At 73.3% G+C, this 41,709-nt stretch carries 41 protein-coding genes; 12 read left to right on the top strand and 29 right to left on the bottom strand.

Annotated elements, in window-relative coordinates; all coding sequences use genetic code 11:
• The 4 genes from BZZ08_RS09705 to BZZ08_RS09690 form a co-directional block, all read right to left on the bottom strand.
• A partial coding sequence (locus tag BZZ08_RS09705) for a 2-oxoglutarate dehydrogenase E1 subunit family protein (RefSeq protein ID WP_133169188.1) occupies positions 1-325 on the bottom strand: 325 nt, incomplete at its 3' end.
• 283 nt (positions 326-608) lie between these two features.
• Positions 609-1,733 (bottom strand): sensor histidine kinase, encoded by a 1,125-nt coding sequence (locus tag BZZ08_RS09700; RefSeq protein WP_104631749.1) that lies wholly within the window; start codon positions 1,731-1,733, stop codon positions 609-611.
• Positions 1,730-2,464: a response regulator transcription factor gene (locus tag BZZ08_RS09695; protein WP_003973686.1), complete on the bottom strand. Its 735-nt coding sequence runs from the start codon at positions 2,462-2,464 to the stop codon at positions 1,730-1,732. The genes BZZ08_RS09700 and BZZ08_RS09695 overlap by 4 nt, the downstream gene beginning before the upstream one ends.
• Positions 2,465-2,577: 113 nt before the next feature.
• The gene (locus tag BZZ08_RS09690) at positions 2,578-3,276 is read right to left on the bottom strand and encodes a spermidine synthase (protein WP_104631748.1); all 699 of its coding nucleotides are present in this window, start codon (positions 3,274-3,276) and stop codon (positions 2,578-2,580) included.
• Positions 3,277-3,453: 177 nt separating this feature from the next.
• Between BZZ08_RS09690 and lon the strand changes: the two genes are divergently transcribed.
• Positions 3,454-5,877 (top strand): endopeptidase La, encoded by a 2,424-nt coding sequence (gene lon, locus BZZ08_RS09685; protein WP_104631747.1) that lies wholly within the window; start codon positions 3,454-3,456, stop codon positions 5,875-5,877.
• A gap of 76 nt (positions 5,878-5,953) precedes the next feature.
• Here lon and BZZ08_RS09680 read toward each other — a convergent pair whose 3' ends face one another.
• Positions 5,954-6,781 (bottom strand): lysozyme, encoded by an 828-nt coding sequence (locus tag BZZ08_RS09680; RefSeq protein WP_104631746.1) that lies wholly within the window; start codon positions 6,779-6,781, stop codon positions 5,954-5,956.
• Positions 6,782-7,040: 259 nt separating this feature from the next.
• On the opposite strand from BZZ08_RS09680, the gene BZZ08_RS09675 reads away from it, so the two are divergent.
• Complete coding sequence (locus BZZ08_RS09675; RefSeq protein ID WP_104631745.1) at positions 7,041-7,535, top strand: MarR family winged helix-turn-helix transcriptional regulator; 495 nt, start codon at positions 7,041-7,043, stop codon at positions 7,533-7,535.
• A gap of 21 nt (positions 7,536-7,556) precedes the next feature.
• Here the strand turns inward: BZZ08_RS09675 and BZZ08_RS09670 are convergent, their stop codons facing one another.
• The gene (locus tag BZZ08_RS09670) at positions 7,557-8,348 is read right to left on the bottom strand and encodes a protein phosphatase 2C domain-containing protein (protein WP_104631744.1); all 792 of its coding nucleotides are present in this window, start codon (positions 8,346-8,348) and stop codon (positions 7,557-7,559) included.
• 453 nt (positions 8,349-8,801) lie between these two features.
• Here BZZ08_RS09670 and BZZ08_RS09665 point away from each other — a divergent pair, with 453 nt between their 5' ends.
• From BZZ08_RS09665 to BZZ08_RS09645, 5 genes are read left to right on the top strand one after another with little or no spacing between them, the layout of a single operon-like run.
• The gene (locus BZZ08_RS09665) at positions 8,802-12,089 is read left to right on the top strand and encodes a nitrate- and nitrite sensing domain-containing protein (protein ID WP_241965415.1); all 3,288 of its coding nucleotides are present in this window, start codon (positions 8,802-8,804) and stop codon (positions 12,087-12,089) included.
• Complete coding sequence (locus BZZ08_RS09660; RefSeq protein WP_198601379.1) at positions 12,086-12,589, top strand: roadblock/LC7 domain-containing protein; 504 nt, start codon at positions 12,086-12,088, stop codon at positions 12,587-12,589. Before BZZ08_RS09665 ends, BZZ08_RS09660 begins: the two co-directional genes overlap by 4 nt.
• Positions 12,586-13,029, top strand: a complete 444-nt coding sequence (locus BZZ08_RS09655) for a DUF742 domain-containing protein (RefSeq protein ID WP_104631742.1) — start codon at positions 12,586-12,588, stop codon at positions 13,027-13,029. Before BZZ08_RS09660 ends, BZZ08_RS09655 begins: the two co-directional genes overlap by 4 nt.
• Positions 13,010-13,651 (top strand): GTP-binding protein, encoded by a 642-nt coding sequence (locus tag BZZ08_RS09650; RefSeq protein ID WP_003973677.1) that lies wholly within the window; start codon positions 13,010-13,012, stop codon positions 13,649-13,651. The genes BZZ08_RS09655 and BZZ08_RS09650 overlap by 20 nt, the downstream gene beginning before the upstream one ends.
• A 30-nt stretch (positions 13,652-13,681) precedes the next feature.
• Positions 13,682-14,944, top strand: coding sequence for a styrene monooxygenase/indole monooxygenase family protein (locus BZZ08_RS09645; RefSeq protein ID WP_104631741.1), 1,263 nt, complete (start codon positions 13,682-13,684; stop codon positions 14,942-14,944).
• 73 nt (positions 14,945-15,017) lie between these two features.
• On the opposite strand, the gene BZZ08_RS09640 is transcribed toward BZZ08_RS09645, so the two are convergent.
• From BZZ08_RS09640 to BZZ08_RS09590, 11 genes are all read right to left on the bottom strand, one after another.
• A complete protein-coding gene (locus tag BZZ08_RS09640; RefSeq protein WP_104631740.1) occupies positions 15,018-16,169 on the bottom strand; it encodes a C40 family peptidase in 1,152 nt (383 codons plus the stop codon).
• A gap of 103 nt (positions 16,170-16,272) precedes the next feature.
• Entirely contained in the window at positions 16,273-16,596 is a 324-nt protein-coding gene (locus BZZ08_RS09635) for a hypothetical protein (protein ID WP_104631739.1), read from the bottom strand.
• A 49-nt stretch (positions 16,597-16,645) separates the two neighbouring features.
• Positions 16,646-17,299 carry a TetR/AcrR family transcriptional regulator gene (locus BZZ08_RS09630; protein ID WP_104631738.1) on the bottom strand — a complete coding sequence of 218 codons (654 nt, stop codon included), beginning with the start codon at positions 17,297-17,299 and terminating at the stop codon, positions 16,646-16,648.
• A gap of 62 nt (positions 17,300-17,361) precedes the next feature.
• Positions 17,362-18,300: an AurF N-oxygenase family protein gene (locus BZZ08_RS09625; protein WP_104631737.1), complete on the bottom strand. Its 939-nt coding sequence runs from the start codon at positions 18,298-18,300 to the stop codon at positions 17,362-17,364.
• Between the two features lie 147 nt (positions 18,301-18,447).
• On the bottom strand, positions 18,448-18,954 hold the full coding sequence (locus tag BZZ08_RS09620; protein WP_104631736.1) for a DUF3291 domain-containing protein: 507 nt from the start codon (positions 18,952-18,954) through the stop codon (positions 18,448-18,450).
• 45 nt (positions 18,955-18,999) lie between these two features.
• Positions 19,000-20,457 (bottom strand): penicillin-binding transpeptidase domain-containing protein, encoded by a 1,458-nt coding sequence (locus tag BZZ08_RS09615; protein ID WP_104631735.1) that lies wholly within the window; start codon positions 20,455-20,457, stop codon positions 19,000-19,002.
• On the bottom strand, positions 20,454-21,815 hold the full coding sequence (locus BZZ08_RS09610) for an FtsW/RodA/SpoVE family cell cycle protein (RefSeq protein WP_198601378.1): 1,362 nt from the start codon (positions 21,813-21,815) through the stop codon (positions 20,454-20,456). Before BZZ08_RS09610 ends, BZZ08_RS09615 begins: the two co-directional genes overlap by 4 nt.
• A gap of 43 nt (positions 21,816-21,858) precedes the next feature.
• Positions 21,859-22,314, bottom strand: coding sequence for an SH3 domain-containing protein (locus BZZ08_RS09605; RefSeq protein ID WP_104631734.1), 456 nt, complete (start codon positions 22,312-22,314; stop codon positions 21,859-21,861).
• 107 nt (positions 22,315-22,421) lie between these two features.
• Positions 22,422-23,666: an ATP-binding protein gene (locus BZZ08_RS09600; RefSeq protein ID WP_104631733.1), complete on the bottom strand. Its 1,245-nt coding sequence runs from the start codon at positions 23,664-23,666 to the stop codon at positions 22,422-22,424.
• Entirely contained in the window at positions 23,663-24,445 is a 783-nt protein-coding gene (locus BZZ08_RS09595) for a hypothetical protein (RefSeq protein ID WP_104631732.1), read from the bottom strand. Before BZZ08_RS09595 ends, BZZ08_RS09600 begins: the two co-directional genes overlap by 4 nt.
• Positions 24,446-24,571: 126 nt before the next feature.
• On the bottom strand, positions 24,572-25,078 hold the full coding sequence (locus BZZ08_RS09590; protein WP_241965414.1) for a protein-tyrosine phosphatase family protein: 507 nt from the start codon (positions 25,076-25,078) through the stop codon (positions 24,572-24,574).
• Between the two features lie 106 nt (positions 25,079-25,184).
• On the opposite strand from BZZ08_RS09590, the gene BZZ08_RS09585 reads away from it, so the two are divergent.
• Positions 25,185-25,988, top strand: a complete 804-nt coding sequence (locus BZZ08_RS09585; protein WP_104631730.1) for a nuclease-related domain-containing protein — start codon at positions 25,185-25,187, stop codon at positions 25,986-25,988.
• A gap of 8 nt (positions 25,989-25,996) precedes the next feature.
• Here the strand turns inward: BZZ08_RS09585 and ligD are convergent, their stop codons facing one another.
• The gene (gene ligD, locus BZZ08_RS09580; protein WP_104631729.1) at positions 25,997-26,878 is read right to left on the bottom strand and encodes a non-homologous end-joining DNA ligase; all 882 of its coding nucleotides are present in this window, start codon (positions 26,876-26,878) and stop codon (positions 25,997-25,999) included.
• A 65-nt stretch (positions 26,879-26,943) separates the two neighbouring features.
• Between ligD and ku the strand changes: the two genes are divergently transcribed.
• Positions 26,944-28,038 carry a non-homologous end joining protein Ku gene (ku, locus tag BZZ08_RS09575; RefSeq protein ID WP_198601377.1) on the top strand — a complete coding sequence of 365 codons (1,095 nt, stop codon included), beginning with the start codon at positions 26,944-26,946 and terminating at the stop codon, positions 28,036-28,038.
• A gap of 857 nt (positions 28,039-28,895) precedes the next feature.
• Here ku and BZZ08_RS09565 read toward each other — a convergent pair.
• The 10 genes from BZZ08_RS09565 to BZZ08_RS09520 all read right to left on the bottom strand — a co-directional run bounded on the left by BZZ08_RS09565 (position 28,896) and on the right by BZZ08_RS09520 (position 37,014).
• Positions 28,896-29,642 carry a DUF4142 domain-containing protein gene (locus BZZ08_RS09565; RefSeq protein WP_104631727.1) on the bottom strand — a complete coding sequence of 249 codons (747 nt, stop codon included), beginning with the start codon at positions 29,640-29,642 and terminating at the stop codon, positions 28,896-28,898.
• A gap of 153 nt (positions 29,643-29,795) precedes the next feature.
• Positions 29,796-30,230 carry a PPOX class F420-dependent oxidoreductase gene (locus BZZ08_RS09560; protein ID WP_104631726.1) on the bottom strand — a complete coding sequence of 145 codons (435 nt, stop codon included), beginning with the start codon at positions 30,228-30,230 and terminating at the stop codon, positions 29,796-29,798.
• A gap of 72 nt (positions 30,231-30,302) precedes the next feature.
• On the bottom strand, positions 30,303-31,202 hold the full coding sequence (locus BZZ08_RS09555) for a DUF3152 domain-containing protein (RefSeq protein WP_104631725.1): 900 nt from the start codon (positions 31,200-31,202) through the stop codon (positions 30,303-30,305).
• A 254-nt stretch (positions 31,203-31,456) separates the two neighbouring features.
• Positions 31,457-31,792 (bottom strand): TcmI family type II polyketide cyclase, encoded by a 336-nt coding sequence (locus BZZ08_RS09550; RefSeq protein ID WP_011030169.1) that lies wholly within the window; start codon positions 31,790-31,792, stop codon positions 31,457-31,459.
• 32 nt (positions 31,793-31,824) lie between these two features.
• Entirely contained in the window at positions 31,825-32,304 is a 480-nt protein-coding gene (locus BZZ08_RS09545; protein WP_104631724.1) for an SRPBCC family protein, read from the bottom strand.
• A 1-nt stretch (position 32,305) separates the two neighbouring features.
• Positions 32,306-32,575, bottom strand: a complete 270-nt coding sequence (locus BZZ08_RS09540; RefSeq protein WP_104631723.1) for an acyl carrier protein — start codon at positions 32,573-32,575, stop codon at positions 32,306-32,308.
• Between the two features lie 69 nt (positions 32,576-32,644).
• Positions 32,645-33,919 (bottom strand): ketosynthase chain-length factor, encoded by a 1,275-nt coding sequence (locus tag BZZ08_RS09535; RefSeq protein WP_104631722.1) that lies wholly within the window; start codon positions 33,917-33,919, stop codon positions 32,645-32,647.
• Complete coding sequence (locus BZZ08_RS09530) at positions 33,916-35,187, bottom strand: beta-ketoacyl-[acyl-carrier-protein] synthase family protein (protein ID WP_104631721.1); 1,272 nt, start codon at positions 35,185-35,187, stop codon at positions 33,916-33,918. The genes BZZ08_RS09535 and BZZ08_RS09530 overlap by 4 nt, the downstream gene beginning before the upstream one ends.
• On the bottom strand, positions 35,184-35,651 hold the full coding sequence (locus BZZ08_RS09525) for a cupin domain-containing protein (protein WP_104631720.1): 468 nt from the start codon (positions 35,649-35,651) through the stop codon (positions 35,184-35,186). Before BZZ08_RS09525 ends, BZZ08_RS09530 begins: the two co-directional genes overlap by 4 nt.
• A gap of 160 nt (positions 35,652-35,811) precedes the next feature.
• Complete coding sequence (locus BZZ08_RS09520; protein ID WP_104631719.1) at positions 35,812-37,014, bottom strand: SchA/CurD-like domain-containing protein; 1,203 nt, start codon at positions 37,012-37,014, stop codon at positions 35,812-35,814.
• A gap of 320 nt (positions 37,015-37,334) precedes the next feature.
• Here BZZ08_RS09520 and BZZ08_RS09515 point away from each other — a divergent pair, with 320 nt between their 5' ends.
• Together BZZ08_RS09515 and BZZ08_RS09510 are read left to right on the top strand one after the other, a co-directional pair.
• Positions 37,335-39,200 (top strand): FAD-dependent oxidoreductase, encoded by a 1,866-nt coding sequence (locus tag BZZ08_RS09515; RefSeq protein ID WP_104631718.1) that lies wholly within the window; start codon positions 37,335-37,337, stop codon positions 39,198-39,200.
• 101 nt (positions 39,201-39,301) lie between these two features.
• Positions 39,302-40,141, top strand: a complete 840-nt coding sequence (locus BZZ08_RS09510) for a patatin-like phospholipase family protein (RefSeq protein ID WP_198601376.1) — start codon at positions 39,302-39,304, stop codon at positions 40,139-40,141.
• 8 nt (positions 40,142-40,149) lie between these two features.
• On the opposite strand, the gene BZZ08_RS09505 is transcribed toward BZZ08_RS09510, so the two are convergent.
• On the bottom strand, positions 40,150-40,650 hold the full coding sequence (locus BZZ08_RS09505; RefSeq protein ID WP_104631716.1) for an Lrp/AsnC family transcriptional regulator: 501 nt from the start codon (positions 40,648-40,650) through the stop codon (positions 40,150-40,152).
• 135 nt (positions 40,651-40,785) lie between these two features.
• Between BZZ08_RS09505 and BZZ08_RS09500 the strand changes: the two genes are divergently transcribed.
• Positions 40,786-41,466, top strand: coding sequence for a nitroreductase family protein (locus BZZ08_RS09500; RefSeq protein ID WP_104631715.1), 681 nt, complete (start codon positions 40,786-40,788; stop codon positions 41,464-41,466).
• The last annotated feature ends 243 nt before the right edge of the window (positions 41,467-41,709 follow it).

Genomic DNA, 41,709 nt, shown 5'->3' with positions numbered 1-41,709 from the left:
CGGGCTGCGCGGGAGCGGGCGCCGCCGCCTTCGGCTGGGCCGGGGCGGGGGCCTGCGCCTGCGGGGCGGGGGCTGCCGGTGGCGTGCTGCCGGTGTCCGTGGTCACGGCGCCGGACGCGGGCTGCGCCGCCGCTCCGGGCTTGTAGTCGGCGAAGAAGTCCCACCAGGCTCGGTCCACGGAGTTCGGATCCTGGAGGTACTGCTGATAGATCTCGTCGACGAGCCACTCATTGGCACCGAACGCGGCCGCGGGATTCTTTCCCGCGGTGCCCGCTTGGTCGGTGTCGGTCGAGATGCTCGAGTTACTGGGGGACTGTGGCGACACGGCGAGAACCGCCCTCTTCCGCTTCTTCACAAGATGGTGGACAGCGGGAATCAAGGCTACGCCTACCGACCCCGGAAGGTCAGACCGGGCCCGTTCATCGTCGCGTAAGTCACATCGCAGACCGCGTTTCGGCGCGGGAAATGGCGGGAAACAAGCGAGGTTCCGCTGTGTGAGGGATCGGGCGACCGGGACCCGGCGCCCCGAAAGGGCGGGTCCGTGCCTGATCACACGTGTCCGCCAGCGCGGATGCAGTGGATCTTGCCGCTCCGCTCCGAACCCTACGTCAACCGGACGTCGACGGCAGGCCCGGAAGAGTGATGAGGATCCGGCAGCCCCGCTCGGATTCGGCCACGCCGATCCGGCCGCCGTGCAGATCCACCGCCCAGCGCGCGATGGCGAGGCCCAGACCGGTGCCGCCGTCGCTGCCCGGACCGTGCGGCCGGGACACCGAACCCCGGTTGAACCGCTCGAACACCCGGCGCCACTCCGAGCGCGGGATACCGGGCCCCTCGTCGAGCACCTCCAGCTCCAGGGACTCGGGCAGCTCCCCGCGCCGCGCCCTGACCGTCACCCGGCCGTGCGGCGGGCTGTGCTTGACGGCGTTGTCGATGAGGTTGGCGACGACCTGGTGGATGCGCTCGGGGTCGGCGTGCGCGGTCAGCTCCGGCGGGAAGACGTCCAGGGCCAGGTGCACGTCGGTGCGGGTGTGGCTGCCGGAACCGGAGGCGATGCCCGCGCGGGCGGAGGCGACCATGTTGGCCTCCTTCAGCACGCCCGACAGGTACGGCCACACCTCGAAGCGCCGCTTGCGCAGCGGTATGACGCCGTTGTCCAGGCGGGAGAGGTCCAGCAGCGTCTCCACCAGCCGGCCGAGCCGCTCGGTCTGGCCGAGGGCCGTGCGCATGGTCTCCGGGTCGGCCTCGGTGACGCCGTCGACGATGTTCTCCAGCACCGCGCGCAGCCCCGCGATCGGGGTGCGCAGCTCGTGCGAGACGTTCGCCACCAGCTCCTTGCGCTGGAGATCCTGCGCCTCCAGGTCGTCGGCCATGCGGTTGATGGTGACGGCCAGGTCGCCCAGCTCGTCGCGGCGGTTCTCGCGCACCCGGCGGGTGTAGTCGCCGTGCGAGATGGACCGGGCCACCGCGTTCATCTCGTCCAGCGGCGCGGTCAGCGAGTGCGCCACGAACTGTGTGATCAGCAGCGTGGCGATCATCGAGAACACCGTGATGAAGCGCAGCTCCGTCTTGGTGTGCACCGCGATCACCGACAGGCCGGTGGTGATCAGTACCGACGTGACGACGAGCGCGCCCAGCTTGGTCTTGATCGAGAACGGGCGTACGCCGCCCCAGGGGTCCCCGGGGTGCCGGGAGCCGGGGCTCCTCCGTGCGGCTTCCCGTCCTCGGCTCATGGCGTCGGCGTCTCCAGCGCGTAGCCCACGCCGTGCACGGTGCGGATGCGCTCGGCGCCGATCTTCCGGCGCAGCGCCTTGATGTGGCTGTCCACGGTCCGGGTGCCGGAGGCGTCCGCCCAGTCCCACACCTCGGCGAGCAGCTGCTCGCGGGAGAGCACCGCGCGCGGGGTGTTCGCCAGGCAGACCAGCAGGTCGAACTCGGTCGGCGTGAGGTGGACGTCCTCACTGCGCACCCGCACCCGGCGCTGCGCGTGGTCGATCTCCAGTTCGCCCAGGCGCAGGATGCCGCTGCGTGGCGTCGAGGCGGCCACCACGGCCCGCTCCACCCGCCGCAGCAGCACGTGCACGCGGGCGGCCAGCTCGCGCATCGAGAACGGCTTGGTCATGTAGTCGTCGGCGCCCACGCCGAGGCCGACCAGCATGTCCGTCTCGTCGTCGCGCGCGGTGAGCATCAGCACCGGCACCGGCCGCTGGGCCTGCACGCGCCGGCAGACCTCCAGGCCGTCGAAGCCGGGCAGCATGATGTCGAGGATCAGCAGGTCGGGCTGCCATGCCTCGGCCGTGTCGACGGCGGACGGACCGTCGCCCGCCGTTTGCACCAGGAATCCCTCGGCGCGCAGGCGGGTCGCGATGGCGTCCACGATCGTCTGATCGTCCTCGACCACCAGCACCCGACGCTGGGCGCCCTGGGTGGCCGTGCCGTTGTGGGAGGTCTGTGTCTGCTCCATCGCCCGCCCCTGAGGTGTGCTTTCCGGAATCCGTGGGGTGATCCCATGACTGCGCTTGACGCTTGAATGATCCGCGTCAGGGCAGCAGCGTACGGGGAGTCACCGCGCCTTTGCTATCCAGGCCCGACGCCGATGTGCACGACGTCCGGAACGCCCCGGGCAACGGGGATCTCTTCGGTACGCACCTGTTGGAAACCGGCATTACGCAAGGTTTCTTCGAAATCCGGAGAGGGCTGCGCGGACCATACGGCGAGCACCCCGCCGGGCCTCAACAGGCGTGCGCAGCCCGCCAGTCCGGCCGGCGCGTACAGCCCGTCGTTGCCCTCGGTGACGGTCCAGCCGGGGCCGTTGTCGATGTCCAGGCACAGGGCGTCGTACGTGTCGGATGTCTCATCGACGTACGCGACCAGGTCCGCCTCGACGATCTCCGCGCGGGGGTCGGCCAGCGCGTCGGCGGAGAGTGCGGCCAGCGGTCCGGTGCGGTGCCAGTCGATGATGGCGCCCTCGCGTTCGACGACCGCGATCCGGCCCCAGCGGGGGTCGGCGGCCGCGTGGACGAGGGAGAAGCCGACGCCGAGTCCGCCGATGAGCAGGTGCGGTGCGCTCCGCCCGCCGGAGGCGGCCAGCGCGTCGGCCGCCGCGTCGACCAGGCGCCGCTCCGAACGCCCGTCGGAGGTGTCCATCAGGAAGCAGCCGTTCGCGATGATCTGGAGCAGCGTCCCGTGCCGGCGCAGGACCACCTCGCCGTACGGGCCCTCGCGGCGGTCCAGCACCTCGGGGGCCTCGGGGGAGTCGTGGGTAGTGAGGGGCATCGGCCCATCCTGGCACCCGCCGGCGGAGGAATGCCGACCGGTTCGACGGTGCTGTCCCCGGAGGCGGGACGTACCCCCGGGAGTTTGATCGCTGAGAGCGAACATCCCTCGGGGAACAATCAGGGGCTCTCTTTCATTGAGTCGATGTAACTCAACTTGACTGCCGAAGGGGAGATCATGGCTGCTGAGTCCGCCGCCTTCACACCGCTCACCCTGCCCGTGCTGCCGCTCGACGACGAAGTGGTCCTGCCCGGAATGGTCGTCCCCCTGGACCTGAGCGACGCCGAGGTACGGGCCGCGGTGGAGGCCGCCCAGGCCGCCGCCAGGTCCGAGCCCGGCAAGCCCCGGGTCCTCCTCGTCCCGCGCATCGACGGCACCCACGCCGCCACCGGCGTGCTCGGCACGGTCGAGCAGGTCGGCCGCCTGGCCGACGGCGACCCCGGCGCCCTGATCCGTGGCCGGGGCCGGGTACGCATCGGCGCCGGCACCACCGGCCCCGGCGCCGCGCTCTGGGTCGAGGGCACCCGGGTCGACGAGACCGTTCCCGATCCGCTGCCCGGCCAGGTCGCCGAGCTGGTGAAGGAGTACAAGGCACTCGCCACCGCGTGGCTGCGCAAGCGCGGCGCCTGGCAGGTCGTCGACCGGGTCCAGGCCATCGACGACGTGTCCGCGCTCGCCGACAACTCCGGTTACTCGCCGTTCCTGACCACCGAGCAGAAGGTCGAGCTGCTGGAGACCACCGACCCGGTGGCCCGCCTGAAGCTCGCCACGCAGCAGCTGCGCGACCACCTCGCCGAGCAGGACGTCGCCGAGACCATCGCCAAGGACGTCCAGGAGGGCGTCGACAAGCAGCAGCGCGAGTTCCTGCTGCGGCGCCAGCTCGAAGCCGTCCGCAAGGAGCTGCGCGAGATCAACGGCGAACAGGAGGGCGAGGAGTCCGACGACTACCGCGCCCGCGTGGAGGCCGCCGACCTGCCCGAGAAGGTCCGCGAGGCCGCGCTCAAGGAGGTCGACAAGCTGGAGCGGTCCTCCGACCAGTCGCCCGAGGGCTCCTGGATCCGCACCTGGCTCGACACGGTCCTGGAGATGCCGTGGAACGAGCGCACCGAGGACGCCTACGACATCCGGGGCGCCCAGGCCGTGCTCGACGCCGAGCACGCGGGCCTGGAGGACGTGAAGGAGCGCATCACCGAGTACCTGGCCGTGCGCAAGCGGCGCGGCGACCGCGGCCTCGGCGTGGTCGGCGGCCGGCGCGGCGGTGCCGTACTGGCCCTGGTCGGCCCGCCCGGCGTCGGCAAGACCAGCCTCGGCGAGTCCGTCGCCCACGCGATGGGCCGCAAGTTCGTCCGCGTCGCCCTCGGCGGCGTCCGCGACGAGGCCGAGATCCGCGGCCACCGGCGTACGTACGTCGGCGCGCTGCCCGGCCGGATCGTGCGGGCGATCAAGGAGGCGGGGTCGATGAACCCGGTCGTCCTGCTCGACGAGATCGACAAGGTGGGCTCCGACTTCCGGGGCGACCCGGCCGCCGCCCTGCTGGAGGTGCTGGACCCGGCCCAGAACCACACCTTCCGGGACCACTACCTGGAGGTCGAGCTGGACCTGTCCGACGTGGTCTTCCTCGCCACCGCCAACGTCCTGGAGGCCATCCCGGAGGCCCTGCTGGACCGTATGGAGCTGGTCCGCCTCGACGGCTACACCGAGGACGAGAAGGTCGTCATCGCCCGTGACCACCTGCTCCCGCGCCAGCTGGAGCGGGCCGGACTGGGCGCCGACGAGGTCACCGTCGACGAGGGCGCGCTGCGCAAGCTGGCGGGCGAGTACACCCGCGAGGCGGGCGTGCGCACCCTGGAGCGGTCCATCGCGCGGCTGCTGCGCAAGGTGGCGGCCCAGCACGAACTGGGCCGGCGCGAGCTGCCGTTCACCGTCACCGACGGCGACCTGCGCGAGCTGATCGGCCGGCCGCACCACGTGCCCGAGTCCGCCCAGGACCCGGCCGAGCGGCGCACCGCGGTGCCCGGTGTGGCCACCGGCCTGGCGGTCACCGGCGCGGGCGGCGACGTCCTGTACGTCGAGGCGTCGCTGGCCGACCCGGAGACGGGCGCGGCGGGGCTGACCCTGACCGGTCAGCTGGGCGACGTGATGAAGGAGTCGGCGCAGATCGCGCTGAGCTTCCTGCGCAGCCACGGCGCCGAGCTGGAACTGCCGGTGGGCGACCTCAAGGACCGGGGAGCGCACATCCACTTCCCGGCGGGCGCGGTCCCCAAGGACGGCCCGAGCGCCGGCGTCACCATGACCACGGCCCTCGCCTCGCTGCTCTCGGGCCGGCTGGTCCGCACCGACGTGGCGATGACCGGCGAGGTCTCGCTGACCGGGCGCGTGCTGCCGATCGGCGGGGTTAAGCAGAAGCTGCTCGCCGCGCACCGGGCGGGGATCACCACGGTGATCATCCCCAAGCGCAACGAGCCCGACCTGGACGACGTCCCGGCGGAGGTGCTGGACAAGCTCGACGTCCACGCCGTCACGGACGTTCGCCAGGTCCTGGATCTGGCGCTCGCACCGGCGTCCAACGGTGCGGAGCGTGAGGTTCCGGTCGCGGCGTGACGGACGCGCACCGGATGGGCGAGGGCCCGGGTCCCGTGAGGGGGCCCGGGCCCTCGCCCGGTGCCGGTGGGGCCCGTCAGCCGTTGGCGAGGGCCTGGACGCGGTCCAGCGCCCCGTTGAACTGGTTGTGGTCGCCGACCGTCGGACCGGACGACGTGTACTGCCACATCGTGTAGTAGCCCCAGCCGGCCGGAAGGGTGCCCACCGTCGAGGCGTACCGGGCGATCCACAGCGGGTTGTACGCGGCGAAACCGCCGTAGTTGCCGGTGCACTGGGTCCACCAGCTGGTGGCCGTGTAGATGACGGCGTCCCGGCCGGTGCGGGCCTTGTAGGTGTTCAGGAAGTCGCGGATCCAGGAGACCATCGCGCTCTGCGACTTGCCGTAGCAGGCGGCGCCGTACGGGTTCCACTCGATGTCGAGCGCGCCCGGGAGCGTCCTGCCGTCCCTGGACCAGCCGCCGCCGTGGTCGGCGAAGTAGTTGGCCTGGGTGGCACCGCTCGTCGTGTCCGGGGTGGCGAAGTGGTACGCGCCCCGGATCATGCCGACGTTGTAGGAGCCGTTGTACTGCTGGGCGAAGTAGGGGTTGGTGTAGTAGGTCCCCTCGGTGGCCTTGGCGTAGGCCCACCTGACGCCGCTGTTCCACAGGGTCGACCAGGCGACGTTGCCCTGGTGGCTGGAGACGTCGACGCCCTCCGTCTGGGCGGCGCGGCCCGGGACGGGGGTGCCGTGTTCGCCGTCGTGGGCCGCGACGCCCATGCCCATGCGGGCCGAGCCGCGCGGCGGGACGTCCGCGGACGACGAGGCGTCGGCGGGAAGGGTGAACACGAGGGAGAACGCGGCGAGCAGGATCCCGGTGACGGCGAACCGCCGTCCGCGGGCCGATCCGGATCTGTGCACGAGCATGACGTGCCTCCGCTGGCTCGGTGGTGCCCGGTGGGGGATGCGCGAGTGGGGAGACCCCCTGGATGGCCCTGAATGGCGTGCGCATGCCATCCGGAGGTCCGGCGAAAACTCTACGCACGTAGAAACGACGGGTGGAAGAGGGACCGGGAACCGCCGTTGGTCTAAGCCTGCGAAATACTTGGCGAGCTGCGGCGATGGCGGCCCGTGGCGGAAACTTTCAGGACCGGGAAAACCGGAAAGCAGCGAGGCAGGGGCTGACGTGCACGAAGACGGGAACGGCGGCGGTCGCGGAGGCGAAGCCCGCCTGTCCGGCGGTGGTGTGAACAAACCCGAGTTCCTCGCCCTGGAACGGGAGTTGACCGTCCTGCTGCGGCGGGCACGGGCCAACCAGGGGGAGATGGCCCGGGAGGTCCATCCCGACCTGGAGTCGTCCGCGTACGGCCTGCTCGTCCGGCTCGGCGAGTGCGGCGGCCAGCGCGCCACCGACCTCGCCGCTTTCATCGGCGTCGGCAAGGCGACGATGTCCCGCCAGCTGCGCGCCCTGGAGGAACTCGGACTCGTCGCCCGCGAGCCGGACCCCGCGGACGGCCGGGCCTGGCTGGTCACCCTGACCCCGGAGGGCCAGGAACGCGTCGGCCGGGTCCGGGAGGCCCGCCGCGCCCGGTACGCCCGCCGGCTCGCCGACTGGGACCCGCGCGAGGTGACGGTCCTGGCCCGGCTGCTGCACGAACTCAACCGGGGGTTGGAGAAGTAGTACCGGCGCCGCCCGTCCGTCTCACAACTCGGCGTAGACCACCGTCGCGTCGTCGTGCGTCTTGCTGCGCCCGAGGAACGCCCGGTCCCCCGCGGCGTCCGCGCGCTCCAGCTCCCGCACCCGGTCCACCAGTGCCTGTGCGCCCTGCTTGCGCACCAGCGCCAGGCAGCCCGCCCAGTCGCCCTCCCCGAACCTCTCCACCCACCGCGCGGCCCCGTCCGTCAGCGCCGCCAGCGTCCGCACCGCCTCACGCGGCAGCACCCCCGTCACGGCGCGCGCCGCCACCTCCGGGTCGGCCGCGGCCGTGAAGAAGCCGCCCTCCTTGTTGCGCAGTTCGGCGTCGACCACCGCGTCGCTCACGAGTGCCGAGCGGGGCAGCCGGGACAGCCGGTCGTCCAGGACGGCGGTGAGGGTGCCGTCCGGGGCCTCGACCAGCAGGGCCGAATCGGACAGGACCAGGTACTCGACCGCGGCCGGGGACCAGCGGGCGAGAACCACGGTTGCCTGCGGTGTGCGCGGGTGAGAAAGGTCACAGGTTTCCGCGTGCGCCGCCGCGGTACGAGCGAGGGCGCGGGACAGGACGTCGGCGAGGGGAAGATCCGGGAGTGAAACGGTCAGTTCGGTCAGCGCCCCACCCAGGCGCGCCGTGAACCACGGCACGGAATGCAGACAGCCCGTCGCGGTCCGTGGCGGCGTCACGCCGTCCAGTACGACGAGTGAGCCGCCCTGTCCCGAGGCCGGTAGCGCGACGCTCGCGAAGTCCTCGTTGGGCTGGTCGGCGAGGCCTGGTTCCGAGACGAGTTCCGTACGCATCCGGCCAGTCTGCACGACCCCTTCACGGTGTTCGCACAAGGCTGGCATCTTCCTCGGAATCTCCCGGAATCGAAGCACCGACGCAGGTCAGGCGCCGGATTTGGGGTGGAATTCCAGCCTCCGGCGGCGCGTGGCGGCACATAGTGCCACCGCCCGTCCCAGACGTCCAACCGGCTCGCCGGACACCCGTGCGGCACGAGCCAGGGGAACTTGCTCCTCAACTCCCCTCCGGGGTTCACTCCTTCGGGTGGCGGGTCGGATGATGCGCGCTCACCGCCCACCGGCACTGGGAGGGTCGGGAACCGGTGGGGGGCCTGCCCCGCTCACGCGGTCTCCCCGCCCGACGCGCTGCCGGCGGCGGGGGAACAGCCCAGCGCCCGGCGGAGGGTGCACGCGCCCCCGACCGGCCAGTTGACGGAGCGCCACCCGGACCCCCGGGTACACGAGTCAGGAATGCGAGCACCGGTGCAGAAGACGCGGCCTCGTCGCACAGGCAAGCAGACGGCCCCCGTGGGGAGCGCGGAGCGCGCCCCCGGCACCTCCACCCCTCCGCAGCCGCCGGAGGCCCCCGTCGGCAAGGGCCGTCCCACCCATGTACGCAACCGCCTCATCGTCGCGGTGGCGGTCGTGGCAGCCGCCGTCGCCGGAGCCGGAGCCCCGTCGGTCGTGGCCGCCTCCGGGCAACTGCACGACACCCAGGAACTGGTGACGCTCGCCGAGCAGACCCAGGGCGCGCTGACCCTCGCCCACTCCCTCGCCGACGAGCGCGACGAGGTCACCCCGTACATCGCGGCCGGCCGCCCCAAGTCCAAGGCGCCCTCCGAGCAGCGCAGCGCCCGCGTCGACCGCCAGGTGGAGGAGCTGCGCGCCGACCCCGACACGCCCGCCTCCCTGCGCGAGGACCTCGACACCGTCGCCGCGCTGCGCCGCGCCGCCCTCACCGGCAAGAGCACCGCGCTTCAGGCCCACGAGGCGTACTCGGAGGCGATCACCGAACTCCACGCCCTCGCCGAGAAGCTGGGCGAGGAGATGCCGCCCCGCGCGGGCTCCGGCGCGTACGCCCTCGCCGAACTGGACACCGCCGTCCAGCAGGCCGCCGCCACCCGCGGGCTGCTGCTGGCGGCCCTGAACGTGCCGAGCACCACCGAGACCGTCATCGACCCGGTCACCGGACTGCCGACCGAGACGACCAGCACCTCGGACGCCGACACCGAGCAGCGCGACGCCCTCGCCGCCGCCGCGCAGCAGGCCCGGGTGCGCTCCGACGCGGCCCTCGCCGACTTCCGCGAAGGCGCCCCCAAGGAGGCGCGGAACAGCTTCGACGCCACCGTCGCCGGGCCCGAGGTCAACTCGGCCGAGAAGTACCTCGCCGGCCTCACCGACCAGCCGACGCTCTCCGACGGCGACCTGCGCACCAGCACCAAGCGGCTGGACGCCGCGCTCTCCGCCCGCGTCGACGCGATGCGCGGCGCCGAGTCCGCCCTGTACGAGAAGCGCGTCCAGGCCCTGGAGCAGCTGCGCGACGACGACGTGACCGCGCTGGAGATCCGGATCGCCGTCCTCGGCGCGCTGATCCTGCTCGCCGTCGGCATCGCCACCGCCCTGGCCCGCACCCTCACCCGTCCGCTGTCGGTGCTGCGCCGCGGCTCGGCCCGGCTGGCCGAGGCGGAGGACCCGACGGCTCAGGAGCCGGTCGCCTTCACCGGCCGCAACGACGAGTTCGCGCAGGTGGTGCGCTCCGTCAACGCCCTGCACACGCAGGCCGCCACGCTCGCCGGGCGGGTCGCCACGCTGGAGTCCGACCGCAAGCACCTGGTCGGCCAGCGGCAGAAGATGGCCGACGCCCGGGAGGAGCTGCGCGCCGAACTCGCCGAGTCCGCCGCCCAGCTGGAGGTGGTGCGCAAGAGCATCGGCTCCACCTTCGTCAACCTCGCGCTGCGCACCCTCGGCCTGGTCGAGCGGCAACTGGCCGTCATCGAGAGCCTGGAGGAGCGCGAGCAGGACCCGGACCGCCTCGCCACCCTGTTCAAGCTCGACCACTTCGCCACGGTCATGCGCCGGCACAGCGAGAACCTCCTCGTCCTCGCCGGTACCGAGCACGTCCAGCACAGCGCCTCCCCGGTGCCGCTGGTCGACGTGGTCCGGGCCGCGGTCAGCGAGATCGAGCGGTACGAGCGGGTGCGCATCGCCGCGCTGCCGCCGCACGCGCACGTGGCCGGATTCGCCGCCGACGACCTCTCCCACCTGCTGGCCGAGCTGATGGAGAACGCCACCTCCTTCTCGCCGCCCGACCTGCCCGTCGAGGTCTCCGGCTGGCTCCTGGAGAACGGCGAGGTGATGCTCTCCGTCCAGGACGAGGGCATCGGCATGGCCACCGAACGCCTCCAGCGGCTCAACGCCCGCCTCACCGACTTCGACCCGGACGCGCCGTACGACCAGGAGGGCGAGGACGGTCTCGGGCTCGGCCTCTACGTCGTCGCCCGGCTCGCCCACCGGCACGGGGCGCGGGTACGGCTGCGGGAGCAGAAGCAGGGCGGTGTCGCGGCCGTCGTCGTCCTCCCGAGCCCCCTGCTCGCGGCGGCCCCTCCGGCCGCGCTGGCCCCGACCGTGCCGGTGTCCGACGGCACCGGCTCCTTCTCCCTGCCCGGCGCCGACGCGGAGGCCAACTCCAACGTCCTGCACGGCCGCGCGGAGAAGGGCACGCAGGAGAGCACCGACCCCCTGGTGGCCTCGGCGGAACGAGCCGTACGCCGAGCCGAGTCCGAGACGGCCTCCGGGACCGAGGTGGCCTCCGGAGCCGGGGTGGCCTCCGGAGCCGGGGTGGCCTCCGGGTCCGAGGCGAGCTTCGAGTCCGACACGGGTCCCGGGTCCGACACGGGCTCCGGGGCCGACCCGGATTCCCGGTCCGAGGCAGGTTCCGGGCCCGTGACGGGCGCCGGGGCCGAGGCGGGCTCCGAGTCCGTCGCGGCCGGTGAGGTGGAGCGCACGGAGCCGGTCGCCGCCCCCGCCTCCACCCCGGCCTCCGTGACGCCCCCGGCGCCCGGGACCACCCGGGACTCCGCGCCGGACGCCGTCCCGGCCCCCGGCACCGCCCCGGAGCGGTCGTCGCGGGCGGCTGCCGACCAGGCACCGGACACGGGCGCGGACACCGGCACCCACCCGGACCCGCGCTCCGGCGGGAACACCGCGGCGGATCAGGAGCCCGGAGCGGAGACGTCGTCCCGCGAGGTGGCGAAGGCCCCCGGCCACGACCTCCCCGACGACGCCACGATGGCGCTCCTGCTGCCCCCGGTGCCCCCGGACCCGTCGTCCGAGGCCCCGGCACCGGAACAGCCCGCGCCGGAGCCCGACGCCCCCCGCATTCCCGGCCCCCGTGCGGCCGGCCCCTACGCCATCGGCCCCGACTCCCACGACCGCACCCCGGACGAGGGCGCCGGACGGGCCGGGGACGCCGACCGCGCCGAGGGTTCCGAGCCCGCCGAGCCCGTCACCGAGAAGGGGCTGCCCAAGCGGACCCCGAAGCTCACCACGCCCGCGGCGGCCCCACGGCCGCGCACGTCGGGTTCCGTCGACGCCGACGCGCTCCGCCGCCGCCTGGGCGGATTCCGCCGGGGGGCGGAGGCGGGCCGCCGCGACGTCGAGACGGAGATCGCGGACCGCACCGGGCCGCACCAGGCGCCGGTCGACGCGGACACAACCGAAGAAGCCACGGGGGGCACCGTCGAGGAGGCAAGCAGTTGACCGCGCCCAGTACCTTCGGACTGAGCAGTGAAGCCCGCAATCTCCACTGGCTGCTGACCAACCTCGTGGAGGAGGTGCCCGGCATCCAGTCGGTCGCCGTGGTCTCCTCCGACGGGCTCCTGCTCCTGTCCTCCGATCCCGGCCGCAACGAGGAGGCCCGGCAGGTCCGCGAGACGCCCCGGGCGGGCCCGCGCGGCTCCGCCGCCGACCTCGCCACCGTCGTCTCCGGCGTGGGCAGCCTGACCATCGGCGCCGCCCGGCTGATGGACTTCGGCGCCGTGAAGCACACGATGGTCGCCATGGACGAGGGCAGCCTGTTCGTGATGTCGATCAGCGACGGCTCCCTGCTCGGCGTGCACGGCTCCGCGGACTGCGACATGAGCGTCGTGGCGTACCACATGGCGCTCTTCGTCGGCCGCGCCGGCCACGTCCTGACCCCCGAACTCCGCACCGAGCTGCGGAAATCCCTGGAGTCCGAGTCGACGGGGAGCGCCCGATGAGCAGCAGTCCCACCAAGAACGGCCGGGGGCACCTCCCCGTGCGCGGGGCCGACCGCAAACCCGCCCGGGTGCGCCCCTACTCGCTCACCGGCGGCCGGACCCGCTTCGGCCACGTCCTGCTCGTCGAGACGTTCGTCGGCGCCACGGCCGGCACCGCCGCGCTCGAAGCCGCCGAGGAGCGCAAGGAACTGACGAACGGCGGCCTCACCTCCCGCGTGATGCCGGAGATGCGGGCCATCGTCGAACTGTGCCGCCGGATGCGTACGGTGGCCGAGATCGCCGCGCTGCTGAAGATGCCGCTCGGCGTGGTCCGCGTGCTCCTCAGCGACCTGGCGGACCAGGGAAAGATCCGTGTGTACGGCACCGGGACCGGCCACGGCACGGGCCGTCCGGACCGCGCTCTGCTCGAAAGGGTGCTCAGTGGACTCCGTCGTCTCTGACGCCGCCGCGTTCGGCGTCCCCCCGCTCGTCGACACCGACGGGCCCGTCCAGCCCTGGCAGACGGATCCCACCCGCGCGCCGGTCGCCACGAAGATCGTCGTCGCGGGAGGCTTCGGTGTCGGCAAGACCACACTGGTCACCGCCGTCTCGGAGATCACGCCCCTGCAGACCGAGGCGCTGATGACCGAGGCGAGTGAGGAGACCGACGACCTCACCGCCACCCCGGGCAAGCTCACCACCACCGTGGCCATGGACTTCGGCCGCATCACGCTCGACGACGACCTGGTGCTCTACCTGTTCGGCACCCCGGGCCAGCAGCGCTTCTGGTTCATGTGGGACGACCTGGTGCGCGGCGCGATCGGTGCCGTGGTGCTGGCCGACACCCGGCGCCTGAAGGACTGCTGGCCCGCGCTGGACTACTTCGAGAGCTGCGGACTGCCGTACGTCGTCGCGGTCAACCACTTCGACGGCAGCGAGCTGTTCGAGGCGGAGGACGTGCGGGAGGCGTTGACGATCCCGGCGCACATACCTGTAATGATCATGGATGCGCGCCGTCGGATCTCGGCCATCGAGACCCTCTTGTCCCTCGTGGGCCACGCGCTCGACGAAACACCCGAGTAGACGAACCCCGAGTAGGAGACGGAAAACCGCATGCGGAAGATACTCGTCGTCGGAGCCGGCCAGTCCGGTCTCCAGCTCGCCCTCGGCCTGCAGTCGCACGGCTACGAGGTCACCCTGATGTCCAACCGGACCGCGGACGAGATCCGCACCGGCCGGGTCATGTCGACGCAGTGCATGTTCCACACGGCACTCCAGCACGAGCGCGATCTCCAGCTGAACTTCTGGGAGTCCCAGGCCCCGAAGATCGAGGGACTAGGCGTCTCGGTGGCGGCCCCCGGCTCCTTCGACCCGGGCCCCTCGCAGCGCGCGATCGACTGGCTGGGGCACCTGGACGGCTTCGCGCAGTCGGTCGACCAGCGGGTGAAGATGGCGGGCTGGATGGAGACCTTCGCCCAGCGCGGCGGCCAGCTGGTCATCCACGGCGCGGCCGTCGGCGACCTGGACTACTTCTCCCGCGCCTACGACCTCGTCCTGGTCTCGGCGGGCAAGGGCGAGCTGGTCCAGATGTTCGGCCGCGACGCGGAGAGGTCGCCGTACAGCGAGCCGCAGCGCGCCCTCGCCGTCGCCTACGTCCACGGGATGGGCCCGCGTCCCGAGCACCCGGACACGGAGGCCGTGCGCTGCAACCTGGTGCCGGGCGTCGGCGAGCTGTTCGTCATGCCGACGTTCACCACCTCGGGCCGCGCCGACATCCTCTTCTGGGAGGGCATACCCGGCGGCCCGCTCGACGCCTTCAAGGACGTCAAGGACCCGGCGGAGCACCTCTCCCTGACCCTGGAACTCATGGAGAAGTTCCTGCCCTGGGAGTACGCGCGGGCCACCAAGGTCGAACTGACCGACGCCGGCGGCACCCTGGCCGGCCGCTACGCCCCGACCGTCCGCAACCCGATCGGCCGCCTCCCCGGCGGCGGTCTCGTCCTCGGCGTGGCCGACGTGGTGGTCGCCAACGACCCGATCACCGGCCAGGGCTCCAACTCCGCGTCCAAGTGCGCCGCCTCCTACCTCGCCTCCATCCTGGAGCAGGGGGAGAAGGAGTTCGACGAGGCCTGGATGCAGCAGACCTTCGACCGCTACTGGCAGACGGCCCAGCACGTCACCAAGTGGACCAACGCCATGCTGGCCCCGCCGCCGGAGCACGTCCTGAACCTGATCGGCGCCGCCGGCCAGCTCCAGCCGGTCGCCGACCGCTTCGCCAACGGCTTCAACGACCCGGCCGACTTCGAGCACTTCTTCTACGACCCGGCGAAGACCGAGGGCTACCTGATGGAGGTCTCGGGCGCGGCCGGCGCGTGAGCCTCCGGCGGTCGGGCGGGAGAACCCGCCGGCGGACACGCGTCGCGGCCGCCGGACGCTCCTGTCCCGGAACTCACCGGGCGGCGGGCCCCGCCTCCGCGTATCCCTCGTCCGACCCGTCCGCCGCCCCCGCGGGGAGCCTCGGCGGGGTGTAGCTCCGTACGGGCTCCCCGCGGGGGTCGGGGCGTACGGCGCCCAGGACCGGGTTGGCGGCGATCGGCGACACCTTGACGTCGGCGCCGGGGCGCGGTGCCTGGACCACCAGACCGTCGCCGAGGTACATCGCCACGTGGGTGGCCTCGGGGAAGTACACGACCAGGTCACCGGGGCGCAGCTGGTCCAGCGGCACGTGGTCGAGGCGCGCCCACTGCTCCTGGCTGGTCCGCGGGATCGGCGTCCCGGCCCGCTCCCAGGCCACCGAGGTCAGTCCGGAGCAGTCGTACGACGCCGGGCCCTCGGCGCCCCACTCGTACGGCTTGCCGAGCTGCTCCACCGCGAAGCGCACCGCCCGGTCGCCCTCGGCGGACGGCCTGGCGTCGTCGCCGAGCGAGCCGGACGCCAGGAACCGCTCCTGCTCCGCGTCGACCCCGTTCTTCTCCAGCTCCGCCAGCGCGGCCAGTTGCTCGGGGGTGAGGGAGGCGAGCATCTCCTCGACGGCGCGCAGGCGCTCGCGCACGGCGTCCCGCTCCTTCTCCTGGCGTGCGGCGAGGGCCACCTGCGCGTCCAGGGCCGCACGGGCCCGCCCGGCCAGCTCGTCGGCCTTCTTCGTGTCGCCGGTGAGCCGCCCCACCGTCTCGGCCCGCTCCTTGGACAGCCGGCCGATCACATGCCCCTGGTCAAGGGCGTGCTGCGGGTCGCGGGCCAGCAGCAGCCGTAGATAGGGAGAGAGGTTGCTGCTGCTCTGGTACTGCTGCCGGGCCAGCCGTCCGGCCGCGCCGCGGCTGTCCCGCAGCGACAGCCGGGTCCGGGTCAGCTCGGCGTTCAGCCGCAGCACCTGGGCGCGCTGCTTCTTCAGTCGCTCCTCGGTGCCGTTGTAGGTCTCGGTGGCCTTCTCCGCCTCGCGGTACAGCCGCTGAAGGTCCGTCAGCAGACCGGCCACGGTGCGGTCGCCGGCCGCCCCCTCGGCCGGGCCGGGTCCGGGTTCGGCCGCGGCGGGCACGGGTGCCAGGACGATCCCGGTCGCCACCACCGCCGTACCCACCAGACGCAGGAGCCTTCCTGACACGCCATCACCTCCGCTGCGGGGCGGCGGGTCCGCTCCGCACGGTGAGCATGTGGCGGGACGGCGGGCTTCGCGCGCCGAGTGTGCGCGGATCGGCGCAAGGGGGTCACCCGTCCGCGTCGTCCGGCTTGCCGCGCGGCGTGGCGTCTGGATCGGTGGCTGCCGGACGGTCCGGTTTCGACCACGGCCACTTCCGGCCGGAGCCCTGCTTGCCCGAGGGGTCGTAGGCGTACTTCCACCGGGCGAACCGCAGCCCGCCCCGCGAGTGGCGGGGCACGCGCCGGTACACCAGCACGGTGGGCGGGCCGCCGTCCGGGTCCGGGACGGGGATGCGGTACGTCTTCGGCGGGTGCCCGGTCATCCCGACCAGGACGGGCAGTACGCGTCCGTCCATGGGGCCGCCCTCGAAGGGGGTGTCTTCGCTCTTCACGGCACCAGTGTCGGTGATCGGCGCACCGGTGCCGGAGGCCGGCGCACGGTCAGAGGTCCGCCGCCAGCGCCTCGACCAGCGTCGCGGTCTGCGGGTCGCGGCGGGCGGTGACCGTCAGCACCGCGAGGAACTGCTCCACCAGCCAGTCCCGCAGCTCGTCCACGGGCGGCTGCTTGTCCTCGTCCAGCCAGATCAGCGAGGCCGCCTCCACCGCCGTGATCCACATTCGGACGGTCATCCGCAGCCGGGGGCCGGGCCCGGTGACGTCCAGGTGGCGCATGATGTGGTCGGCCGCGGCCCGGCGCACACCGTCCACGATGCCCGAGGTCTGCGAGGTCTCGACCACGCTGCCGCCGCGCAGCAGGGCGCTGAAGCCGGTGTCGTGCTGGTCGACGAAGGTGAGGTAGCGGTCCAGGGCGCGGGAGAGCCGGGCCAGCAGCGGACCCTCGCGGGGCTCGTCGAAGCAGAGCCGCAGCTCGTCGGCGGCGGACCTGAGCGCGGCCTCGTACAGCTGCTGCTTGCCGCCGGGGAAGTAGCGGTAGACCAGCGGCCGCGAGACCCCGGCCTGCTCGGCCACGTCGTCCAGGGAGACCTCCTCCGGCGGCCGGTGCGCGAAGAGGGCGAGCGCCGCCTCCAGCAACTGGACGCGGCGCTCCTCGACGCTGAGTCGGCGGTAGGCGGGGGTGGGGGCCTGCGGGGTCATGAGCCGCAGCGTAACCCGGACGAACCGGGGCCCACCCACGTCGGCGGACCGGACCGGCCGGACTACGCCAGCAGTCCCGACGACCGCCACAGCTTCCGGCCGGCACCGCGCAGTACGCCGATGTCGTCCAGGAAGTCGGTGAGGCGCTTCGCGCCGGTCTGCATGATCTCCCTGCGGTGGCCGCTGGCCTGGACCTGGGCCAGGGCCTCCCGCTTGTCCAGGCCGACGTTCGGGTAGACCTCGGGGTTGATGAAGGCCTTGGAGAAGACGCGTGCGAACTCCCCGGAGGTGACCCGGGTGAACTCCTGCGACCACTTCGGGGCCGTCACCATCTGCCGGCGCAGCTCCTCACGGGCGTAGCGCACGTGCCGGGCCTCCTCCACGACGTGGATGCGCGTGACGCCCCGGATCAGCGGCTGGACCCGCTCGTCCGGGAAGGTCAGCCGCTGCATCCAGTCCAGGACCTCCTCACCGAGCAGCGTGGCGGTGAAGGAGCCGGGCGTGGTGGAGATCGTCTTGAACAGGCGCCCCAGGTGCTGGTGGGCCGGGCTCACCGGGTACCACGGGGTCTCGCCGCGGGATATCAGCCGGGCGAACATCTTCGAGTGCCGGCACTCGTCCTCGATCTCGGTGAGCGCGTAGCGCACGTGGGCGCTCGTCGCGGCCTTGTCGTAGACGTGCCGGACCAGGAGCTGCATAAGGATCAGCTCGAACCAGATGCCGAGCGAGGCGAGCGCGGCGGCCTCGTGCTGGGAGAGGGCGATGCGCTGCTCCTCGCTCATCCGCCGCCACATCGGCGTGTCGTACAGCGACACCAGCTCCGGCGGCCAGAACCACTTGCCGTCCTCGAACGGCGCGTCCCAGTCCAGCTCCTTGTCGGGGTCGAAGGAGTGCTTGGCGGACGAGTCGAGCAGCCGTTCGGCCACCTGCTCCCGGTCCTTGAGCAGGCCGAGCGCGTCGCGCAGGCCCTCGAGCGCGTCGGCTTCCGTCAGGGTCGTCATGGCTGTGTCCCACCTCGTCGAACAGATCGTGTTACCCGCGGTCACTCCAGCTTGCTCCGTCTTATGAGACTGCGTGTCAGCAAGCTCGTCAATCCCCTGCGCGGAAGTTGTTGACCGCGAGTAAAGAAGTGAGGCGTGTTCAGGTTCCTACACCGAGCAGCCCAGCCCCTCCGGCACCTCGCCGGGCACCGGCACCGACGTCCCGGCGGGGTAGGACGTCCGCAGGGTGAAGGCGTACGGCGTCGGTCCGTGGGTGCGCAGGTGGAGCAGCCGGGACTCCGCCTCCGCGACCGTGGGGCGGTGGCCCGCCGGCACCCACCACAGGGTCGTGACGGCCTCCGCCAGCCGCTCGAACCACTCGCGTCGCCGCGCCAGCATCTCCCGGTGCCGTCCCTGGTACATGAACGCCGTCAGGGCGTCGGCGTCCCGCCAGACCGTCAGGTTGACGATCAGCCAGGAGTCCCCGAAAACGGGGATGTCGGTCGCGTCCCCGCCCTCGCTCTGGAGCCGCCACACGAATCCGTCCGCCGCGTCGGCGGACGCGTTCACCGGATCGAGGGCGTCCGCGAAATCCTTCAACTGCGGTGAGTCCAGAGGGGCCTTGAGGCGGGCGATGTTGACCTGGGCGAGTTCGTACACGGCGTCGTCAGTCATGGACCGAACGTTAGGTCGGTCGCATCGGGAGGCGGTACCCCCGTCTCATCCAGCGAGCACCGCCTCCATCACCCCCCGGGCGACCGGCGCCGCCAGGCCGCCTCCGCTGACGGTCCCGCGGTCCGCCGCCGAGCCCTCGACCACCACCGCGACCGCGACCTTCGGCTCCACGTCCCCGTCGCCCCGCGCCCAGGAGATGAACCACGCGTACGGCGTGCCCGAGTTGCCGGCCCCGTGCTGGGCCGTGCCGGTCTTGCCGCCGACCGTGGCGCCCGGGATCGCCGCCTTCGCGCCGGTGCCCTGGTCCACCACCCCGGTCATCAGCTCCTTGAGCAGCGCCGCCGTCGAGGGGCGCATCACCTCCCGGGAGGGACGCGACCCGGCCGCCGCCACCAGGCTGCCGCCCGCCCGCAGCGTCCGTTCCACCAGGTACGGCGAGCGCACCTGGCCGCCGCCCGCCACCGCGGCCGCCACCATCGCCATCTGCAGCGGCGTCGCCCGCGTGTTGTACTGGCCGATCGACGACAGACCGAGCTGCGCCCGGTCCACCGAGGTGTCGAAGGTGCTCCGTGCGACGGGGAAGGGAATCCGCAGTCCGCCGTCGTTGAAGCCGAAGGCGTCCGCCATCGCCGTCATGCCGGACACGCCCACGTCCACGCCGAGCTTGGCGAACACCGTGTTGCAGGACCACTCGAACGCCTCCCGCAGCGAGGCGTCGCGGCACCCGTCGGCCTCGTTGGTGAGCTTCGTCCGCGTCCCGGGCAGGGTGTACGGATCGGGGGAGCGGGTCGGCGCGTCCAGGTCGCGGACCACGCCCGCGTCCAGCGCCGCCGCCGCGGTGACCACCTTGAACGTCGAACCCGGCGGATAGGTCCGGCTCACCGCCCGGTTGAGCATCGGCTTGTCCGGGTCGTCGTTCAGCCGGTGCCAGGTCCGGGTGGCGGCCGTGCTGTTGCCGGACAGCGACTGGGGGTCGTAGGAGGGCGTGGAGACCAGGGCCAGGATGCGGCCGGTGGCCGGCTCGATCGCGGCCACCGCCCCCTTGCGCCCGCCGAGCCCTTCGAACGCGGCCCGCTGCGCGGCCCCGTCGATCGTCGTCACCACGTCGCCGCCGGGGTTGTGGGCACCCGTGACGTCGTTCCACAGCGGCAGCGGCGCGAGCATCGGGTCGGCGCCGGACAGCAGTCCGTCCTCGGCGTGTTCGAGCAGCGTCGTGCCGTACGCCTGCGAGGCGAAGCCGGTGATCGGCGCGTACATCGGCCCGTTCGCGTAGGTCCGCTCGAAGCGCAGGTGCTCGCCGGTGTCCCGGGAGCCGGTGACCGCCTCGCCGCCGACCAGGATGTCGCCGCGCGGCTGCTGGTAGCGGGCGATGTCGGGGCGGCGGTTGGCCGGGTTGCCGTCGTACTCCGGCTTCTGGACGATCTGCACCCGGGCCGCGTTGACCACCAGGGCGACCAGCAGCAGGGCGCAGAAGACGGCCGCGTGCCGGATGTTCCGGGTCACGAGGGCGTCCCGCGCCGGGCCGCGTGGCTGACCCGGATCAGCAGCGCCACGATCGCCCAGTTGGTGACGACCGAGGACCCGCCCTGCGCCAGGAACGGCATCGCCATGCCGGTCAGCGGGATCAGTCCGGTCACCCCGCCCGCGATGACGAACACCTGGAGGGCCACGATCGAGGAGAGGCCGACCGCGAGCAGCCGGCCGAACGGGTCGCGGGCGGCCAGGCCCGCCCGGTAGCCCCGCTCCACCAGCAGCCCGTACAGCAGGAAGACGGCGGTCAGGCCGAGGAAGCCCAGCTCCTCCCCGGCCGTCGCCAGGATGAAGTCCGACTTGACGGCGAAGCCGATCAGGACCGAGTGGCCGAGGCCGAGACCGGTGCCCGTCACCCCGCCCGCCGCGAAGGCGAAGAGGGACTGGGCCAGCTGGTTCGGGCCGTCACCCGCCTCGATGGACGCGAACGGGTGCAGCCAGTCCTCCACCCTGCCGTGCACGTGCGGCTCCAGCCAGCCCACGGCCACCGCGCCCAGCGAGGCCAGCAGCAGGCCGACGGCGATCCAGCCGGTGCGGCCGGTGGCGACGTACAGCAGGACCACGAACAGGCCGAAGAACAGCAGCGAGGTGCCGAGGTCCCGCTCCAGGACCAGGACGCCGACGCTGACCAGCCACACCGCGAGGATCGGGCCGAGCACCCGGCCGGTGGGCAGTTGCAGCCGCCACACCCGGCGGCCCGCGTACGCCAGCGCGCTGCGGTTGGCGGCCAGGTAGGCGGCGAAGAACACCGCGAGCAGCACCTTCGCGAACTCGCCGGGCTGGATGGAGAAGTCCTCGATCCGGATCCAGATACGGGCGCCGTTCACCGCCGGGAAGAAGATCGGCACGGTGAGCAGGGCGAGCGCCGCGGCGACGCACACGTAGGCGTAGCGCTGCAGGACCCGGTGGTCGCGCAGGAGCAGGACGACCACGATGAACGCCCCGACGCCCAGCGTCGACCACACCAGCTGGGCCGGGGCCGCCCGGTCGCCCGGCGTCTCCAGGTCGAGCCGGTAGATCAGCACCAGGCCGAGGCCGTTGAGCAGCACCCCGATGGGCAGCAGCAGCGGGTCGGCGTACGGGGCGCGCAGCCGCACCGCCAGGTGGGCGAGGAGCGCGAGCACACCGAGCCCGGCGCCGTAACCGGCGGCGTCGGGCGGAAGGGCGTCGTGCTGGGCGAGGCCGACGTTGCAGTAGCCGAAGACCGACAGCAGGACGGCCATCACGATGAGCGCGAGTTCGATGCCCCGGCGCCGGGGGAGCCGGGCGACGGGAGCGGGGGTGTCCGCCTGTGCCACGGTGATCCCGGTTCCGGTTCCGGCCTTGGTCATGTCCGGAACTTACCCAAATGGTGGGGTGTGCGCGGCGTTCGGCTCAGCACCAGCGCGGCGCGGGGCCGATGTTGTCGATGTAACGGGCCGCACCCCAGGCCCAGGTGCCGTCCGTGAGGAGGTACCAGAGGGGGTTGCCCTGCACCCGGTCGCCGGGCGTCTTGCAGTAGATGGAGACGACCTCGCCCCGGCGGGCGTACCGGATGACGTCCGAACCGCGGGTCGGCGAGGTGCGCAGGGCGAGCCGATGGGCCGTCACGACGCCCCGGTAGCGGCCCTGCTCCTGGCGGCCGTCGCTGCCGCCCCGCTCGTCGCCGCCGTTCCCGCCGCGGGTTCCGCCGTCGTTGACGGCGGACGTGGAGCCGGTCTCCCCGCTCCGCCCGTCGTTCGCGACGGCGGGCGTGACGGCGACGGCGGTGGCGAGCGCGCCGGCCGCGAGGACGGTGGCGAGGCCGCGGACCAGGGGCGAACGCGAGGCCGGTGCGGACAGTGGCGACATGGGAGTACCTCCCGGGAGCGAACGGGTCTTCAGGTGACTAACCGCCACATTAGGAGCGCCCCGTGCCCGCCGCCCGCCGCACTGGGCCATCGGGGAAGGTGCCGTGGTCAGGGCTGCTGAGGCAGTGTCAGCCGCGCCAGCGCCCCGCCGTCCGGCGGGTTGGTGAACTCCAGCCGCGCCCCGAGCACCTCGGCCTGCCCCAGCGCGATCGTCAGCCCCAGACCGTGCCCCTTCGTCCCGCCCTCGGTGCGAAAACGCTGCGGCCCGTGCGCCAGGAGGTACTCCGGATAGCCGTCCCCGTGGTCCCGTACGGTGATCACCGCACCGTCCACGGTCAGCACCACCGGCGCCCGCCCGTGCCGGTGCGCGTTCGCGACCAGATTGCCCAGCACCCGCTCCAGGCGCCGCCGGTCGGTCTCCACCCACGCGTCCCGTACGACGTCCACGCGCGTGCCGGTGCCCGAGCCCCGCACCACCCGCCGCGCCAGCGCGCTCAGCTCCTCCGGCTCCGTCGCGGGCTGCTCCCGTCCGCTCTCCAGCCGGGAGATCTCCAGCAGGTCCTCGGTGAGGGTGCGCAGCGCCGCCACCCGGTCCCGCACCAGTTCGGTGGGGCGGCTCGGCGGCAGCAGCTCGGCCGCCGCGTGCAGGCCGGTGAGCGGGGTGCGCAGCTCGTGCGCCACGTCCGCGGTGAAGCGCTGCTCGGCGAGCAGCTTGCCCTGCAGCGACGACGCCATGGAGTCCAGCGCGGCGGCGACCGACGCCACCTCGTCCTGCGGGCGGGTCGGATCCTGGGCGCGCGGATCACCGACCCGCGCGTCGAGGTCGCCGGCGCTGATCCGCCGCGCCACCCGCGCCGTGGCGTGCAGCCGCCGCGTCACCCGCGTCACCGCGAACGCGCCGACCAGCAGCGTCGCCCCGATCGCCAGGGCCGAGGACCACACGATCGCGCGGTCCAGGCCGTCGATGGTGGCCTGGCCCTGGGAGTGGTCGACCCGCACCGCCAGCACCCGGCCGCCGTCGGCGGGACCCGCCGCCCACATCGTGGGGCGCCCCGCGTACTCGGCGACCATCGTGCCGCGCCGCCCCGACACGGCCAGCTCACGCAGCCGCCGCGGCAGCCCCGGCGGATCGACGCCGGCCCCGCGCCGCAGCGGGTCCCCCGCCTCGTAGGACTCCGTGGCGTCCCGCAGCCGGGACAGGGCGACGTCACGCGCCTGGCCGACGGTCTGGTCGGTCACCGAGACGTGCACCAGGACGCCGAGCAGCGCGGCGAGCCCGCAGCACATCACGGTGATGAAGACGGCCGCCTTCACCGCGAGCGGACCGGCCCACCGGAAGAGCGCGAGCCTCACCGGGCGCTCGCTGAGGACGACGCGGCGGGTGAGGGCGAGGGTGAGGCGGACGGCGAGGCGGACGGCCGCTTCGTGTGCCGTCCCCCGTCGTCGGTGCGCAGCATCTCGTCGCTGGTCAGCAGCATGGCCCGCTGGTCCGCGTCCCAGGTCCACTGCAGGCGGTACTCGTACCCGGCGACCTCCGAGGGCGAGCGGACGATCACCGTCCGCCCGGCCAGCTCGACCGCGCTCACGGCGTCCTCGTAGGACATGACCCGCACGAGCCGGTCCTTCTCGACGGTGTACACGCGCACCGCGGTCAGCTTGTCCGGCAGCAGCCGGAAACCCAGCGTCATCTCGGGCCGCCCGTCACCGGTCAGGTCCCGGTAGTACGGCCGCAGCACCGGGCAGCCGCCCGCACCGGCGCCGTCCGTGCCGCAGTCCGCCATCCGCACCGACGTCTCGTGGTACCGCGCCTTCGCGCCCGCGTAGTCGTCCGGGTGGGCGGCGATCTCGGCCCGCACCGCGGCCACCGGGTCCGCCCTGCGGATGTCGCCGCCGGGCACCGCGACGCCCTTCACCGGCGCGTGCTCCACCTCGCCGATGTCGTACGCCGGACTGGACGCCGGGGTCAGGCCGGGCCAGAGCCGGGCCGGATCGCGCGCGGCGGCCGTCGCCCCGGCGTCCGCCAGCCCGCCGGTGTCCCCGCAGGCCGCCAGCGCGCCGGTCGCCGCGGCCGCCAGGAGCAGCGCGAGGGCGGCGGGGACGCGGGCGGGGTGCCCGCGGCGGCTCGGGAGCACTGCACTCCTGGGGTTCGGTGATCGGCGTCGGCGGTCCCGCACGGCCGCGGGCGGCACCGCGGACGCCGCGGCACCGTACGCATCGCCGTACGGAAGGCCATTTTGCGTGCGCACGGGCCCGCCGGGCTACTCGGCCAGTTCCTCCAGCAGCCGCACGGTGGCCAGACCGGCCCGGAGATAGGCCACGAACAGGTCGTTGTGCAGCGCCCACGGCGAGCGCCGGGCCCGGATCAGCCGGATCGCCTCCTCGGCGCTGCCGCCCCGGCGCATCAGCGCGTGCGCCACGACGAGACCGGAGCGGTTGTACCCGTGATAGCAGCGGACGAGGACCCTGCGGCCTTCGTCCAGCGCCTCGCCCGCGGCCTGGGCCAGCCGGATCACCCCGGCGAGCTGCGTGCCGTCCAGGGGGCCGTCCGGGATCGGCCAGACATGGTGCTCGACACCCTCGTCCGGCCCGTGCCCGGGCAGCCGCAGCAGCGTCTGCACGAGGTCGAACTCGTCCCGCACCACGGCGAACTCCAGCCGTCCGCCGGGCCGCCGGAACTCGTGCCCGCCCATCCACAGCCCCGGCACGATCTCGTCCCACGGCCGGTCCGGGGCCGGCACGTCGGGGCCTTTCCCACGGGTACGCACAGGCGCCTCCCCAGTCCCGCCCAGGGCCTGCCCAACTCCTCCCAAAGGTAACCGGGTTCTTGCCCCGGCAGCACCCCTCCTGGTCCCATGGACGGGGGGTGATGGCATGGACGGACTGCGCGTCGTGCCGACCCGGCGCCACGGCCGGGAACGGCTCTACGTCTGCCTTCCGGACGGCGGGAACGTCGCCTGGTACGACCGTGAGGCGGCCCGCGTCAACCTGCTGAGCGACGACCGCAGGAACGAGGTCCTCCAGGCCCTCGGCCCCTTCGTCACCGGCCCGGTCACGGTCGGCCCGCCCCCGGTGCCGACCCCCGCCGAGCTGGCCCGGCTCACCCTCCACCCGGACGACGACCTCGCCCCCAACCGGCCCGGCGAGGCCCTCCTGATCGCCCTGGAGCGCGAGCCCGCACCGGCGCACCGGCTGCGCCCCGACCCGCGCCGCCGGGAGCTGGCCGCCGAGCAGGCGACGGGGGCGGCCCTCGACCGTCTCGACGGCGCCGGCTGGCACACCCTGCACTCCCTCCCGCTGCCCGGCGGCGACCGCGTCCACCACCTGCTGATCGGGCCCGGCGGGCTCTTCGCCCTCCACGTGCTGCCCGCCCGCGGACAGCGGGTGCGGGTCGCCGACCCGCTGGTGGCGCTGGGCCGCCGCGCACCCCGCCCCCTGCTGCGCCGGGTCCGCGCGGACGCCGACCGGGCCTCCCACGCCCTGACGGCGGAGGTCCGTCCCGTCCTCGTCCTCGTCGGGCCGGCGCAGGTCTCCGTCACCGCTCCGCCCCGCACGGTGCGCGTCCTCACGGACCGGGAGCTGCCGGACCTGGGCCGCACGGGCGGGGTGCTGAAACCGGCGGACGTGGAGGCCCTGCACGCCATGGCCCGGGACCGGGCCACCTGGAAGCGCCTCTGAGGTCCGGCTCAGGGCAGCGTCGCCGCCCGCCGCCGCTCGAACAGCGGCGCCAGCAGGTCGCCGTGGCCCCGCACCCGGGGCCCGATGTCCGGCGCCAGGAAGACGAACTGCTCCGCCCGCCCGCACCCGGCGACCTCGTCCCACGTCACCGGCGTGGAGACCGCCGGCACGTCGCGGGCGCGCACGGTGTACGGGGCGGCCGTGGTCTTGCGCGCGGCGTTCTGGCTCCAGTCCACGAACACCTTCCCCGGCCGCAGACTGCGCGTCATCCGGTGCACCACCAGCTGCGGCAGCGCCCGCTCCGCCTCCACCGCGAGCGCCTTCGCATAATCCGACACCCGCTCCGAGGGCGCCCCCCGCACCCCCGCCAGCAGATGCAGCCCCTTGGCCCCGGAGGTCTTGGCGTACACCTCGATCCCGTCCGCCGCCAGCCGCTCCCGCAGCCACAGCGCGACCTCGCAGCACTGCACCACCGTCGCGGGCGGCCCCGGGTCCAGGTCGAACACCAGCCGGTCGGCCTCGCCGGGGTCGTCCGCGGTCCACTGGTGGGTGTGGAACTCGGTCACCAGGTTGGCCGCCCACATCAGGCTCGGCAGGTCCTGCACCAGCACCATCCGGGCCGGACCCTCCGAGCGGGGCACCTCGGCCGTGGTGACCCAGTCGGGGGTACCGGGCGGCACGTTCTTGGTGAAGAACACCTGGCCGTCCGGACCGTCCGGATACCGCAGGAAGGAGACCGGGCGGTCCCGCAGGTGCGGCAGCAGCACCTGGGCGGTCGTGGCGTAGTAGTGCAGCAGCTCGCCCTTGGTGAGGCCGGTCGCGGGATACAGCACCTTGTCCAGGTTGCTGAGGGCCACCCGTCGCCCCTCCACTTCCGTCATCGGCGCCATACCATGAGAATCTCATAGAACGGGGACAAAATATCTGAAAGCGCCCGAAAGGAACGGTGCTGCACGTGCGATCCATCTGGAACGGCGCCATCTCCTTCGGCCTGGTCAGCATCCCGATCAAGCTGGTGAACGCGACCGAGAGCCACTCGGTCTCCTTCCGCCAGATCCACACGGAGGACGGCGGCCGGATCCGCTACCGCAAGGTGTGCGAACTGGAGGACCGCGAGGTCACCCAGGCCGAGATCGGCAAGGCCTACGAGGACGCCGACGGCTCGATGATCCCGATCACCGACGAGGACCTGTCCCAGCTGCCGATCCCGACGGCCCGCACGATCGAGATCGTGGCCTTCGTCCCGGAGGACCGCATCGATCCGCTCCAGATGGGCTCGGCCTACTACCTCGCGGCGAGCGGCGCCCCGGCCGCCAAGCCGTACACCCTGCTGCGCGAGGCGCTCAAGCGCAGCAACCGGGTCGCGATCGCCAAGTTCGCGCTGCGCGGCCGCGAGCGACTCGGCATGCTCCGGGTCGTCGGCGACGCCATCGCGATGCACGGCCTGCTGTGGCCGGACGAGGTGCGCGCTCCCGAGGGCGTCGCCCCGGAGGGCGGTGTCACCGTGCGCGAGCAGGAACTGGACCTCGCGGACGCCCTCATGGACACCCTCGGCGAGATCGACCTGGACGACCTGCACGACGAGTACCAGGAGGCCGTCGAGGAGGTCATCGCCGCCAAGGCCGCCGGTGAGCGGCCCCCGGAGGCCCCCGCGGAGGCGGCGCCGGGGAAGGTGCTGGACCTGATGGCCGCGCTGGAGAGCAGCGTGCGGGCGGCGCGGGAGTCCCGGGACGGCGAGGAGGCCGGCGCGGCCGAGGACGCGGAGGTCAGATCCCTGCCGCAGCGCAAGTCCTCCGCCCGGCGGGCCCCCAAGGAGACCGGCGGCAAGAAGTCGACGTCGACGGCGGCGAAGAAGACGGCGGCCAAGAAGGCGGAGCCGAAGAAGTCGACGGCGAGGTCGTCCGCCGGGTCCGCGAAGAAGACGGCGGCCAAGAGCACCGCCAAGAAGGCCACGGCCAAGAGCGCCACCAGGAGCGGCGACAAGGCCGCGGCCAAGAGCACGGCCAAGAGCACCGGCAAGAAGACGGCGTCCCGCAGGCGCAGCGCCTGACGGGCGCGGGCGCTCACCCGGGTCGGCGGGTGCGCTCCACGGGCGCGCGGGCGTTCAGTCGACCGTCCAGGCGGACGTGGACGCCCGGGTATCGCGGACGGCGCGGGCTCGAAGACGGCGGGGCTCGCCGCGGCGGACTCGGTCGGCGAGAGAGAGGCCGGCGCGAGGGAGGCCGGTGTGGGCAGGGCGGGGCTCTCCTCCAGACGCCGCCCGATGGTCTCGGCCGGCCCGCCGCCCGGGGTGGCCGGTCCGGTGGACAGCTGCGACCACGCGGTCAGGGCGAGGGCGACCGCGGCGGCCGTACCGGCCACCCGGCCCGTCCGCCGCAGCCGGGCCCGGCCGTCCAGCTCGCGCCAGGCCGGCCCGGCCCAGGTCTCCTCCCGGCGCCACGCATCGCCGACCGTGCCGCGTGCGCCGTCGGAGTGACCGGACTGACCGGACTGATCGGGGAGATCGGGGCGATCGGAGTGATCGGCGGGGGGCTCCTCCGGTCGCCATCCGGGGGTCCGGTCGCGTGCGGAGGGTTCCCTGGGGGCGGAGGCCCGGATGGCGCGCTCGTCGTCCTCCAGGAACAGCCGCCAGACGTACTCGGGCACGACCGGCGCACCGTCCGGCTCACCCGGTGTGTCGCCGCTGCCCGGCCCGGAAGCGGTCATGGTCCCGCTCTTCTCGTCGTCGGCCCCGGACGGACGCGGGCGGGAGGAGGGATCGGCCCGCCCACCACCGGGTCCGGCACCGGATGGTCATGGCCCGGCGGACTCCGTCGGCCGCCACTCCCTGAGAACGTGCGCGACCGGCGGCCCGTTCCCCGCGCCCCCGGTCGTGACTCGGTCGTGATCGTGCCCGCGCCCCGGGGCTCAGGGGGCCGCCGGGGACGGAGTGGGCGTCGGGGAGGCGGTGTTCACGTTCAGGTCGGGGCGCGGCTTGAGCACCAGCACCTGCTCGCCCGGCGGCGGCGGGGGCGGGGTGACCTTCTCCCTCGGCAGCTTCGCCGGGCCGGTCTGCTGGAAGGTGACCTGGTCGTACTCGACCAGCCCGGTCTTCTCCAGCACCGTGATGTGGTCGAGCACCGTGTCGTTGGCCAGGTCCGCCAGCTGCCGCACGAGGGTGTTCTTGGTGGAGGCCCGGATCTTGGCGATCGCCGGGAAGATCTGACCGTGGGTCACCCGCATGATGTTGACCGCCGACGAGTCGAACTCCTTGCCGGTCTTCGCGTCCACGGTGGCCACGAAGCCCTCCTGCTGCGGGGAGGCCCGGTTGGGCAGCGTGATGCCCAGCTCCGGGGAGATCTCGCGGCACATCGCGTCGAGTCCGGCGTGCCCGACGACCAGGTGCTCACCGGCCGTCTTCATCGCCTTCGTCGTACCGCGCTCCATCACCATCTCGCCCAGCGGGTACTCCCACAGCCCGGCGGCGCGGACCTTGACCACGAAGTCGCGGTCGGCCTCGGTGAGCGGACCGAACTTCGTACTGGCCACCACCCGGTTCTGGTTGCCGTCGGCCTTGTCCAGACCGAGCACGGCCGGGAAGGCCAGCGCGGTGAGGGTCAGGGTCATCGCACCGAACAGGACGACGACTCCGATCCTGCTGCGGGACGGGCGCATGGTGCCTCCAGGGGCGACGCGGGGTACGCGCACGCGTGCTCACGTGCGTACTCGTACGGGTACGCCAGGAGATACGCGAACGGCGGGCGGATCCTTCACCGCTCCGGCACACAACTTGCGGAGCGCGCGGGGCCCGCTCCCGCGCGCTCGGCTTCAGCCGATGTCGGCGCCGTACACCCGCTCGACCGTGAGGGTGAGCAGCACCCGGCGGTCGGACACCATCGTCGACCGGTACTCGTCCCAGTCCGGGTGCTCCCCGGCCGCGGCGCGGTAGTACTCCACCAGCGCGTCGACCTCCGGTCCGTGCGGGTCGGTGCCCGGCCCGGTGAGGGTGGCGACGCCCTCGGCGGTGGCCCAGGACCTGCCGTCCGGGGCGGTCACCTCCAGCGCGGCCCGCGGGTCCCGGCGCAGGTTCGCCGTCTTGGCGAGTCCCTCGCGGGTGGACACGCGGATGACGCCCGCGTCGGGGTCGTAGGCGGGCATGACGGGCGAGAGCTGCGGGCGGCCGTCCGACTTGATCGTCGCCAGTACGCCGAGCCGGCTCTCGGCCAGCAGGGCACGGGGGTCGAAGCCAGGTGTGGTGGTCATGGTCCGATCCTCACCCCCCGCCCCGCGTCCTGTCCCGCGAACCGTCCGCCGAACGTGCCGCGCCGAGGCTGCTCAGGGCACCGAGGGGCCGCCCAGGTAGGCGCCGTCCTCGTCGTAGGGCCAGGCGTTGGCCACACACCCCTTGAGGCCCTTGATCTGCTGCATCATCGCCGGAGCGGGCCGCCCGGCCCCGGGGCAGGTCTCGTGGCCGTGGCCGATGCGGTGCCCGACCTCGTGGTTGACGATCAGCGCCCGGTACTCGTGGATCGGGCCGTCGAACTCCGGGGAGCCCAGCACCCAGCGCTTGAGGTTCACCACGACGTCCGTGCCGACGCTGCAATTGACCTCACCCCGGGTGAGCAAACCCGCGGCCCCGCAGATCTCGTCGACGGTGCCCGGCGTGGCGATCTTCACCACGAAGTCGTACGAGCCGCTGCTGACCAGCCGGAAGGAGTCGGTGCCGTTCCGGGTCCAGCCGCGGCGGTCGGCGAGCACGTCGGATATCTCGGCGGCGGCGGCGCTCGGCCGGACGTCGATGCCCTCCTCGACCAGGACCTTGTAGCGGCGCACGCGGCTGCCGGTGCCCACGGTCGAGCCGTCGGCCCGGGCGGTGACGAAGGTGCCGGGTCCGGTCGCCGGAATGGCGATGGTGCTGGGGGAGGGCGAGGCCGAGGGCGACGGGGAGGTCGTCGGGGACGGCGACGCCGAAGCGGAGCGGAACGGGGACGGCGTACGGGTGGAGACGTCCAGGGCGTCCTTGACGTCGGCCACCTGGTCGTCCGTCACCGGCGGCCGGATCTCCCGCCAGTACGCGACGGCGGCGCCCGCGGTGAGCAGGACGGCCCCGAGAGCGACGAAGGCGAGGACCGCGCGGGCGGGTCCGCGGCGTCTGCCTCTGCGGGAGCGGGATCTGTCCCCGGCACCGTCCGGCCCGGGTCTCCGGCCGGACCGGCGGGCGGTGGTTCGGCCCACGGCGGGCGTCCTCTCTGCTGGTCGTTGGGGCGCGCACAGCGGACTCCGGTGTGCCGTTGTACCCCAAGATCCAAGCGGACGGACGTGCGAAAACGTCACGGTTTCCGCAGTGTCCCTTCTCACGCGGACATCCGGCCCGTGCGGGCAACCGTTCGAGGCGCGGCGACGTCTTCGCCCAGAACGTGCACGTCGGGGCCGCCCGGTGGAGACCGGGCGACCCCGACGCGTGCGGGCTCTTCGAGGACGGAGTGCCGTCAGCCGGCGGGGGTCCGCTCCCAGCGGTAGAAGCAGCGCGCCATCGCGTCCTTCGGACCGCGCCAGGTCGCCGGGTCGTACGCCGAGACGTACGGTTCGAGCCGCTCGCTGACCTGGCGGAACTCCGGGTGGCCGGTCAGCCTGCCGATGGTGGGGGCCGGGTCCTCGTCGCTCTCGATGAGGTGCAGGTACACGCCGTCACCGAACTCGAAGAGGCTGCGCCGGTTGACGCCGACCAGGTGCGGCAGTTCGCCGCTGTCGGACTCCGCGAACACCTTCGCGATGTCCGGTGCCGCGCCGGGTGCCATCCGGGCGACGATCAGTGTGTGGTGCATGGGGTGCTGCCCTTCGCCGAGGTCCGTGGGTGTCAGTCGGCGAGCACCGAAGCGGTCCGCCGCTCGCCCGCCGACTGCTCGATCCGGTCCCGGATCAGCGCCATCTGCGTCCGGGAGTTGCGGTTGATGTTGTCCGTCATCCAGGCGTCGTCCACGGGCGCGTCCGGCTTCATCGCGAAGTCCTGCGTCCAGCGCATGACGACGCCCTCGGCGGTCTCCGCGTACTCCCAGACGATGTTCATGTACTGGAAGGGGCCGGTCTCCACCCGCTGGGCGCGGACCGTGCGGGTGACGGGGTCCGCGACCCGCTCGGAGACCCAGCTCCACACCTTGCCGTCGGCGTCCGGGTGCATGGTGAGTCGGAACGTGACGCGGTCCTCGTCGCGGTCGAGCACCTCCACGGAGGCGTACTCGCTGAACAGCCGGGGCCAGTTCTCGATGTCGTTGGTCATGTTCCAGACCAGCTCCATAGGAGCGGCGATGGTGATCTCGTTGTCGGTGTGCCCTGCCATGTCACACTCCCGTCTTCAGGGCGCCGTTGACCAGCGCGAGGAAATCCGCGGGCGTCTTGCAGCGCTCGGCCTGCTCGGGCAGGCCGAGTCCGTACCGCTTCTCCAGCTCGGCCACGATGCCCAGCAGGCCGAGGGAGTCCAGGCCGAAGGTGTCGAAACCGTCGTCGGCCTGCTGCTGGAGGGTGATCGGGTCGACGTGCACGCCGGCGGTGCGCTTCATCAGCTCCGACAGCTCCTCGACAGTCACCTGGTAGTCCAGCTGGTCGGTCATGGGGTGTGCTCCTTGACTCGGGTTGGTCGGCCACGGGTGTCCCCGTGGCCGTCGGTCGTCGGTCGTCGGTCAGCGGCCCTCGGCCGGGACGGCGCCCCGTCGCAGGACGAGCGCCGAGTTGGATCCCATGAGCCCGCGCGCGAGGACCAGGGCGGTGCGCGGCTCGGCGGGGCGGGCCCGCCCGGTCACCAGGTCCAGGTCGTGGCACACGTCGAAGACGTGCGGGGTCGGCGGGACCAGCCCGTGCTCCATCGCGAGCACCGCCGTCGCCACGTCCAGCACCGGTGCCGCGCAGTACGCCCGCCCGGTGCCGGTCTTGGGCGCGGTGACCGGCACCCGCGCGGCGTGCGGGCCCAGCGCGTCGGCCAGGGCCAGCGCCTCGGCCCGGTCGGCCTCCGGGACCCCGAGGGCGTCCGCGAAGACCACGTCGACGTCCTCCGGCCGGCAGCCCGCCTCGGCCAGGGCGCCCCCGATCGCGCGGGCCAGGCCCTCCCGGGACTCGGCCCAGCGGCCGGGCCCGGTGAAGGTCGCCGCGTGCCCGGCCACCGTCGCCCGCACGTCCGCCCCGCGCTTCCGGGCCGCCGCCTCCTCCTCCACGACGAGTACGGCACCGCCCTCGGCCGGTGCGAACCCGCAGGCCGCGTCGGTGAACGGGCGGTAGGCGCGGTCGGGTTCGGTGGCCCGGCTCAGCTCGGGGTAGCCCAGCTGGCAGACGATCGAGTACGGGGCAAGCGGCGCCTCCGTCGCGCCGCAGACCACCGTGTCGGTGCCGTTGCGCACGGCCAGGGCCGCGTGCGCCAGGGCGTCCAGGCCGCCCGCCTCGTCGGCGGCCACGACTCCGCAGGGGCCCTTGAAGTCGTTGCGTATGGAGACCTGGCCGGTGCTGGCCGCGTAGAACCAGGCGATCGACTGGTAGGGGCCGACATGGCGCGAGCCCTGGCCCCACAGGTTCTGCAGCTCCCGCTGCCCGAACTCGCCGCCGCCCGAGCCCGCCGCGGTGACCACGCCGACCGAGTACGGCGAGGCGATGTCGGCCCGGCCGAACCGGGCGTCGGCCAGCGCGTGCTGGGTGGCGGCCAGCGCGAAGTGCGTGAACCGGTCGGTCTGGACGAGGAAGCGGTCCTCGACCGTCTCGGCCGCCTCAAAACCGTGCACCTCGCCCGCGACCCGCAGCGGCAGGTCCACGCAGCCCTCCCGGGTGACGGGCCCGAGGCTGCTGGTGCCGTCAGCGACCCCTTTCCAGTGCGCCTCGACACCGGTGCCGTGCGGCGACACCACACCGAGTCCGGTGACGACCGCGCGCCGGCTCCCACCGCCGGTGCCGGTCCGTTGTGGTCCGCTCATCGCAGCCCTCCTTCACTGCCGCTCAGTACGACCGCGGACTGGAAGCCGCCGAAGCCGCTGCCCACCGACAGCACGTGCCGCAGCGTCCGCTCGCGTGCCTCACGCGGCACGTAGTCCAGGTCGCACTCGGGGTCGGGGGTGGTGTAGTTGGCCGTGGGCGGCACCACCTGGTGGGCCATCGCCAGCACGCACGCGGCCAGTTCGATCGAGCCGATGGCGCCGAGCGAGTGGCCCACCATGGACTTGATGGAGCTCATCGGCGTCGCGTAGGCGTGCTCGCCCAGCGAGCGCTTGACGGCCGCGGTCTCGTGCCGGTCGTTCTGCTGGGTGCCGGAGCCGTGCGCGTTGACGTAGTCGATCGCGGAGCCGTCGAGGCGGGCCATGTCCAGCGCCGTGTCGATGGCCCGCGCCATCTCCAGGCCCTCCTTGGTGAGCCCGGTCATGTGGTACGCGTTGCCGAAGGTGGCGTAGCCGGAGATCTCGCAGTACACGTCCGCGCCCCGGGCCCGGGCGTGCTCCAGGTCCTCCAGGACCAGCACCGCCGCGCCCTCGCCCATGACGAAGCCGTTGCGGTCGGCGTCGAAGGGGCGGGAGGCGTGCGCCGGGTCGTCGTTGTTCGGCGAGGTCGCCTTGATGGCGTCGAAGCAGGCCATGGTGATCGGCGATATCGGCGAGTCCGCCGCGCCCGCCAGGCACACGTCGACCCGCCCCTCGGCGACCGCGTGGTAGGCGTACCCGACGGCGTCCAGGCCCGAGGTGCACCCGGTGGAGACCGTCTGCACCGGCCCGCGCACCCCGAACTCCTCGGCGACCGCCGAGGAGAGGGTGGCGGGGGTGAAGGCGCGCTCCAGGTACGGTTCGGCCCGCCGGTCGTCGACGTCCCAGCGCTTGCCGCGCTCGCTGACCAGGACGTAGTCGTGCTCCAGCCGGGTGGTGCCGCCGACCGCCGTGCCGAGGGTGGCACCGGCCCGCCAGGGGTCCTCGCGGTTCATGTCGAGGTTCGCGTCCCGCACCGCCTCCGAGGCGGCCACCAGCGCGAACTGCACGTACCGGTCGCACCGCTGGGCGGTGGCGAGGCCGAGCCCGTGGTCGGAGGGCTCGAAGTCGCACTCGGCGGCGATCTGCGAGCGCAGCCCGGCCGGGTCGAACAGGGAGATCCGGCGCGTCGCCGTACGGCCTTCGGACAGCAGCCCCCAGAACTGGGGCACGCCGATCCCGCCCGGGGCGACGACGCCTATGCCCGTGACGGCGACCCGGCGCCGGGTCATGACACCACCTCGGCCGCGGCGGGCCGCTCGTGCCCGGCGTGACCCGCGTGCGCCCCGTCGCACGGGAGCGCGTTGCCCTCGGCGTCCTCGGTGTCGACGTGGCCCAGCTCCGGACGCGGGGCCAGCGGCCCCAGGTGGAACACCAGCCGCGCCTCGACGTCCCCCGCGTTGCGGAAGCGGTGGCGCATGTCCTGCGGGATCAGCAGCCCCTGGCCGGTGGCGAGCGAGTGCGGCACCCCGTCCAGGTCCACTTCGAGGGCGCCCTCCGTGACGTACACGAACTCCTCGGAGTACGGGTGGTAGTGCTCGGCGATGCGGTCGCCGGGCTGCACGATGGCCACGCCCATGAAGCCGCTGGTCGACCCGGCGGTGGTGGGCGTGAGAAGGGCGCGGAGGTCTCCGCCGCGGCGGCGGTTCGGCGCGATGTCGCCGAGGGAGACGATGCGTACCTGCTGGTCTGTCATGTCGTTCACTCCGGGGTGAAGGGAGGAAGGGGGAAGGAGCGGGGAAGCGGGAGAAGCGGGGAAGCGGGAGAAGCGAGGAGAAGCAGGGCGGAACGGGGTGGAGCGGCGGCGGGTCGCGCGGGCCGGGGCGGGGGTGTCGCGCGGTCGCGGGGAGCGGGGTTCAGGAACCGGCCGAACGCCGGTCGGTCAGGGGCGTCATCCGGACCCGGGTCAGCAGCCGGGCCAGCGTGCCGGCCTCGGTCGGCGGCCCGTCGACGCCGACCGCGGCGGTGTCCAGCAGCCGCTCGGCGGCCTCGGCACCCTCGGACCCGTGCAGGCCCAGGACGGCGGCGGGCGCGGCCTCGGGATCACCGGCCACGTCGACGAGCCGTACGACGAGGTCGTCGCGGTGGAAGACGGTGGCCGCGAGCACCGGGCTGTCCGGGGCCTGTGCGGTGGCCGCGTCCCGGCGGGCCAGCAGCCGGGCCAGTTCGCCACCGGCGCCGGCGCGCACCGGGTAGAGCAGCGCGAGCCGCTCGGTGCGCGTGCCGGCCCGGCCGGGGGAGGTCGCGTGGTGGACGGCCGGCATGGCGGCGCGGGTGAAGAACCGCCGGGCCGAACGCGGGTCGGTGAGGTCCCGCTCCTGCTCCAGATACGGGTCGAGGGCCTCCTCCACGGCCCGCACTCCGGGCTGCCGGGCGACGTGGCGCAGCGCGGTCTGCAGGTCGCCGCGCACCTCCACGGCCCGCACGATCCGGTTGCCGGACATGAACAGCGAGGTGCGCAGCAGCCGCGTGGCGCCGTCCACGTGGGCGTCGGGCGACACGTACTCGGACAGCAGCCGGGCGGTCTCGGCCTCGGTGCCGGGCCGCACGGTGAAGGTCAGGGCATGGCGTACGACGTTGCCCCCGATCCGGGGCGCCGAGCGCGGCTCACCGGGTGCGGGCCGGGCGCCGTCGGTCTCCCGCAGGACGCTGTAGCGCAGCGAGTGGGTGTCACGGACGCAGGTCTGCAGCGGCTCCACCGTGTCCAGGTGCTCGTCGCTGTTGACCCAGGCCAGGAAGGGCGCGGCGCTCTCCCACTCGCTGGTCAGCAGCCACTGGGTCGGGTTCTCCAGGGACTGGCACAGCTGGTCGCTGACGTGGCCCGGCACGGCGGCGACCCGGTCGCGGATGCGCTCGTAGGCGTCCAGGAACTCCTGCTGCATTCCGTCGTGGACGTCCAGCATCAGGACGACCCGCACGCGGGATCCGTCGAACGCGGATATCGACACGCCGCCCGCGTCCGTCGCCACGGCGGGCGACGACGCCGTGCCCGACGCCGCAGTGGCATCCGTCGCGTCCGTGCTCGGGGCATCCGTCGCTACGACGGGAGAGACCGTCATCCGGCCCACCTCTTCTCCGGGGAACTTCCTCGTGGACTGGGGCGATCGTCGTCGGCGCCCACCAGGCAGGCGGGGTGCGACGGTCGCGTAAGCACGATCGTGGGCCGTGCCCGCGGGGTCCGCGAACCAGGAGGGTTAAGCGGGTGAAGCCTGCGCCGCCGCGGGCCCCGACGGGCCGTACGGGGCATGCATGAAGGCCCCGGCGCACCCCTGTCGGACCCCACTCGCACGTCTGACGCACGTCTGTCGGCCCACTCGGACATCTGTCGCACGTCAGTCGGACATCTGTCGGACGTCTGTCGCACAACGGAGGACGAAGCATGAACGAAAGAGCCGACCGGTCCGGCGGCGCCGCCCCCGGGGGCGACCGGACCCACCGTGTCCCGGTCCTGGTCGTCGGCGGGTCCCTGGTGGGCCTGTCGACTTCCGTGTTCCTGGGACGGCTGGGCGTCCGGCACACCCTGGTGGAGCGGCACGCCGGCACCTCCATCCACCCGCGGGGACGCGGCAACAACGTCCGGACGATGGAGATCTTCCGGGTGGCCGGCACCGAGCCGGACATCCGCCGGGCCGCCGCCACCCTGGCCGACAACCACGGCATCCTCCAGACGCCCACCCTGGTCGGCGACGCGGGGGAGTGGCTGTTCAAGCAGATCGACCCCGGCAACGGGCTGGCCCGCTTCAGCCCCAGCTCCTGGTGCCTGTGCAGCCAGAACGACCTGGAACCCGAACTCCTCACCCACGCCACGAACCTCGGCGGCGACCTGCGCTTCGGCACCGAACTGCTCTCCTTCGAGGCCGACACCGAGGGCGTCACGGCGATCGTGAAGAGCCGGGAGACCGGCGAGCACACCACCATCCGCGCGGACTACCTGGTCGCCGCCGACGGCCCCCGCAGCCCCGTCCGCGAGCAGCTCGGCATCGGCCAGAGCGGACCCGGCGACCTCTTCCACAACGTCAGCATCACCTTCCGCTCCCGTCGCCTCGCCGACGTGGTGGGCGACCGCCGCTTCATCGTCTGCTACCTGACGGACGAGAACGCCGACGGCGCCCTCCTGCCCGTCGACAACCGCGAGAAGTGGGTCTTCCACGCCCCCTGGCACCCCGATCAGGGCGAAACCGTCGAGGACTTCACCGACGAGCGCTGCGCCGCCCACATCCGCCGCGCCATCGGCGACCCGGACCTGGACGTCGAGATCACCGGCAAGGCCCCCTGGCACGCCGCCCAGCGCGTCGCCCGCAGCTACCGCTCCGGCCGCGTCCTGCTGGCCGGCGACTCGGCCCACGAGATGTCCCCCACCGGCGCCTTCGGCTCCAACACCGGCATCCAGGACGCCCACAACCTCGCCTGGAAGCTGGCCGCGGTGCTGGAGGGCTGGGCGGGCGAGGGCCTCCTGGACACCTACGACATGGAACGGCGCCCGGTCGCGGAGGCCACCAGCGCGCGGGCCGCCCACCGCTCGGTCGAGCACAGCCACCCGGGGTTCGCGCCGCCGCCGGTCATGGGGGGCGGCGGTCCCGGCGGTCCCGGTGGTTCCGGTGGCCCGGGAGGCGCGCTCGGTGGTACGGGAGGCGTGCCCGGTGGTACGCGAGGCGTGCCCGGGGGATCGGGAGGCGTGCCTGGAGGGTCCGGCGGTCCGGGTGATCCGGGCGGTCCGGGCCGTCCCGGTGGTGCGCCCGGTGGCGGCGGTCCCGGTGGGGGCCCGCAGCGCGGCATCCTCAACGTCGCCCTCGGCTACCGCTACCCACGGGGCGCGGTGGTCGGCGCCGACCCGGCGACCCCGGTGGTCCCCGAGGGCCTCGACCTCACCGGCGCGCCCGGCAGCCGGGCTCCCCACCTCTGGCTCCGCCGGGGCGAGGAGCGCCTGTCCACCCTGGACCTCTACGAGGACTCCCTCGTCCTGCTCAGCGACGCGGCCCAGCCCACCGGCTGGCACGAGGCCGCCGCCGAGGTGGCCGCCGGGATGCGGGTCCCGCTGAAGTCGTACCGCGTGGGCGGGGCGCCCGGGGCCGACCTGACCCCGGACGACGAGGAGGCCGACTGGGCGCGCGCCCACGGTGTGACCCGCGGCGGCGCGGTCCTGGTCCGCCCCGACGGCTTCGTGGCCTGGCGTTCCCCGGGGCCCGCTCCCGACCCGGCGGCGATGCTGCGCCAGGTGGTGGCGTCGGTACTGGCCCGCACCTGAGGCGACCGGTCACCCCAACCGTGGACCACTCCCCGCTTACCTGCTAGCGTCACGCTCCAGCGGTAAACGGGGAGTGGTCCCCGGTATGGAGAGGGGTGGACGTGGCGGATACGGCACTGGTGCTGGGCGGGGGCGGCCTGACCGCGTACGGATGGCAGATCGGCGTCCTGGCGGGACTCGCCGAGGCCGGGGTGGACCTCACGGACGCCGGCGTCCTGGCGGGCACGTCGGCGGGTTCCCTGCTGGCGCTCGACCTGGCCCGGGGATCGGCCCCGGCCGACCTCTACAAGGAGCAGCTCAACGGCGAACGCGCCATGCTGGAGGTGGACTTCACCTTCGGCATGACGGTCAGGTACCTGTGGGCCGCGCTCGGTTCCCGGGACCCGGAGACGGTGGTCAAGCGTCTCGGCCGGCTCGCGCTCTCCGTGCGCGACGTGCCGGAGTCCGCGGTCCTCGACGCCATCGGCCCCCAACTCCCCGTCCGCGACTGGCCCGACCGAACCGTCCGGATGTTCGCCGTCGACGCGCTCACCGGCGAGCCGGCCGCCTTCGACGCCGACAGCGGGACCGACCTGCTGCACGCCATGTCGGCCACCTGCGCACTGCCGCCCCTCTTCCCGCCGGTCACCATCGGTTCCGGCCGCTGGATGGACGGCGGCGTCCGCTCCACGACCAACGCCGACCTGGTCGACGACTGCGCGCGCGTCGTCGTACTCGCCCCGATCCCCAAGGGGGCGGGAGCGAGCCCGAGCGCACGGAGCCAGGCCGAGACCCTCTCCTCGCGCGGTGCCCGGGTCGCCCTGCTGACCCCCGACCGGGAGGCCCGCCGCGCCTTCGGCCGCAACCCCCTGGACGCCTCCCGCATCCCCGGGGCGGCGCGCGAGGGCCGACGCCAGGGCACGGCCCACGCGCAACGCGTCGGGGAGATCTGGCGGGGCTGAGCCTGGAGTCAGCCCCGGGGCTCCGACAGACCGGACACCTCGTCGACCAGGGGCTGGACGCGATAGGGGACGACCGGGCTCAGGGCGATGACCGTCGTGCTGCGCCGCACCCCCGGCACCTCCAGCACCTCCAGCACCTGGTCGATCACCTCCTGCACATGCTGGTTGCTCGTGCCCGCGATACGGCACCAGATGTCACCGGGGCCGGTCACGACGTGCGCCTCCAGGATCTGCGGCACGGCCCGCAGCCGGACCGCGATGGCCGCGCGGGCCGGCTGGTCCACCTCGAACGTCGTGAACGCCTGGACCACGTGCCCGACGGCGGCGACGTCCACGTCCGGCCCGTAACCGGTCACCACGCCGGAGCGGGTCAGCCGGTCGAGCCGGGCCTGCAAGGTGCCGCGGGCGACCCCGAGTTGGCGGGCGATCTCCAGCAGACCCTCACGCGGACGTTCCCGGAGCAGCCGCAGCATCCGCCCGTCGAGCCGATCGAGCCCTTGTCGTGCCACCGTACCTGCCGATCTGCCACCCGAATGGCACTCAGGTGCCACTCCTCTTGCCACATAGACAACCAGGCAATGCCCTTGTTGCCCAATAAGCACTCCGCGTCAGACCCTTTGTGCTTCCGTCACAGGAGGAGACCCGTGAGGCAGCACACGCACCCCTTCATCCCCTACCGGCCCGAGCGGTACGACGAGGTCGAAATGATCCGGCGGGGAAAGGACTTCGTGTCGTTCGTCGACCGCAGACGCAGCGTGCGGTTCTTCAGCGACGAGCCGGTCCCGCGCGAGTGCGTCGACCTCGCCGTCGCCGCCGCGAACACCGCCCCCTCCGGCGCCCACTTCCAGCCCTGGAAGTTCGCCGTGATCGGCGACGCCGAGACCAAGCACCGCATCCGGGTCGCCGCCGAGGAGGAGGAGCGGGTCAACTACGAGGGCGGACGCATCCCACCCGAGTGGCGCGCCGCGCTCGCTCGCCTGGAAACGGACTCCGACAAAGGCTTCCTCGACGTCGTGCCGTGGATCGTGGTCTGCTTCGCCGAGAAGAGCACCGCACTGCCGGACGGTTCGCTGCGCAAGAACTACTACGTGAACGAGAGCGTCGGCATCGCCTGCGGCCTCTTCATCACCGCCCTGCACACGATGGGCCTGAGCACCCTGACGCACACCCCCAACCCCATGGCGTTCCTCACCAGAATCTGCGAACGCCCCGCCAACGAACGCCCCTACATCCTCTTCCCCGTCGGCCACGCGTCCCCCGACTGCGAGGTCCCGGCCCTGACCCGCAAGCCCCTGACAGAGGCACTCACCGAGCCCCCGCACTGACGACCCCGGCGACGCGCACACCACGCCCCGACCGTCGATCGCCCGCAGCGCGGAAAGGCCCCGACCGCCGCACGCGCCTCAAGGGCCCGTGGCTCAGGACGGCCCCGTCACCCCTTGGCGGCCACGAGAGTGGGGTCGGGCCTGGAGTCCGCGGCGGGCCGATTCCGGTCGGACCCGCTGTCGTACCCACCGGCGTAGCCGCGCTCGTCGTACCGGGACCGGCATCTTGTCAGACAGGCACTC

Origin of the sequence: Streptomyces sp. MH60 (assembly GCF_002939385.1) — a bacterium.
Classification (GTDB): Bacteria; Actinomycetota; Actinomycetes; order Streptomycetales; family Streptomycetaceae; genus Streptomyces.
This window is presented reverse-complemented; position numbering and strand designations above follow the sequence as displayed.

Bases quoted from the DNA above. Each gene is read 5' to 3' on its own strand.
- BZZ08_RS09700 (WP_104631749.1), bottom strand. From the start codon at position 1,733: ATGAGCCGAGGACGGGAAGCCGCACGGAGGAGCCCCGGCTCCCGGCAC.
- BZZ08_RS09695 (WP_003973686.1), bottom strand. From the start codon at position 2,464: ATGGAGCAGACACAGACCTCCCACAACGGCACGGCCACCCAGGGCGCC.
- BZZ08_RS09690 (WP_104631748.1), bottom strand. From the start codon at position 3,276: ATGCCCCTCACTACCCACGACTCCCCCGAGGCCCCCGAGGTGCTGGAC.
- lon (WP_104631747.1), top strand. From the start codon at position 3,454: ATGGCTGCTGAGTCCGCCGCCTTCACACCGCTCACCCTGCCCGTGCTG.
- BZZ08_RS09680 (WP_104631746.1), bottom strand. From the start codon at position 6,781: ATGCTCGTGCACAGATCCGGATCGGCCCGCGGACGGCGGTTCGCCGTC.
- BZZ08_RS09670 (WP_104631744.1), bottom strand. From the start codon at position 8,348: ATGCGTACGGAACTCGTCTCGGAACCAGGCCTCGCCGACCAGCCCAAC.
- BZZ08_RS09665 (WP_241965415.1), top strand. From the start codon at position 8,802: ATGCGAGCACCGGTGCAGAAGACGCGGCCTCGTCGCACAGGCAAGCAG.
- BZZ08_RS09655 (WP_104631742.1), top strand. From the start codon at position 12,586: ATGAGCAGCAGTCCCACCAAGAACGGCCGGGGGCACCTCCCCGTGCGC.
- BZZ08_RS09645 (WP_104631741.1), top strand. From the start codon at position 13,682: ATGCGGAAGATACTCGTCGTCGGAGCCGGCCAGTCCGGTCTCCAGCTC.
- BZZ08_RS09630 (WP_104631738.1), bottom strand. From the start codon at position 17,299: ATGACCCCGCAGGCCCCCACCCCCGCCTACCGCCGACTCAGCGTCGAG.
- BZZ08_RS09625 (WP_104631737.1), bottom strand. From the start codon at position 18,300: ATGACGACCCTGACGGAAGCCGACGCGCTCGAGGGCCTGCGCGACGCG.
- BZZ08_RS09620 (WP_104631736.1), bottom strand. From the start codon at position 18,954: ATGACTGACGACGCCGTGTACGAACTCGCCCAGGTCAACATCGCCCGC.
- BZZ08_RS09610 (WP_198601378.1), bottom strand. From the start codon at position 21,815: ATGACCAAGGCCGGAACCGGAACCGGGATCACCGTGGCACAGGCGGAC.
- BZZ08_RS09605 (WP_104631734.1), bottom strand. From the start codon at position 22,314: ATGTCGCCACTGTCCGCACCGGCCTCGCGTTCGCCCCTGGTCCGCGGC.
- BZZ08_RS09585 (WP_104631730.1), top strand. From the start codon at position 25,185: ATGGACGGACTGCGCGTCGTGCCGACCCGGCGCCACGGCCGGGAACGG.
- ligD (WP_104631729.1), bottom strand. From the start codon at position 26,878: ATGGCGCCGATGACGGAAGTGGAGGGGCGACGGGTGGCCCTCAGCAAC.
- BZZ08_RS09565 (WP_104631727.1), bottom strand. From the start codon at position 29,642: ATGCGCCCGTCCCGCAGCAGGATCGGAGTCGTCGTCCTGTTCGGTGCG.
- BZZ08_RS09560 (WP_104631726.1), bottom strand. From the start codon at position 30,230: ATGACCACCACACCTGGCTTCGACCCCCGTGCCCTGCTGGCCGAGAGC.
- BZZ08_RS09550 (WP_011030169.1), bottom strand. From the start codon at position 31,792: ATGCACCACACACTGATCGTCGCCCGGATGGCACCCGGCGCGGCACCG.
- BZZ08_RS09545 (WP_104631724.1), bottom strand. From the start codon at position 32,304: ATGGCAGGGCACACCGACAACGAGATCACCATCGCCGCTCCTATGGAG.
- BZZ08_RS09540 (WP_104631723.1), bottom strand. From the start codon at position 32,575: ATGACCGACCAGCTGGACTACCAGGTGACTGTCGAGGAGCTGTCGGAG.
- BZZ08_RS09535 (WP_104631722.1), bottom strand. From the start codon at position 33,919: ATGAGCGGACCACAACGGACCGGCACCGGCGGTGGGAGCCGGCGCGCG.
- BZZ08_RS09530 (WP_104631721.1), bottom strand. From the start codon at position 35,187: ATGACCCGGCGCCGGGTCGCCGTCACGGGCATAGGCGTCGTCGCCCCG.
- BZZ08_RS09525 (WP_104631720.1), bottom strand. From the start codon at position 35,651: ATGACAGACCAGCAGGTACGCATCGTCTCCCTCGGCGACATCGCGCCG.
- BZZ08_RS09520 (WP_104631719.1), bottom strand. From the start codon at position 37,014: ATGACGGTCTCTCCCGTCGTAGCGACGGATGCCCCGAGCACGGACGCG.
- BZZ08_RS09515 (WP_104631718.1), top strand. From the start codon at position 37,335: ATGAACGAAAGAGCCGACCGGTCCGGCGGCGCCGCCCCCGGGGGCGAC.